The organism is Acinetobacter pragensis, from assembly GCF_001605895.1.
GTDB lineage: Bacteria > Pseudomonadota > Gammaproteobacteria > Pseudomonadales > Moraxellaceae > Acinetobacter > Acinetobacter pragensis.
This window is the reverse complement of the sequence record NZ_LUAW01000013.1, coordinates 173,015-224,589: the sequence shown is the minus strand read 5'-3', so window position 1 is coordinate 224,589 and position 51,575 is coordinate 173,015. Positions and strand designations below refer to the sequence as shown.

Here is a 51,575-nt window from a genome sequence, read left to right as displayed (position 1 = left end):
RSWGTTCMRRCKTKTSSKCYTSMKMTYTGKSAWTCCCAGCATGAGCCGCAGGGGGAACTGTTGGGACAATGCTGTTGCTGAATCCTTTTTTAGTAGTTTGAAGAAGGAAAGAATTAAAAAGAGAATCTATAAAACACGCGAAATGGCGCGTGCGGATGTGTTTGATTACATCGAGATGTTTTACAATCGAATCAGGCGCCATTCGCATCTTGATGGAATGAGCCCAGAAGCCTTTGAAGCAGCTTCAAAATGAGGCTACTTCAATGTCTAGGATACTGGGAGCAGTCCATAAGATGTTTTAGTCGTCTTCTAAAGAGAGTGGAGTAATCTGGAACTGTCCAATCTTGTCTGTAAAACGAATGAGACTTTGAATAGATTCGATGATTATTTGCAGTGCTAAATGGAATGAGAATTTCATAATTAAACAGCACTGAATAGCTGTATCTGAATAGATTTGATTTCGTTCTTGTTTGTGCATGCCTTTGAGTATTGGAATCAAACCATATTGAGAGCTTTCTTTGATTTACTAAAAGCTCAGCTATAAGAAGAGCAATTGCTTGTACTGTTGATTTTAGATGCAGTTTTATTCATCTGAAAATTATATTACTGAGTCAGTCTTTAGAAATAGATTTGTACAACAAAAGCGTTGCTACGTATAACATTTTAACAAGCATATTATTTTAAACTCTCTTTATGATTTATAAATTGGTATGAAAATTGCTCCACTATCAAAATGATGCAATTTTGCGAAAGTTGCATCATTTTGAGTCTGCTCATGATTCAAGAAAGACAGTGATGGAGCGAAAAATGAAGATTTATACTCAACGGTTAGAGCGGTTTAACTCGAATCAGAGGTGTGAAAATATCGAATTATCATTTGATGTGCGTCAAAAGAGTCGTTTTCGCGCAACATTAAAAAATGGGGTCGATATTGGTGCAGATTTACCGCGAACAGGCATTTTGCGTAGCGGTTCTTATATTTCAACCGAAACCGGCGATATTTTACGAGTTGAAGCAAAAGCTGAAAAGTTAATGCAAGTAACCGCTGAACATGCTTTCGATTTGCTTAAAGCAGCCTATCATTTGGGCAATCGTCATGTACCCTTAATGCTTAGCCCTAGCGCACTTTATTTTGAACCTGATCATGTGCTCGAAGAAATGGTGATCGGGTTAGGCCTGTATGTTGAAGAGGTCTTACATCCTTTTGAACCTGAAAGTGGCGCCTATGCCCAGCACCACCATGATCATCGTTTAAGCCCGATTAAAGCCTTGCATCATGTCAGTCACTAATGCCGCCCAATTGCTGAGTCTATTAACCCTATCTTCAACGGCACTGCCCATAGGTGCTTATTGTTACTCGCAAGGTGTGGAAAGCGCGATTGAACTGGATGTAATTCATGATGAAATAACCAGTATAGCGTATTTCGAAGATGTACTTGAAATGCTGTTAGGCCGCTTTGAACTCCCCTTGTTAAAGCGTCTTATGCAAAATTACAACCAAGCAGAAACGTTTGATTATTGGGCAAATTTATATCGAGCTAGCCGTGAAAGCAAAGAATTATTGGCAGAATCCAAGCAATTGGCTTTTTCTCTGAATGCGTGGATTCGCGATGTTTTAAAACAGCCTGTGACCGTAAAAAAACAGTTTGGTTTTATTCCAGTATATGCCGACTTATGCGGGCGGTTATCGTTGAATAGTGCGGATGTACTGACAGCTTATACCTTTACTGTACTTGAAAATCAGGTTTTGGCTGCAGTTAAGACCATTCCCTTAGGCCAGATGAGCGGACAACGTATTTTATGGCATTTACATGGTTTAGTTCCAGATGTCATCACACGTGCTTTGGCTTTAGAAGACGACCAGATTAGCAGTGCTTTACCGCGCTATGCCATGCTGAGCATGCATCATGAAAACCAATACTCACGCTTGTTTAGGTCGTAACACTAGAAAATTTAGAAAGATAATGAGGAAATTTGAAAATGTCAGAACGTAGCCCATTACGTATTGGAATTGGTGGTCCGGTCGGTTCGGGTAAAACCGCATTAACCTTAAATTTATGTCAGGCCTTGCGTGAAAAATACAATATGGCAGTTGTGACGAATGATATTTATACCAAAGAAGACTCCAATTTTTTGACCCGTAATGAAGCGATGTCGCCCGATCGCATTGTGGGGGTAGAAACTGGTGGCTGTCCTCATACCGCAATTCGTGAAGATGCCTCGATTAACCTAGCGGCCATTGATGATTTATGTGAAAAAATTGAAGGCTTAGAGCTGATTATTATTGAAAGTGGAGGCGACAATTTGGCGGCCACTTTTAGTCCCGAACTATCTGATTTAACGTTATATGTTATTGATGTGGCGGGCGGAGAAAAAATTCCACGTAAAGGCGGCCCAGGGATCACCAAATCCGATTTGCTGATCATCAATAAAACTGACTTGGCGCCAATGGTGGGTGCCAATTTAGATGTGATGGATCAAGATGCCAAACGCATGCGCGGCGAGAAACCATTCTTATTTTCCAATATGAAAACCAAGGATGGACTGGAATCCATAATATCCTTTATTGAAAAACAAGGCTTATTTAAGGCTTAAGCAGGAGTGTGCTGTCAATGTTAAAGTTAAAAAGATTTTTTGTTGTTGCTGTAGGGAGCTTGCCGATGATTGCTATGGCACATCCTGGTCATGTCCATGAAAGCAGTTTTTGGAATGGATTTAGCCATCCATTTACCGGCCTAGATCATTTAACCATGGCGATTGCTTTCGGTGTCCTGCTCTGGAAGGCCACACAACGCTGGAAAGTCGCAGGTTTTTTCGGTTTGGCAGTAGCGATGATTACAGGCTTTATTTTAGGGCAGCAGCAAATATTACCTAATGTTTTTGCCGAGTACGGCATTGTTTTATCTTTGGCGGTTTTGGCGACAGCGTTATTGATGAAATCTAACCGTATTTTTGCTGTTGCAATCATGGTGCTAGGAAGTTTTCATGGCGTGGCACATGGCAATGAACTGGGACAATCAGGACACATGCTGCAACTTATGTTAGGTATGGTTTCTGCGATGTCGATCATTTATCTGATGGGTTTAGGCTTAGGTGCATTGACTGAAAAATATTTGCCGCATGGCCGAAAAATTATCGCCGCACTGGCTGCCATCCTTGCTGTTATCGGTCTCGCTTAATGTATTTTAAGCAGTATTGCTTATGAATATGTTGAATTTCCGCATCCAGCAAACTGCTGAGAACCCATCGCAGTTTTGGTACGCCTGCCTTGAGCTGGGTTTTTCTTATCAAGCTGCGAATCAGCGCACGACCTTAGCATATCGAAAACATAGCGGACCTGTACGGGTACAAAAAATGTTGTGGCCGGAAAAGAGCGGAGTTTGTCATGCCATTATTGTCCATCCGCCGGCGGGTATTGCAGGCGGAGATCATCTGACTTTTGATATTCAAGTTGATAAGGATGCACATGCTTTGGTAACCACACCCGGTGCAGGAAAATGGTACAAAACAAATGCCAAGCAAGCCTTTCAGCATATTCATATTCGTTTAAAAGACAACGCAGTTTTTGAATGGCTACCGCAAGAAACCATGCTGTTTAATGGGGCCCATGCCGAATCTGAAACCCTTATTCATTTAGATATTGCAGCGAGTTTTATTGGCTGGGACATATTGGTGCTTGGCCGCCAAGCCCGTAAAGAATGCTTTACTGAAGGTCAATATCGCAACCAGTTTCAGCTGTTGCGTGATAACAGGTTGTTGGTCGCAGATCGCTTGAATTTTAGCGGAAATGATCGCTGGCTAACTTCTCGTTTAGGGATGAATGGTCATGCAGTGATGGGAAGTTTTTGGGCGGTTGCGCCGGAAAAATATCGTTCGAGTATGTATTTAGATGAACATGTTGCTGTGATTCGTGAGCTGATGATGCGCATGAAAGTAAATGTCCGTTTAACTTTGTTAGATGATGTCATCTGTGCACGTTTTTTAGGTGACGATGTACGGCAATGTCACGATGCTTTTGCCGCTATTCGCGCCAAATTAAGACGTTATTGGTTTGATTTAGACGAAGAGTTTCCAAGAATTTGGCGGACGTAGTTTATTTTTCTTAGCTTTCATTTTAAACCTTTCCTAAAAGAGAAGGGATTCAAGGCATATCTTGCACACATTTTGCTTAGACATAAATATATGAATTAGGAATCGTTTATGGAACTCAATCCAACCGAAAAAGACAAAATGTTGATTTTTACTGCTGGTTTGGTGGCTGAACGCCGTAAAGCTCGCGGCTTAAAATTGAACTATCCAGAAGCTATTGCTTTTATTTCTGCAGCATTACTTGAAGGTGCGCGTGACGGTATGAGCGTCAGTGAATTGATGCATTACGGCACGACTTTACTTAGCCGCAATGATGTCATGGAGGGGATTGCTGAAATGATTGCTGAAGTGCAAGTTGAAGCGACTTTTCCGGACGGTTCGAAACTGGTCACGGTACATCAGCCGATTCTTTAATTATAAGGACAAGATTATGATTCCTGGCGAAGTCATTACTCCAGATAGAGATATTGAGCTGAATGTCGGTCGTGAAACTTTAAAAATATCTGTAGCCAATGCGGGTGATCGACCGATTCAAATTGGCTCACATTTTCATTTCTTTGAAGCCAATGATGCGCTGCAATTTGACCGTGAGGCTTCGCGCGGTTACCGCTTAAATATTGCTGCCGGTACCGCTGTGCGTTTTGAACCCGGGCAAAGCCGAAATATTGAACTTATCGCATTGGCTGGAAAGCGAGAGGTATATGGCTTTGCAGGACGAGTGATGGGTAAGCTCGACTCATAAAATTGCATCAAAATTATAAGGGTTTATAAATCATGAAAATGTCACGCCGCGCTTATGCGGAAATGTTTGGCCCCACGTTAGGGGATCGCATTCGTTTGGCCGATACTGAACTGTTTATTCAGGTTGAAAAGGACCTGACCACCTATGGTGAAGAGGTCAAGTTTGGCGGCGGTAAAGTGATTCGGGATGGGATGGGGCAGTCCCAGCTCTTGGCGCAAGATGTTGCTGATACCGTTATTACCAATGCCTTAATTATCGATTGGTGGGGCATTGTTAAAGCCGATGTCGGCTTGAAAAATGGCCGAATATGGAAAATTGGTAAAGCAGGAAATCCAGATATTCAGCCCAATATCACTATTCCTTTAGGTGCCGCGACTGAAGTCATTGCTGGCGAAGGGCAGATTCTCACTGCAGGTGGAATTGATAGCCATATTCACTGGATTTGTCCACAACAAGTTGAAACAGCACTTATGTCCGGTACGACTACCATGATTGGAGGCGGTACCGGGCCGGCAGCTGGGACTTCTGCAACTACAGTTACTCCAGGGCCTTGGCACATTGCCACCATGTTGCAAGCCATAGATGATTTACCCATGAACATAGGTTTACTAGGCAAAGGCAATTTGAGTTTGCCGGATCCGGTTCGTGAACAGATTGAAGCAGGTGTGGTGGGCTTAAAATTGCATGAAGATTGGGGATCAACCCCAGCAGCCATAGACAATTGTTTAACAGTGGCGGATGAATATGATGTACAGGTCGCGATTCATACCGACACACTTAATGAAAGTGGTTTTTTAGAAGAAACTCTGGCTGCATTTAAAAACCGAACCATTCACACCTATCATACCGAAGGTGCGGGTGGCGGACATGCCCCAGATATTTTAAAGGCCATCGGTCAGCCCAATGTTTTGCCGTCTTCCACCAATCCGACGCGTCCATATACCATCAACACTATTGATGAACATTTAGATATGTTGATGGTTTGTCATCACCTTGATCCGGCTATTTCGGAAGATGTTGCCTTTGCAGAAAGTCGGATTCGCCGCGAAACCATTGCAGCTGAAGACATTTTGCAGGACTTGGGTGCAATTGCGATGATGTCGTCTGACTCACAAGCCATGGGCCGTGTTGGTGAAGTGATTATTCGCACATGGCAAACTGCACATAAAATGAAAGTGCAGCGAGGTGTACTAGAAGGTGATAATGCCGCGCACGATAATAATCGGGTAAAGCGTTATATTGCCAAATATACCATTAACCCTGCAATTACCCACGGTTTAAGCCATGAAATCGGTTCGGTGGAAGAAGGGAAGCTGGCTGACTTAGTCTTGTGGAAACCGGCGTTTTTCGGGGTGAAACCGGCCATGATTATTAAGGGTGGGATGATTGCTGCTGCGCCGATGGGTGATATTAATGCCTCCATTCCAACGCCACAGCCAGTGCATTACCGTCCGATGTTTGGAGCAAACGTGCGAGGGGTACATAACACCTGTATTACCTTTTTGTCGAAAGCGGGTATTGAAAATGGTGTAGCGGAAAAATTAGGGCTGAAAAAAATAATTTCACCCGTGAAAAACACCCGCAATATTTCTAAAGCAGACATGAAGCACAACACCTATACACCGGTCATGGAAGTCGATCCGGAGATTTACGAAGTACGTGCGGATGGCATGCATTTGACCTGTGAACCGGCGGAAGTATTGCCGATGGCACAAAGGTATTTCTTATTTTGATTTGATCTTTTCCTAACCCTTACTTGCGCTAAGTTTTAAAGCTGTACTTTAAACCTTGTTCAGGTTGGGGAATTCTTATTATTTAAATAAATTTTGAAAAAGATCATTCTCTCTTTGAGTGAAGGTTATATTCAAATTTCTTTAGTTTTTGATTTAAAAGAATATTAATGTTGTAAAATAATTTAGGTTATCAATGAGTTTCTCATTAAAGGCAAATGAATTCCAGAATGTAATGAATAGAATAAGATCTGTTTCAAGTCAAGCAATGGAAAAACCGGATTCAGATTTAAAGCATTCGGCATAAAAATCATATTTGTCAATTTATTCACAACTATGCAGAAGACTCAGAAAAACTACATAAGAAAAATAAAGCAAGGTTTGAAAAGTTTAAAAATATCATTTTTCACCATTCGTTTCATCAGACGATAAGATTCCAATTGCATTCGATAGTATGGAGCAGTCGGCTAAACTAATAGGTGAATTTAGAAAGAATTAAATGAATCTTTTTGGCGCATAAATTGCTTATCACCATTATAGAAAATTGATATAACACATTAGGGAATTGACGTGACTACAGCCTATTTACGCGGCCAAGAACTGATTGAAGATATTCGCAGCGAGCCCTATTCACGTGATCTGATTGGCTATCATGGGGATGTTCCAAAAGTAGAATGGCCAAACCAAGCCCGTATTGCGGTACAGTTTGTACTGAATTATGAAGAAGGCGGCGAAAATCATATAGAACATGGCGATGCAGGTTCAGAGCAGTTTTTATCTGACATTATTGGCGCAGCAAGTTTTCCAGATAAACATATGTCCATGGATTCTATGTATGAATATGGCTCACGTGCGGGTTTTTGGCGGATTCATCAAGAATTTCAAAAACGTAATTTACCCATGACCATTTTTGGCGTGGGCATGGCATTGGTGCGTAATCCCTATATTGTCGAAGCAATCAAAGAAGCTAATTATGACGTAGTATCCCATGGTCAGCGTTGGCTGCATTATCAGGACATAGACATTGATACTGAACGCCAGCACATGGATCAAGCCATCAGTGTATTACAGGCGCTTTTTGGCGAAGCGCCAATGGGCTGGTATACCGGTCGCGACAGTCCAAATACACGGCAGTTACTGGCTGAATTTCCCCAGATAAAATATGACAGTGACTATTATGGTGATGACTTACCATTTTGGAGCGCCGTGACTGCGGCGAGTGGTGAAAAACATCCTCATTTGATTATCCCGTATACCTTAGATAGCAATGACATGAAATTTGCTTCGCCGGGCGGTTTTAATAGCGGTGAACAGTTCTATCAATATCTTAAAGATACCTTTGATGTGCTCTATGCTGAAGGAGAAACTGCGCCAAAAATGATGTCGATCGGGATGCACTGTCGTATTTTAGGGCGACCAGGACGGTTTAAGGCACTACAAAAGTTCTTGGACTATATTAAGACTCATGATCGGGTCTGGGTTTGTCGACGTGGCGATATTGCTGAACATTGGTATAAACACCATGCGGTATAATTAAAAAATATATTTAGAAAGAGAACCTTGGGTTCTCTTTTTTTGATTTTTGCACTTTATAAAATAATACAGAAAACAAATCTGGCATTGTTATTGCAAAACTAGTTTTGAACAAATATTCAATATAATCAGGCGATTTAATAGTGCAACTCGTTGAATTTAATCAAGCATCACCAAAAGATGCCATTAGTTTTTTAAAGCACTGCGTGCAAATACCCAGCTGGTCGACCGCAATAGCAGCGAAGCGCCCTTATGCATCAATTGAAGCAGTTATGCAGTCGGCCAAACAGCAGGCGGAAACATGGGCATGGGAAGAAATTAAAGCAGCTTTGGATAACCACCCGCGTATTGGCGAGAAAAAAGCACAGGCTGAATTGAGTGAAATCGAAAAGAACTTTTCTAACCGTGAGCAAACATCCATTAAACCGAATGAAGAAACCCAGCTAGCTTTACTTAAAGGCAATATCGCCTATGAAAAAAAATATGGCTACATCTTCCTCATTAAAGCCTTTGGATTAAACAGCGAAGAAGTGCTTCAAGCTCTGGAATACCGTTTGGCAAATGATCCAGACATGGAGAAACGCATTGTCCATAATCAACTGGCAGAAATCGCCTTGTTAAGATTGTCTCAGGAGCTGCACGCATGATTAGCACCCATATATTAGATACTCATCTTGGCAAACCCGCGGCACAAGTGGCGATCAAACTTTTTTCTGAAAATGGCACTTTGGTTGGTGAAGAATTTACCGATACTGATGGCCGGGTGACTGATTTTGGTTTAACCGAATTTAAAGCCGGAGCTTATAGCCTTGAATTTGCAACAGCATCTTATTTTCAAACCTTGGGCTTGGAAACTTTCTTTCCCAAAGCTGTCATTCATTTCTATGTGAAAGATGCAGCGCAGCATTTTCATATTCCTTTACTGATTAGCCCATTCGCGTACTCCACATATCGTGGAAGCTAATTTTATTTTTTGACGTTTAGGGAGAAGAAAGAATGACAGAGCAAAGTAAAACAGTATCGCCAGAACACGAATATTTAGGCGCTGTAAAAAGCATTGCTTATGGTTTACAGCATGTTTTGACCATGTATGGCGGCATTATTGCGCCGCCGCTGATTATTGGCACAGCGGCTGGACTGTCACCGACTGAAATTGGTTTGCTGATAGCGGCAGCATTATTTGTCGGTGGTTTGGCAACCATGTTGCAAACCCTAGGGGTGAAATATATCGGGGCAAAGTTACCTTTAGTTCAAGGGGTGTCATTTGCCGGTGTTGCGACAATGGTGGCGATCGTCACCACCGGAGGCGGTTTGCAAGCTGTTTATGGCGCGGTCATTATCGCCTCTTTAATTGGATTTTTTCTTGCACCATATTTTTCCAAGATTATAAGATTTTTTCCACCTGTGGTGACAGGCTGCGTGATTACTGTGATTGGCCTATCGTTGCTGCCAGTGGCGGTACGTTGGATGATGGGCGGTAACAGCAAAGCGCCAGAATGGGGCAGCGTAGAAAATATTGGCATTGCACTGATGACTTTGGCTATTGTGATCTGCTTGAATTTAACCCGCAATCTGACAATCCGTCGTTTATCAATTTTACTTGCCATTATATTGGGCAGTGTTTTTGCCTATGCTTTTGGCTTTGGTGATTTTTCTAAAGTCGCTAATGGGGTTTGGGTACAAGTGCCGAGTTTCTTTGCTTTTGGACTGCCGACCTTTGAGTTTACTGCAATCTTAGCCATGCTGATTGTTACTTTAGTCATCATGACCGAAACCACTGCGGATATTATCGCTGTGGGGGAAATTATAGGTACCGATGTTGATGCGGCACGTATTTCGAATGGCCTGCGAGCGGATATGCTTTCTAGTGCTGTTGCGCCTATTTTTGGCTCATTCATGCAAAGCGCATTTGCACAAAATGTTGGCTTAGTCGCTATTACTGGGGTGAAAAGTCGTTTTGTGGTGGCCGCAGGGGGCATGATTTTAGTGGTTTTAGGTTTACTGCCTATTATGGGCCGTTTAATTGCTGCCATTCCTGTTCCAGTATTAGGCGGTGCAGGCCTGGTACTTTTTGGTACGGTGGCAGCCAGTGGCATTCGGACCTTGGCTAAAATTGATTATAATGAACAAAAAAATCTGATTATTGTGGCAACCGCGATTGCTGCAGGCATGATCCCGATAATTGACCATTCATTTTATGCAAACTTCCCCAAATGGGTGCAGACACTATTCCATTCAGGAATTAGCTCAACTTGTTTGATGGCTGTTATTCTTAATCTCTTATTTAATCATTTGAATTTTTTAAAGGCTCATACACCTATTAACTCTAAACCAGCGGCAGATACACAACATTAATTCCGCAAATGTTGACTCTGCATTTAAGCCCATATCTATGGGCTTTTTTATACCAAAAATTAAAAATTTGGCTTCATTTTTGCTTAAGTAATTGTGTAATTATTTTCTTTCTTTTGGGGCAGAGTTTTTATGAAATTAACACAATTCTTGACTGCAGCAGTACTGGCAACAACAGCAATCGGCACGCATGCAGCACCGATCTGGCAAGATTTCAGTATTACTGGCCTGTATGGCAGTAACTATGAACTGATTGCGCGTGAAGATAAACAGTCAACGGCAACTTTTGAATACACTGCAAAATTAAAATATGGCGATTTCTTCGCTTTTGCTGACCGTACTGACAACGATGTAAGCGGTAAAGAAACGTATTTTGAAGCTTCACCGCGTTTAAGCCTAGGTGCAGTCACAGGTCAAAAACTCGAACTTGGGCCGATTAAAGATGTTTTGGTTGCAACCACTTGGGAAGGCGGTGAGGGGTTTAATAACTACTTGTATGGTGTCGGTGTAGACTTAGCGATTCCTTATTTCCAATATGCACAAGTGAATTTATACCGTGCGAACAATGACTCAATTGATGACGATTACCAGTTAACCTTCGTTTATGGTATTCCATTGAAATTAGGTTCTGAAGATTTCTTAATAGATGGTTTCCTCGACTGGTCAACCTCTGAAGATGACCATGAAAGCGAACGGAACTGGACCACACAGTGGAAATGGAATGCCGGTAAACATATTTCTCCAGACACACGCTTATATGTAGGTATTGAACATTCGGTTTGGACCAACAAATATGGCATTAAGAATGCTGATGAAAACAATGTCAGTGCTTTAGTGAAATATCATTTCTAAGCAGAGTTATGGCTAGGATACTTAAAAGCCCTTGTGAACAAGGGCTTTTTATTTGCTTAAGATTCTATAAGAATGTTTTCCGGAAAAGAATAAACATCACAGTTTGGGCCAGTGCCAATACGGTCAATCACCACAAAATCACTGGGGGCTTCAAGAGTCAGTAAAGGATGATGCCATGTACCTGAACGATAATTAACACCTTGTGACCCATCACTGATAAATGCCTGGATCTGATTCAGATCTGGTTTTTCAGAATCAAGACTCGGTGCAACGACAATTAAAAACCGTTGGGCCTGCATAGGAACAAAAGCCTGTGAACCTAGAGAATGTCTTTCTAGCATTGCAATTTCAAAAGGGATGGTGATGGCCTGAATATTTTTAAAGATACTGAGTCCAACCTTGGCATCACTTTCTACTTCTGCCAAAGCATGGTAACGCTCGGTCCGCTGATTATTGATGTGAAAAAAATGATTACCTTGGCATGTAATGACATCACCATAAGGCAGAAAGTTTTCAGTGGTTAACTGCTGTATTTTTATGCTTGTCATGCTCATACTATTCATCAGTTAATCTACCTTTCCCCAGAGCCGAATCCGGCTAATCCCTCCATCTGGAATCATGTTGACCCGTATATGGGAAATCTTTTCCTGTTTCAAAACTTCTTCTATAAACGTATGAATATGATCCATCTGCATATCTTGTGCCTCTAGTAAAAATGGCCAGAACATGCTTTGTGGAATGAGTTGCTGATCGGTAGCATCTTCGATATAGATGGCTTGTATGGACACTTGGGCAGGGAAGTTGCCTTTAAAATGGGCGGTATCAATTTCAACCTTTTCAATCTTTCCGCTTTGACCCAAAGCTAGAAGACACCAGTCAAAACCGGGGGTACGGCGGCGTTTGGTTTCCCAGCCATCGCCCATATTGATGCCGCGACCCGGATTAATCAGATTGCGTGGATGACCAAAATGCGCATCACTATAAGCAACTACACGACCACCATTTTTTAAAGCTAGCAAGTCTAAAGTTTCGTTGTTGCGTTGCCTTTGAATTTGGACTTCACCATAAACTTTAAACCGTGCCACGCCACCATCAGGATAAATGTTTAAACGCACATGAGTAAAAACCTGATCGGTATCAATATTAAAAATATGATGATCACTTGGATTTAAAATATTATTTTTTAAAATTTTTATCCATTTTACGCTGTTCAAGTCCCCATCTGGTGCATAAGCCACCTCTACAGCGGCAGAAGCAGGATAGTTCCCTGTAAAGAAAGTGGTATCGATATCGAGTGCTTTAATTTTGCCGGCCACCCCTAATTTAATAATGGCCCAGTCATAGCCTGCATAGCGTTTGCGGCGGGTTTCCCAACCGTCCATCCATTTTCCATGTTCATCAAATTTATCTTCTACAAATATCGGTGGATGGAATTGCAGCATGCGTTTTGCTTCAGCAAAAAAATCATCCGAACAACCTATGATTTCTGCACCAATTCGGTCATCTGCCAGATTAGTCAGTGGCTGTATGTGGGTAGGAACATCAAAGATTGGTGCAAGCAACGTTGCCATAAATATCTTCCATTAACTTTATTAATCAAATGAATAGACTTGTTTTTTTTAGTGATTCACCATGAAAAATCGATAAAACAAGCTTTTACATATGTTTAGAAGCACAGCTTGTGCCAACTTTTGAAATTTTAAGTGTGTTAGGTAAAAAATGGCACGCTTTTAGCATTTTGTGGTGCAGATACTTAAATATATAAAGGAGTTATAGATGGAAATTACAGTTATTGGTGCAGGCATAGGCGGTTTAACCACAGGAATTGCACTAAAAAAGTTTGGACATCAAGTCACCATCTATGAACAAGCAGAAAAAATTCTCCCGATAGGGGCAGCCATTTCTTTGTGGTCTAATGGGGTTAAATGTTTAAATTATTTAGGATTAACAGATCAGGTTGCAAAACTTGGCGGACAAATGAATAACTTGGCCTATATGGATGGCCTAACAGGTGAGGTGATGACACAGTTCAGCTTGCATCCTCTGATAGAAGAAGTTGGACAGCGTCCGTATCCAGTATCGCGTTCCGATTTACAAAATATGCTCATGGATGAGTTTGGGCGTGACAATATTCATTTAGGCAAAAAAATGTTGGCTTTTACAGAAGCCGATAATGTGGTTACAGTGCAATTTGCAGATGGAACACAAGTGCAAACACAACTATTAGTCGGTGCAGATGGCACACATTCAAGTACCCGTGCTTATGTATTGGGTGAACAGGTTGAGCGTCGTTATGCAGGCTATGTAAACTGGAATGGTTTGGTTGAAATTTCAGAAGAGTATGCGCCCGCTGATCAATGGACGACCTATGTTGGTGAGGGCAAGCGAGTATCATTAATGCCAGTGGCAGATCATCGTTTTTATTTTTTCTTTGATGTGCCTCTTACAGCGGGTTTAGAAAATAATCGCAGTTGCTATAAAACTTTATTAAAAGAATACTTTGCAGGATGGTGCCCGCAAGTTCAGAAATTAATTGACCATATCAATGAGCAGAAAACCAATCGTGTAGAAATTCATGATATTGAACCGTTTGCACAATACTATAAAGGGCGTGTGGTGATTGTTGGTGATGCTGCACACAGTACAACGCCTGATATCGGACAAGGTGGCTGCCAAGCGATGGAAGATGCGATTTATTTATCTCGCGCTTTGCAAATTAATACCTTGGGCTTGGAGGATTCTTTGAAGCGTTATCAAAACAAACGCAATGAACGCGCTAATGAATTGGTGCTGCGTGCACGCAAACGCTGTGATGTAACGCATATGAAAGATGAAGGCGTGACAAAGGAATGGTATGAAGAACTACGCAAAGAACAGGGACCGCATATTATGAACGGAATTATTAGCAATATTATTGGTAATCCATTGGATTGATATTCAGGTAGCTCAAGAGCCCTGATTTGATAAAGGGCTTTTTGATAAGCATAGGTCACAAAAAATTCAAATCACTAAAACCATTTGGATGAAATGATTCAGAAAACTCCGTGATGAAGTTGTAAATTACTTGCTTTTTATAGCTTTAATAAGGCCAAGTAATGAATCTATATGGGGTCTGTTTAGGCTCATGGCTGCATTTGCAGGCCTGAGGAATGTATTTCAACAGCAACGCGGTATCACTGTCGATGTCTATGGAGTAACACTGGCGCGATTTATTCTGGGTTTTCCTTTTGAGATTCTTTATTTGACCTTTTATATCAGAGTCAGCCTATATCATTTCTGGTTAGCTTTACATCACGTTATGCAATGCATATTGTCATTGCTGGGATCAGCCAGATTGCGGCAACCGCATTAATGGTACAGTTATATAAACAAAAAATCATGCTTATGGTGTCGGAATGGCAATGTATCAGTATGCTGATTTATCTAGGCTTATTCAGTCACAAGACCTTAAAGAGGCCTAGCGAGCAAGATTAGGATTAGCCGTCAACGCCATCCTATACAGTTTTATTGCGTTCTTAGGATGATCCACTGTCATGAGCATGCCGCCTATGGCCATTGTAAATACACTCTGGCAAATTGAAATCTTATTTAGACTATGAATTTCAGCTAATTGTTTTAACGCTGGTCAAAGTGGAACATTGGGGGAATATTACAGGTGGCTGTGGCTGCTATATTGACGATTTACTGGGCTTGATGATCATGAATTCTCTAAAACATAGGGCATTTAATAATATGAGCCCAGCTAAAATCACTGGATTTTAAACATCAAAACTTTCATCGAAAGTTTTGATTGGCATTTGCGCTGAAGGTGCCTGTTCAACAATTTTCTTCACTAAAATGACAGTACTCTACGGGTAGGATTTGTATTTTCGGTAAAATAGCCAGTGGATGTTTAATCTAAATTGTTGACATCTCTTTGCCATAACCATTGAAGTTTCAATGAAAAGAGTAAGGCTTGAACCAACAAACGCTTCAAGAGCAGAAAATATCTTTAACTTTATTTTTCACGTCGTCCATCTGCCCAATAATATTTTTAATCATCAATTGTGAAACGCGTGAAATTTGCCGTTTCGGCGCAACACATAATGCAATGGTCAGCGGATGCAGACCTTTGTCCAAAATGGGTTTAAAGATTAATTCCTTACGTTCAAGTTCAGGAAAAACGTCCAAATAACTTAAAATTCCGATGCCGGTATTGGCTTTGATTAAGTTATTCATTAAGCGAATATCATTCGATTCAGTTTTATGCGCAGGTATAAATTTATGATGTTTATACATGGCTTGCACATAGTCATGAATAATTAAAGGTTCTGCTGGAATAAAATGATTGTCATTTACAGTATCTGAAAAATAAATCTTTTCTGCTTGAGCAAGAGGATGTGCATTTCCCAACACAAAACCTAAAGGTAATTCTAAAAAATGAACTACTTCAAGATGTAGATGCGCTTTTGGGTTGAGGATTAAACCAAAATCTAATTCTGCAGCCATAATCTTCTCGGCTATAATCTCACTGTCTGCAACCCGAATATTAAAATTAATCCACGGATAGTTTTCATACATATATTGCACGGAGTGCATGACAAACCCATCGCTTAAAGCAGAGATTAAACCAAATTCGATGGTTCCACGCGTGAGCCCTTGAATTTCATCAAAACGTATTCGAGTTTGCTGAAATTCTTTTTGCCATTTTAATACATCGGCATAAAGTAATTCACCAGCGAGCGTGAGTTTTAAGCCACTCGGCAAGCGCTCAAACAGAATAATGCCAAGCTCATCTTCAGCCAAAGCGATTTGCCGGTGTACTGCGGATACGGAAATAAATAATTGATCAGCGGCTTTACGTAAACTGCCCGACTTCGCCACAGCTATAAAATATTCAGAAAATCTGGAAAAAGGCGTATTCATCAATTTAGTCAAGGTAAGGACCACCTTTTATGTATATCAACATTTGAGATAGCCGTGCTTATGCGAGTTTTATGCCAAATGAGGAGGCTCTATAAAAAAGTACGGCGGCATAAACTGAAGTGTTCTTATTTTTAGAATGATTTATACGAAACATTCTAATAGACAGAATGATAAAAAATTAAGTAATTTCAAGGATAAGGAAAGCCAAATTTGTATGGCAATGCAAATTTTAAGGCCTGTAAAAGATAAGACATTAAGAAATGATATGGGCTATATATGAACGCAATTCTAGTCACCAATTTATTCAACAAGCCTTGTTATAGCCAATTTGAGGATCAGGACTGGGATATTCTGGCACATCACTGGTATCCAGTTGCGCGTATTCAGGACGTTTCAACCGAACCCCAACAAGTGACGCTTCTTGATATTAAGCTTGCACTGTACAAAACAGACAGTGGCACAATTTGCTTGGTTCGTGATATCTGCCCGCACCGAGGTGTACCCTTAACCAAAGGCTGGGTATCGGGTGAAAATATTGTCTGTCCCTATCATGGTTTGCATTACAACGCTGATGGGCAGTGCATCAAAATTCCAGCCCAACCAGAACTGACTAAAATTTCTGAACGCTTTAGCTTGACTAAATTTCCAGTAGTCGAAAAATACGGGTTAATTTGGACCAGTATTTTTAGCCGTGACCCATCGAAAGCCAATTTTCCTGTTTTAGATACTTGGGAAATGCCAGAGCACCAATCGATCTTACCGCCTTTCGTTGATATTGCTGGTTCAAGTGGCCGTCAACTGGAAGGCTTCATTGATGTGGCCCATTTCGCTTGGGTGCATCAAGGTTCATTTGCAGATAATGAAAATCAGATAGTGCCCAAATATTCAACAGAACAAACCGACTATGGCTTACATACCGAATATGTCAGTGATGTCAGCAACTATCCGCATGGTATGCAGCATTTGGCGCCGGAAGGTTTCTTGTGGAAAAGGGTATTCGATGTCTATCCTCCATTTTCTGCGGTATTAACGGTGCATTTTCCTGAACAAGGGGTGTTGAAAATTCTCAATGCCTGTTGTCCTGTGTCTCATAACCAAACCCGTTTATTTGTGCCTCTGACACGCAACTTCGACACCACAGGTGATTTACAAGCTGTGTATGATTTTAATGCTCAAATTTTTGCTGAAGATCAGGATATGGTGGAGAGTCAAAAACCCGAAGAGCTGCCCCTTGATATTTCCATGGAAGCGCATTTTGAAGCAGACCGTTCTTCAACAGCCTACCGCAGAATATTAGCTGGGTGGGGGTTAAGTAAACGTTATATTATTTAAGGCGCTTTAATTCTATTAATATAGCTTAAGTTTAAAGTTTAAATAATTGATTTAATAATATTGGTTTTTGTGTTTATTTTTTAGATGGAATATTATTTTTAATCGAAACTCCTAAATAATAGAGTATAGGATGATGAATAAAATGAATCGCCCCAATCAAGCTCAAATTATCCAGTTTTTGACCTTATCCAATAAGGTCGGAAGCAGAGCGATGTCTTTGGGAAATCATCCTTTCGGTGCTGTATTGGTGGGGCCCGATCATGAAACAGTGCTATCCACCCAGTGTAATATTGATACGGTAAATCATGCCGAGTCTACTTTGGCACGTGTTGCAGCCAGTAATTATTCAGCTGAATATTTATGGCAATGCACCTTGTATACTGCGGTAGAGCCTTGCTGTATGTGCGCCGGTACTATTTATTGGGCCAATATTGGGAGAGTGGTGTATGGCATGACTGAACAACGGCTATTAGAATGTACAGGAAACCACGTGGAAAATCCGACTATGCGTGTGTCATCGGCCTATGTGTTTGAACATGGTCAGAAAAACATTGATTTGATTGGTCCAATTGCAGAAATTGAAGATGAAATTGCAGCCTTGCAACAGGCATTTTGGACAGAACGCTAAATTGTTTTAATCTCTTAGTATTATCTTATCCTTCTATTCACGTAGAGGGATTTTTAATATCTGGGTTTTTTAGTATATGTAACTAATCTATTAAGTGCTCAGTTTTAATTCATTTTATTTTTCCGCACCAAATATAAGCATAATTATAAATAAACTTATTTTAATTTTATTTATAATTTTTGTGAAATGCATAAATATAAAATAAAAATCTATGATTTTAATGTTTAAGACCAAAAAAATAATTTAAAACGCATCTATTTATTATTTTTTAAAAGTTGGAATAGTTATTGCTATTTATATAGTGAACAGACTGAGCTCATTCGAGTAAAGCCATTTTAAAAATGTATGTCATATGACATAGAGCAACCTAGAGCAGAAGATAATGAAAGAAAAAAATGCATTGAAAACAGGATTCAAAAAAATATTTGGGGTATTCATGGCAAGCGGTGCGATAAGCATTGCAGCTGTAGCCAATGTTCAAGCGCAAGATAAAGCTGCGTTTGTTTATATTGGTCCAACCAGTGACCATGGCTGGACTTATTCTCACGATCAGGGCCGTATTAAGACTGAAAAAGCGCTTGCTGGAAAATATAAAACCTCCTATATCGAAAATGTCCCTGAAACGGCAGATGCTGAACGTGTGATCCGTAACTTGGCACAACAGGGCAATAAAGTCATTTTTGCAACCTCGTTCGGTTATATGAATGCGATGGAAAAAGTATCCAAGCAATTTCCGAATACTGTATTCATGCATGCAACGGGCTATAAGCAGGGAAAAAATTTAGGGGTATATGACGTACGCACTTATGAGGGCGCTTATATGCTGGGCGTAGTTGCCGGTCAAAAAACCAAAAGTAATATATTAGGTGTGGTGGCTTCTTTCCCAATCCCTGAAGTGGTCCGTAACATCAATGCCTATACATTAGGCGCACAAAGTGTAAATCCAAAAATTAAAACTAAAGTTATTTGGGTCAGTTCATGGTTTAACCCAGGTAAAGAACGTGATGCAACACTGGCATTAATTGCTCAGGGTGCAGATGTGCTGATGCAAAATACGGATTCTCCCGCTGTTGTCCAAGCTGCTGAACAAAAAGGCGTATTTGCTTTTGGCTGGGATTCTGATATGAGCAAATTTGGCCCTAAAGCGCATCTTGCGGCATCGGTTTTACATTGGGAAAAAGTTTATGTTCCTGTAATGACTCAGGTTAGTAATAAGACGTGGAAACCCAGTGCGATCTGGTATGGCGTTAAACAAAAAGCAGTAGATATTGAAAGCTTTGGCCCTTCTGTATCGGCAGCGTCTAAAGCTAAGGCACTCAGTGTGCGTGATGCGATTCTCAAAGGTACCTTGCATCCATTTTCCGGACCACTTTATAAACAGGATGGCAGTGTGGTCTTGGTTAAAGGAAAGTCTTTAGATGATGCCGCTTTAAGCAAAATGAATTACTACGTCAAAGGCGTAGAAGGTTCCTTGCCTAAATAACGGAGGGCGAGATTCAGCAATTAAATGACTTTGAGTTAACACGATTGATTTTACTTTTCATCCATCTGGATGCATGACGCAATTCAGATGGATGCCGCACTATCGCAGCATTAAATAGAGTGCCTATGATGACTCCTTCACACGATCTATCTGCTCATATGCGAGAGATGAAGACAGGATCTGTTTCGAGTGTACCGCGTTTACAGCTCATCAATATCTGTAAAAGCTACAATTCATTGAAAGCGAATGACCAGATACATTTAAACGTTCAACCAGGGCAAATCCACGCCATTTTGGGTGAAAACGGTGCCGGAAAAAGTACCTTGATGAAAATCATTTATGGTGCAACCAAGGCTAATCAGGGGCAAATGCTCTGGAATGGTAAAGAAGTCAGAATTGATAGTCCATCAATAGCGAGAAAACTCGGTATTGGTATGGTTTATCAGCATTTTTCTTTATTTGAAACCCTTACCGTAGTAGAAAATATTTCACTGGGTTTGGATGAAAAAATTGATTTAACCCTGCTCAGTCAAAAAATTATTGAAGTGTCTGAACAATACGGTTTACCGGTTGATCCACGGCGTGAGGTGTATTCCTTGTCTGTGGGGGAGCGTCAGCGTGTAGAGATTATTCGATGCCTTTTGCAAAATCCGGCTTTAATTATTTTAGATGAGCCCACTTCAGTGTTGACGCCGCAGGCGGTACGTCAACTGTTTAAAACTTTGCGGTTATTGGCATCGCAAGGCGTTTCCATTTTATATATCAGTCATAAATTACATGAAATTAAAGAACTCTGTGATGAAGCGACCATCTTGCGTAATGGCCGTGTTACCGGAAATGTTGATCCTAAAAAAAACAGCACCAGTGATTTAGCGCGCTTAATGATTGGCCGCGATTTACCCAGTTATGTACGTCAAGAATATCAAGGGACGCCGCAGATCTTATTTCAAGTCGAAAATTTGGACTATCAGTCCGATGACCCTTTTGGCGTGTCGCTGAAAAATATCAATTTAAATATTCAAGCTGGGGAAATTGTCGGTATTGCTGGTATTTCGGGGAATGGTCAAGCTGAACTGCTGTCTTTGCTGTCCGGTGAACAGCGCTTGAAAAGCGGAAAAATTTATTTAGCACAGCAGGATATTTCAAGCTTAAGCGCCGGTCAGCGCCGCGATTTAGGTGTGGGTTTTGTGCCTGAAGAGCGCCTTGGACGCGGTGCAGTACCGAATATGACCTTAGCGCAAAATGCTCTGTTGACGGCTTTTCGCCATGGCTTGACCCGTTGGGGATTGATTAAATTTACGCAATGTAAAACTTTTGCTGAACAATGTATCGAAAAATTTGGGGTTAAAGCCACTGGCAGTGATGCAGAAGCACGTTCTCTATCTGGCGGAAATTTGCAGAAATTTATAGTCGGCCGCGAAATTCTGCAAAATCCAAAATTTTTAATCGTGGCACAGCCGACATGGGGTGTTGATGTAGGGGCTGCCATGTTTATCCGGCAAACCCTAATTAATTTATCCCGGCAAGGTATAGCCATTTTGGTGATTTCAGAAGAACTCGAAGAACTGTTTGAAATGAGTGACCGGCTATGCGTCTTAGCCAATGGAGAATTATCTGAACCAGTCAATACTGATGAGACCAATGCGGAAAATATCGGGGTGCTGATGTCAGGAATTTATCGTCCGCTGACAGCTGCAAAAAACGTAGAGGAGCAAATTCATGCTTAACACGTTTTTAATCTCTATTCATGTCTACAGGAGGATGCAATGCATTTATTAGAACCGCGTGAACATCCATCTAAAACGATGAAGTGGCTTTCTCCTGTGATTGCACTTGTGGCGATGCTGATTGTCGGCAGCATTTTATTTTTAATGCTGGGTATTAACCCCGCGCAGGCAATGTATATCTTCTTTATTGAACCACTGATGTCTTCTTATGGTTGGAGTGAACTGGCAGTCAAAGCGGGGCCATTGATTTTAATTGCCTTAGGGCTGGCGGTTGGGTTTCGGGCCAAATTATTCAATATTGGTGCTGAAGGTCAACTCACTATAGGTGCGATTTTTGGCGGCGGTATTGCCATTTTATTTCACGATCAAATCGGCGGGTGGATTTTACCTTTGATGATATTGATGGGCGCGATAGGCGGTGCGCTTTGGGGAGCGATTCCGGCTTTACTGAAAACCCATTTTAATGCCGAAGAAACCCTGACCACCTTAATGATGAACTATGTTGCTTTGTTTGTACTGCTGTACTTGGTAAATGGGCCTTGGCGCGATCCGGACGGCATGAATTTCCCCCAATCAGTGATGTTTAATGAGAGTGCCACGTTGCCTTTGATTATGGAAGGAACTCGCATTAATGCTTCACTTTTTATCACGTTACTTGCCGCCGTACTGTTTTGGGTCTTTATGCGTAAAAGTCTGACTGCCTATAAATTAGAAGTCAGTGGACAAGCGCCATTAGCCGCAAAATATGCAGGTTTTTCCTCATCGAAAGCTATTTGGATGAGTCTGGTGATTTCTGGAATGATGGCAGGTATTGCCGGAATTTGTGAAGTGGCTGGCCCAATTGGTCAGCTGAATCCTAATTTGTCGCCAGGTTATGGCTATGCCGCGATTATCGTGGCGTATTTAGGTCGCCTCAATCCGATTGGTATTGTGTTGTCAGGCTGCTTTATGGCGCTCATATATTTGGGGGGTGAAATGGCACAAATGCAATTGCAGCTTCCGGTCGCCATTACCGGTATTTTCCAAGGTTTATTGCTATTTTTCCTGCTGGCTTCCGATGCATTGATTGAAAACCGTTACCGTTTTGCCAAAAAAACTGTGCCGCCTGTCTCTCAGTCTGCAGTTAGCAATACTTAATCCCTCGTTGTTTACAGTAAAAGGAAGCACGTTATGGCTTTAGAATTAACAGCAATTCTTGCAGGTACTGTGGCAGCCGCAACGCCGCTCATTTTCGCAGGTCTTGGTGAACTGGTGACACAGCGTACAGGTGTGATTAATCTTGGAGTGGAAGGCATGATGCTGGTGGGGGCCATTGCCGGCTTTGCCTTTGCTGCACAATATGATGCCAGTGTGTTGAGCGCATTGTTGATTGGCGGTTTGGCGGGCATGCTGATGGCATTGATTTTTGCCTTTTTCACCCTGTCTTTAAGTACCAATCAATCGGCATGTGGTTTGGCTTTAACTATTTTTGGACTCGGCATTTCTGCCTTTTTGGGACAAAATTACGTCAGTATGGCTTTACCGGGTCTCGCCAATTTTAATATTCCGCTGCTGTCTGATCTTCCAGTAATTGGACCAGTGCTATTCCAGCAAAACTATGTGGTATATCTGTCAATCGTAGCGTTTTTTGCAGTTTGGTTTGTATTGGCCAAAACCCGCTTGGGATTACTGCTAAAAGCTGTGGGTGAATCGCCGGAAAGCGCGCATGCCATGGGCTATCACGTATTGGCCATTCGTTATGGTGCAGTGCTTTTTGGCGGAATGATGGCGGGTATTGGCGGGGCATTTTTATCGACCGTGTATACCCCGATGTGGATTGAAAATATGGTTGCCGGTCGTGGCTGGATTGCCATTGCTCTGGTGGTATTTGCCGTGTGGAAACCGGCGCGTTTAATGCTCGGCGCGTATCTGTTTGGTGGCGTAACTATTTTGCAATTTCATGCGCAAGCTTTGGGAATCAATGTGCCGAATGAGTTGCTTGCCGCATTGCCATATGTCGCCACTATTGTGGTATTGGTGATAATTTCACGCGATAAAACATTACTGAAAATGAATTTACCTGCCTCTTTAGGTAAAATTTTTGTGCCATAAATTCATGATTTTATTGATAAAAAAATAATGGATTTGAGTGAAAATAATGAAAATTTTAACAGCTGCCTATGTCCTGACCATGAATGCGCAGAACGAATGTATTCAAAATGGCGCTGTACTAATTGATGGCGACAGAATTAAAGAGGTCGGTCCATTGGTGCAGTTAACTCAACGCTATCCAGAGGTGCTCATTGAACATTATCCGCAGGCCTTGCTGATGCCGGGTTTGATCAATACCCATTGCCATTCAGGTTTATTACGCGGCACGGCTGAAGGATTACCGGTTTGGGATTGGTTACAACAGTTTATTGACCCGATGCACCGTGTGTTGACGCCTGATGATGCGAAAATTGCCTCTTATTTGTGTTATGCCGAGGCGCTTTTGTCAGGAACGACCACGATTGTTGATATGTGGCGTTATATGGACGGAAGTGCTGAAGCTGCGAAAGCGTTGGGGATTCGCGCCATTCTAGTCCCGTATGTTGCAGAACATCCGGATCATCATTATTTTGAGACCTTAACAAGCAATGAAGCTTTAATTAATCGTTGGCATCAACAAGCTAATTGGCGCATTCAAGTCTGGGTCGGATTGGAACATTTATTTTATGCGGAAGCAGCTGCATTAAAACGGATTAAAAAACTTTGTCATGACTATCAAACCGGTTTCCATACCCACAGCAATGAAAGTCAATTTGATGTACAAGAAAACCTGCGTCGTTCAGGTGTTCGCCCGATTGAAAGTCTGCAAAAGTTGGGCTTGCTTGATGTACCCAAAACTTTATTGGCGCATTGCGTCTGGGCGGATGCAAATGAAATTCAAATTTTAAAGCGGCATGCAGTGGGCGTAGCCCATAACCCAATTTCAAATATGAAACTGGCCTCTGGTGCGGCGCCTGTCGTTGAAATGCTGCGTCAAGGTGTTGCAGTGGGTTTGGGTACTGATGGGGAAAAAGAAAACAATAATCTGGATATGTTTGAAGAAATGAAAACGGCCTCTTTATTGGCTAAATTTTCTAATTTAGATGCGGCAGCCTTAGATTCATGGTCGGTATGTCAAATGGCAACCCGTCAGGGGGCTAAGGCGTTAGGAATGCAAAATACAATTGGCAGTTTAGAGGCTGGAAAATTTGCAGATCTGATTGCAGTGAATATTGCGACTCCCCGTATGACACCGTTGATTGATCATGGAAAATTATTTAATTTACATACGAATTTAGTACATGCGGTTCAAGGCCAAGATGTGGTCATGACGATGGTAGCGGGGCAGATTGTGGTTGAAAATGGTCGCTTGGTAAATGCAGATATACAGGCTTTAATTGGTCAAGCCAATCAAGCGGCACCACGCTTATTTGAGCGCCGTGATCGATGGTTTGCAAAACAGGGGAAAACTGTGAATGAGTTACAGCGTGAAGAGTCTTAAGTTTTTATTAAGCTGAATATTATCTGGCCTATACCAGTCTGCTAAAAGCTTGTTTTTTCCGCATTATGGCTAATTGATTCAGATGAGTTATCCATCAGATTCATCCGTTCTGTTCAAAGAGGAACCCTCCCGAAAGGTTTGCTCTTTGACAATATAAATTTTTATATACGAATAAAGGGTTTTATAATTAAACCCTTTAAAATTCAGTGCTAAAAAATTAATTTGAATTGGTAAAAACTTAATGATTCAGTCTGCTGTATTAAAATGCCCAGACAAATTTTAAAAGGCCGGTATGTCCTTCCGGACGGTTTTCAACATTGGTTTCTTTTAAATATTTTGCTTCTATAGACCAATTTTGATCCTGATATTGAATTGCGGGGCCAACAGCAAGAACTTGCCCTTTTTGGCCAATATCATCACCATTGACTCGGTCTGATGTCATTTGTTTAAAAGCATAACCCTCTATTGCCAATTTGACATGGTTATTCAATTTGTAGCCCAAACTGTAATCGCCAGCAAAATATTCCCCAGATTTATAATGCGTATCGTCATTTTCATCATTAAAGCTGTAAGAGAGTTTTGTCGAAAGATCGAATCCATTCTCTGGGGCGTAGGTATAGGCAATAATGGGGCGAATGGTATTGTAATTTTTCCCAAGATTCGCAATGACAGGCTGAAATGCGGTCGGTGTGTCATATTTTCCTGTCGCCAGCACGGTTTCAATTGCTCCAATCCAATGATGATGGCCGCTATGCCATCCTAGCATTGAACCCAGAATTAAATCGCCGAATGCCGCATTATGATCAGACATGCCGTTAATGCTTAAGCGTAAATCGACTAAAGGCTGGGCTGCATAAAAGCCCAGTTGACCGCCAAAATAGTTGTGTTCTGTCATCCACACCAAGCGGGGAATGAAGGCATTCACATCCAGATGAAAGCTGTCCGGCCCTTGGTCAAAACTGCCGGCATGATAATTTTGGTAATAGTTGAGCAAATATAATCCAGGCGGCGGCAACGCGCCGGCCATCATGCCCTCTGCACCTAATGCAAATGAATCTGCACCATTTTCTGTGGCAAAGGCAGAATTTGCAGCAAGAGCGAGCAAAAGTAAAAATGAAGCTTTTGGGATAATTTTTTTCATAGAAAATCCTTTTCAATGATTATTAGGCGAATGATTCATATGAGAAACAGGTTTGAAGGCAAGGCTTATTTGAGAGTGAGGCGCTATGAAAGAGATATTGATAGCGCCAGTTCAGACTTAAGCGCTAGCGCGGCGGCGCTCCACCTCTGTGGAAGGCGCAGTGTCTGCATCCTGTACCAGTTCAATATTGAATAAGATGTGTTTGAAGGCTTTGTCTAAACCGCGGCGTGAAATTTCGGCTTTATCGGTTATCTCTTCAGCCGTGGCGACTAGACCCTCACGTGTGGCAAATGCGAAGTCATCCCACAGATATTGATCGCCTTCAATATTGAATTGTGTGGTTAACTTCCGGTAGCCAGGTGCAGACACAAAGTAATGCACATGAGAGGGGCGGTTTCCATGCCGTCCCAGCTTGTTTAAAACCAATTGGGTTGTACCTTGGGGCGGGCAGCCGTAGCCTACAGGCATGGTGGTCAAGGCCGTGTATTTGCCATCTGCATCGGTAAAAATGGTCCGGCGCAAATTAAAATCAGATTGAGTCTTATCAAAAAAAGAGTAATTTCCAAGCCCATTGGCATGCCAAATTTCTACTTTTGCATTTGGAATAATCTCACCCTTGGCATCGGTTACCTTTCCTTCAATAATTAGAGTGTCAATGTGGTCAGATTCTGAGCCGTCATCCATACGGGCAAAACCGACAGATTCGGGAGCGCCTGAAACATACAGCGGACCTTCAATTGTCCGAGGTGTGCCGCCTGTAATACCTGCTTCAGCATCGGCCTCATCCGCTCTTAAGTCCAGATAGTGCTCTAGGCCTAAACCAGCAGCGAGCAATCCCAGCTCATTGGCTTGTCCCGCATCAGTGAAATATTCAAGGCCTTTCCATAATTCTGATTGTGATATATCAAGATCTTCAATAGCCTGGAAAAGATCACCCAGTAAACGGACTGCGATTTGCTGTACGCGTGCATCGACAGTGCCTGTAGCAGTGTCGACATTCATTTTTTTGACCAGTGTATCAATTTGCTGACGGTTCATTATCATCATCCTTGGATAGAAATAGAATCGAATGATCTGGAACGGACATGAAACAGATCATTCGAAAAGGTTTAGAACAATCGCCCTGCGCTGCGATGGTTCCAATTTTGTATTTAAAAGCAGCTTCTAAATATGCTTGAATAATGCAGAGCGAGCACTTCCAGACGCGCCATCAGCGGCACTTAAGAAACGTTCGGTATGAATATCTTTTTCAAAGAGTCGGCTTTGCATCAGCGTTGAAATAGCTGCGTCTATCATGGGCGGCGGGCCGCAAAGGTAGGCTTTGTGCCCGCTGCATTTATTTTCAAAATAATCGGCCACAGCTTCGTGCACAAAGCCGGTAAAACCAGTCCAGCCATCTTCAGCTTTGGGGGCATTGAGCGCAGGGATATAGCGGAAATTCGGATAGTCTTTGACTAAATTTTCAAATAGCTCATGGTTATACAGTTCAGACACATCCCGCGCGCCTTGGAACAGATAGATGGTGCGTGTATCGCCTTGTTCTAAAAGGTCTAGAATCATGGACTGCGGACTGGATAGGCCTGAACCGCCCGCAATAAAGATGGCATCTTTGTCATCTGATTTACGGACAAAGAATTGTCCATAAGGCCCTGAAACTTCAAGCTCATCGCCCGCTTGCAAGGTTTCGTGCACATAAGTGGTGGCCGCTCCGCCTTGTACCTGACGGATATGCAATTCAATAATGCCTGCTTCACTCGGTGCATTGGCAATTGAAAAGGCCCGTGTTCCTTCAATATTGGGCAATTGAATATTGATGTATTGCCCGGCCTGAAATTCCATTGGCCGGTCAATCTGTAAACGTACGCCTTTAATGGTTGGTGACAATGGCTTAATGTCCAAAACTTTGGCTTGATAGTCTTGAACCAAGTAGCCTAAGAAATCTTCATCTTCGTCAATATCGGCTTCAATCACCATGTCAGATTCAGGTTTGCAGCAGCAGGCAAGAACTTTATTTTCTTCGCGTTCAATATCCATCAGTGCAAATGGCGAGGCGTCGCCGACATCATAAAAACCGTCAGTCACTTGCACTTTACAGGTTCCGCATGTGCCATGACCGCAAGCGAATGGCAGCCAAACACCTTGACGTAAAGCCGCATCTAAAATAGTTTGATCTTCTTCAACTTCAATGGTCATGCCGACAGGTTCAATCGTTACTTGATAGCTCATGATGCTTCTCCCTTAGACGTGCGTGCCGTTGTAGCCATTTAAACCGGGCGTGACAAAGCGCAGCAGAGATTTATGATCAAAATTTAAATCGGCCAATGTCTTGGTAAAATCCACATCTGTTAATAATTGGCGGTTCAAGGTGAATTGCACTGTTGACCAGTCGATATGTTCAAAATCTGGATGCTGATTGAAACCCGTCTGAATTTGCTGATCAATTAAGTCTTGCAGGCTTTGCTGCGGCGAGACCACAAAAGCATGCGCGGCGCAGAATAAAGTGTGATGATCCCATCCCACATAGAGCAGCATGTTGCCGCCGTAATTTTTTTGTGCATCACGTGCATCAAATTCATAGTTTTTTTGAATAGCTTGTACTGGCATGAGAAAACTCCTAAATTCCTTGGGTGTGAAGCCATCTCAAAATGTTTATTGCTGAAATGGCTTCTGATCCTTTTTGACTTATGCAACGTGACCTTTCCATTTTCTCCAGCGCTCTTGGTCTGGAGAGCCTTCAATATCAAGATTGTCTGCACCGACGTTAAAGTTGTAATAGTCGCGTAAGATACTTTCGAGATCGGGGCCGCCGCAGTTGCCTTGTAAAATTTGGTTTACAGGCAGCCAAGCTTGAATATATTTTTCAGGTTCATTTTCAAATATGTCATGACAGCCGTCTGAGCAGGTATGATAGCGCTCACCTTTATAAATGCTGTCGCGGTAGCTGAACATCGTCGGGTCGCCATCCATTTCAGTAAAGGTCATTGGAATCTGACAGACTTGGCACAGTTGCGGCAGGCCGTTGCTGTAGAAGCGTTTGCCTTCAGCTTCCAGCTTGCGTGCCAGTTCCCATTTCGGACGGTAGTATTTGTCGAAGGTGTCTGGATATTTCTCAGATAACCAATCCATTTCCTCATCGGTTGGAATCCATGTATGGAAACCGGCAGCATGGCCAAAATTATAGAAAATCCACCATGCCTGATGAGAGATATGCTCTTTTTCTTTCACAATCACGTCAGAATATTTCGGCATACGAATACCGTAACGGCTGAGGTCTTTAAATAATGCACCGCCAGCTTCTTCGAAATAGGTTTCCCAAGCTTCTTTCCATGACATGACTTTATTTGGCAGCATGTAATCCATCATCATGCCGACAATAGACAGCAGGCGAGTACCGCGCCAGAACCACTTATCAATCCATTCCTGCACAATCGGAACGTTATCTTCATGCTGTTCCAGTAGGAATTTGACGATTTCCAAACCTAAGGTCATGTGGCGCGCTTCATCTGACTGCGCACTGAAACCAAAGGTCACGGTGGCCATATCACCGTTATAGGCCGCACCCGACATGAATGGCACGAATAATAAATTGGTCAGAACATATTCAAAAGAGAAACTGATGGCCAGTAAGAACTCAAATGGGCCAGCAGAGCGCGCATCTTCAAAGAAGGATTTTGGTACAGAGAGATACCAAACACGGTCATGCATATGCGCCCAGTCTTGGAAGCCGTCAAAGAACTTGTTGTAATGGCTCATGGCATGAATTTGCGTTTGCACATGACGCAGTTCATCAATCGATTGCATTTGCGAAGCAATACGTGCGCCGATTCCTCCAAATTGGCGGCCGACGTGCGCATAACCTTGGTAGGCTTGATATTCCAGCGGCGTCACCGCGGTTAAAAACAGTTTAATGGCATTTAAATAGCGTTCATTGCTGACATTCATCTGACCGTTATTTTGAGAAAATGCATCAAAAATGGCATACAGCTTTTTTTCCTTTTCCGCTTGATATTTCCAGTAGGAGTCCATGGTTAAGCGGAACGGGTCTTCCCATTTAGACCAGTCTGTAATTTTAATGCCTTCAAATTCTTCGTAAGGAAAAGCGTCTTTACGGTCTGCATAGGAAAAATCCCAATCCAGATCACGGGTCAGCATACGGTAACGGTCTTTCGCATTGAGTTTCTTTGTTGCTGTTTGGGCTGCACTTTTTGTTTGGCTATTCATCTTGATCATCCTTTTCAATCTGTTGAAGCGGTCAGCTTCTGGTATTTATGCTGTGCGGGATTAATTCCACTGCAATGTGAAGCTGTCGTCATCTTCATCAACATTACCGCCTAAGGTGATCATGTTGAGCTGCAGTTCTTGAATGTCCCAATCCTGTCCCAGTTTTTCAGAAACCGTTTCTGCACGGACCACAAGCTTTCCAATGCTTTCCACCCGAATCATGGCAGGAAGATATTGAATGGTGGCTTCCGGGTTATCCTGTTCAATTGCTTCAATGATGTAGCGCGAAGTGTCGTTATCTTGTAGTGCCAAATAAACTTTAGAGCTCATGTCTGCGTATCCTTATGCAACCGATTTCAATTCAGCAGTTAATCCTGCTTTTTTACTGCGCTCTGCAATGACGTTTATGCCATTGTCGATAGATGCCGTCCCAAGAGCGGTATTTGACCAAACGCTAAATGCTGCTGTCACTTCGGGTAAAAGCGCATCGATCCACCCTTGAATTAAGGCTTTATTTTCTTCTGATTCAGCAACGGCAGTTTTTAAAACCGGATCTGACCATTTGCGCAAATCGGTTAAACAGTCCTTCATAAATTCAGTCAGCATCGCTACATCGCGCGCGCCGTGCTCAACCAGCCATTGATCAAGTGCGCCGTAAACCAGCTCTTGCATTAAGCTGTCGATGAGCAGATTTTGCAGGACATACAGCTTGAACCAATCTTGTTCCGTTAAGCTTTGCTCACAGAGCTTGCGCAGCGGCTGCCACATTGCATCATTCATCCAAGCGGCTTTGGCTTGCTGTAATGAGTCGCCTGTATTGCCGTCAATCAGCAAGCCAATACGGGAGATATATTGCGCCATGCCCAAACGGTCCATAGCCGCAAAAATGCAGGCTTGAGTAATGACCGTGCCATAGCCGTAAGCGCTGCCCGACATCATGTGCAGATTGGCGGTTTGCTCGACATAGCGGAAAGGCAATAAGCAGTGAATGATTTTTTGCTTCACCTCATCATTTAAATTTTCAACCAGATGGCGTTTTTCAAAGAAGGAGTAATTGCTTTCAGCGGTATCCTGCAAACGCGCCCGATGCTGCACATAAGCGCCGTAATAAAATTGACGCGGATCTTTAAACACGTACCAGTCTTGCATCTGCAATGCCGTATGGGTGTGGTCATTTAAGGTTTTATCCGGTTTCCACAATGGACGGTAATGAAAATTGGCGGCGCCTTGTATATCAAAACTCACTTCTTGATATCGAGTCGCCGGTTTTTGACCAAAACGGCGTTCAATGTAGGCATAGGTCTGACGTATAGGTTCGAGGCTGGATGTTTTAATTTCTAAAGTCATCACGATTTCCTTATGGGCTTAAGATTGATCTTCTTGATCTAAATGTTCACGGACTTGGCTTAGAACCGTAGGTTCAACGCCATAGCGCCATTTATCTTCCTGCGCATCATTCCAGACTTGCTGCGCTTCGGTCATTTCGATGACATGATTAATTTCACAGAAATGCTGAAATGCCTGCTGAGGCAGAATAAGTTCGACAAAAAGTGTCGGGTCCTGAATGGCGAAATCAAATTCAACAAATTTGGCATGACGGTCACCTGTTACCCGAATGTATTTGGTGAGCTGGTCCTGTTGTACTGTTTGAGTCATGGGAATCATCCTTTCTCGCTGCACTGAAATCATTTCAGTAATGCCATTTTTGTATTTCTAAGCAGGTATATTTCAAAACCCGTGCCAACTTTAATTAATTATTATTAATTAATGCCTTATAGTTTTTTATTTATTTTTAAGATGATTTTTTTGCTAAAAATTCATGGAATGATGAACATGAAACCCCGTCATTTCATCAAATCATGAATAGTCCGGAAGAGAGCTTGAAAATATTTTTTTAGTGGCAAGCGACTAATATCTATATTGTTTTCTAGCTTTAACTTTAAAATACCCTAGAGGTATGAAGTTATGACAATAAGGTAGTAAATCTTTTGAATTGGAATTGAGTAAGATAGGGGGGTCGACCTATAGCCAAGGATGGATATTCAGTCATGCCTCAAGCCAAAGATGCGAAGTTTTATACTCAAATTTTGGAAAAGAACAAAGACATTCAAGATTTACTGGATAAAATTCAGTTTGACAGCCAGCACGGGAAAATTTGGTTTGAAGAAAACCGCATGCTGCTGATGCATACCAGCATTATGGGTTTTTTAAGAAAAGATTTGTACAACATGCTGGGCTGGGAACGGACCAAGCGTTTTTTTATTCGGCTAGGCTATCAAGCCGGTATGCGCGATGCAGAAGTAACTTCTAAATTACGTCCAAATTTAAATGAAGCTGAAGCATTTATGGCCGGACCGCAAATGCACGGTATTCGCGGAATGGTTCAAGTTGAAGTGAATGAACTCCAATTAAGCCATGATGAGCATCAGTTTTATGCAGATTTTAATTGGCGCAATTCATTTGAAGCGGAAGTTCATTTAAGTGAATTCGGGGCTTCTGGCGAGCCTGCATGCTGGATGCTGCTGGGCTATGCTTGCGGTTATACCAGTTTGGTCATGGGACAAACCATTATTTATCAAGAAACCCATTGTGTGGCAAAGGGTGATGCCTGCTGCCGTATTATTGGCAAGCCCCTAAAAGAATGGGAAAATTCTGATGAATTGATTCAGTTTATGTCGCCAGATCCGGTTTCTGATGAGCTGATCGCTTTGCAGGCGGAACTGAATGAATTAAAGAAAAATATCTATACAGATATAGAAGCAGACTACACCATGTTTAATTCAATTGGTGAATCGGCAGCCTACCGCAAGGTCTGTGATCTTTTGAAAAAAGCGGCGGGCAGCAAGGTTGCTGTCTTGCTGCAAGGCGAAACTGGGGTGGGGAAAGAAGCTTTTGCGCGGGGGATTCATGAAGGCAGTTCCCGCAAAGGCCAGCCATTTGTTGCTGTGAACTGCGCCTGTATTCCGCCAGATTTAATTGAAGCAGAACTCTTTGGGGTGGAAAAAGGCGCATTTACAGGGGCGACACAAACCCGAAGCGGAAAGTTTGAACGCGCACATCAAGGAACGATTTTTTTAGATGAAGTGATTGAGCTTTCGCCGCGAGCACAAGCCGCCTTGCTGCGGATGCTGCAAGAAGGAGAGTATGAGCGGGTCGGGGATCATCAAACCCGAACGGTTGATGTCCGTTTGGTGGCTGCGACCAATGAAGATTTGGAGCAGGCTGTGAAAGCGGGGAAATTCCGTGCTGACTTATATTACCGCTTAAATATCTTCCCCGTCATCATTCCGCCGCTGCGCGAACGCCGTGATGATATTCCGTTATTGATCACGCACTTTTTATCGCGTTTTGAAAATATGTACGGGAAGACTTTAAAAGGGTTAAGCGACAAAGCCAAAAATTTTGTGATGTCTTATGAATGGCCAGGCAATATTCGGGAGCTTGAAAATTTATTAGAGCGGGCGACTTTGCTGACGGATCATCAGCAGGAAATAAAACTGAATCATTTGTTTCCGCAAATTCAACAAGATATTGAAACAAAGCCTGAACAAGTGAATTTAGAAGCGGTGATGAAGGATGGCTTTTGTCTGGAAGACCATGAACGGCAGCTGATTTTTATCGCAATGCAAAAAGCCAATCATAATGTGTCAGAAGCCGCCCGTATTTTAGGCATTAGCCGAGCAGCTTTAGATTATCGCTTAAAAAAGCAGGCGATTCTTGTTAGGAAAGAATAGATTCTATTTCAGCAAAGATAAATTGCTTGGATTGACCGCTTTAAAGATCAGCTATTCCCTGCAGATTATTTTAAAGCGATTAAATTTTTATCAGACTGATTTCAAAATAAATTTTATCAGGTTTTAGGCGCGGCATGATTCATCCATTGATTACCTGCCTTATACGCGACTGTAAGCCAGACCATGCGGAAAGGCTGAGAGTGGAAAAGTATGTATTATTATAATTTTAGGGTTATTTTTGCTCTTCATTGAACTCTTTAAAGTCCGCTTTACGTATTTTGGCGTGAATCCCTTTGGTTTTATCCACGACCTGCGAAACTTCAAAGTCTGTCGCGGCACTGAGATAAGCATAGGCAAGGGCTTCATCAATGCCATATTCTTTATTTAAAAAACGTATTGCCTCACGGGTGGATTTTTTCATTGCCTCATCCAGATCTTCGTCTAATCCCGGCGTGATCCAAAATTCGGAGTTCTCAGCCAAAGGCTGAACAATTTCTTTGCCGGGGATCTTATCTTTGCCTGTTTTTAATAGAGTGAACTTCAGTGTGGCGCGAGCAGATGCCTCAAGCGCTGTCAGCGCTACCTCTCCATCGCCTTGGGCAAAATGGCTGTCCCCTGTATAAAAAAGCGCGCCGGCGACCTGTACGGGATAATAGGCTGTTGATCCAGCACCCAATTCATTAATGTCGATGTTGCCGCCATACATTGCAGGAGGCACTGAATGTACCGGTTCTGATGTGTTGGCCGCTACTCCCATAATGCCCATAAATGGGTAAAGCGGGAAACGGATTGATTTACCTGATTCTGTTTTCAGAACACCTTCATATTCACCTTTGGCATTTTTCTCGATAGGAGTAAACACTGAAACATTTCCATAGCGCTCTGGATGGGCTGCAGAAGCGTTTTCTTGTTTTGGCTTTTTAGGAAATTCTCCAACCAGCGCTCCTTTACCGTGGCGGTTAGAAATTACCCCATAAGGAACACGCGGCTCGACCTTAATCACTTCTACCTTTAAAACATCTCCAGACTGTGCGCCTTGAATTTCAATAGGTCCAGTCACAATATGCGGACCATCCTTATGAAAATCATGTTTTAAATTGGATTTTGTAATAGTTTTTGCTTCATCTAAAATATAGGCGTCCTGAACACCTTTTGACTTAAAGAATTTTTCTGCATCACGACCTTGATCTTCTAATAGGCCTTCATGTGAAACTGTATCAAAAGTCACAGTACTGCCAGACGGAACAGAAAGAACAGGTTTAGCATCTTTATTCGGTAAATATCCCCAAGTGATTGTATTTAATGTTGAGGGTACATAATAATTACCTTTGTATTCACCCGCATTTAGCTGGACAGGCTTATTTGATATTTGTTTAAGAACATTAAAGCTTTCTGCATAAACTGCTGAAGTGCCAAAAGCGCCAAGAACAAATAATGAAAGGAGCGTGCGCTTAAACATAGAACATACCTTAAATAATTAAAAATATTTCAAATACGTCTACAGCAAATTTTATGCCACAGTAAAATTAAATATTATTTAGTAATTTAAGTGAAAAATGCACTATATGCTTGCATTTAGATGGTCTAGCCCAGTGCATGAAGCAGTACGTGACTGCTATAGGCCGGTCAGTTGCGTAAATCCATCAGAGGGATAGAATCTAAAGCCAATAAGCATTAAAAGCGCCGGTATTGACTTGATCCGTTATGGATACGTATAGAATATTTAAATATGTATTGAATAGGCGCTCTAATCAAACACACACTTTAAAAGCTGCAGCTACAATTTTTTAATGTATTGAATCAGCTGATTTAACGCATTTTGGGTATCGTTATTCAATTCAAATGAGCAATTTATTCGAATATGATGAGGCGTTTTATTGGTCCGGTAGAATAATGCTCCGGGTGCAATACTGACGTTCTGTTCAAGCATATGCTGATAAATTAAGCTACTGTCTATATGCTCGGGCAAAGTAATCCATAGAAAATAGCCGGATGGGTAATAATGAATTGTGCATGTATCTGGCAGTTCTTTTAATAAATATTGATAATACAGATTTTTTAAGCGCTTTAATGTTTTGCGCAAAGTTTTCAAATGCTTTTCATAATGCCGGTGGGACAAATAATCTACTAAGGCATTTTGAATAAAAGAATTGACCGATAACGTACTCATTAATTGCAAATGCTGTATATGTTCAGAAAATTTACCGGCATACACCCAGCCGACACGGAAACCTGCGCCCAGCGTTTTGGAAAAAGAAGAGCAGTGTAAAATTAAATTTTTCTGATCATAATATTTCATTGACAGCGGTTTCTTTTGATCGAAGTAGAGCTCTTCATAGACATCATCTTCAATTAAATAAATTTCATGCTGATGCAGCAGTTTCGCCAATTCAAATTTAATTTCTTCTTTTACCGTAAACCCGATTGGATTATGGCTATTCAGCATCAGCAAACAGACTTTAATCGGATAGGTTGTGACCGCTTTTTTAAAGGCCTCCAAATCCAATCCATATTCAGGGTGTTCTGGGATGGTGATAACTTTGAGGCCCAGATTTTCTGCAGCTTGCCATGCCCCATAGAAAATAGTTTCTTGCAGAAGAATATAGTCGCCTGCCTGAGTCATGGCTTTTAGAGATAAATTTAAAGCATCAAGCCCGCCGGAGGTAATGACAATATCTGAGGGATCTGTTGGAATGCCTTGCATGCAGTAGCGCTGAGCAATCAATTTTCTTAATTCATAATTGCCGGGCGGTAAGCTCGGCATTTGTTCATAACTGATGCGGTGCTTTGCCTGCAATCCTAGCGTTTGCATGAGTTTGGGGGAATAAAGCAGCTGGCTATTGGGAAAAGCGCTGCCAAGAGGGATGGTGCTTTCAGATTGAATTGATTTTAAATACCGGAAAACCAGTGAATTGATTTCAATTTTTTCATTCAAGATTACTTTTTTTGCAAGCGCGGCCTGTATCGGGTTTTCTGCAATAAAGTAGCCTAGTTTTTCTTTTGAATAGATAAGCCCTTGAGCTTCAAGTTCCTGATAGGCATTCATCACGGTAATCAAGCTGAACCCAGAGATTTCTACCTGCTGCCTTAAAGACGGAAGTTTTTCATGCGGTTTCCAAGTGCCCGTTTCAATCAGATGCTTTAGGCTTACTGCAAGTTGTTCTGATTTATACATAAGGCTTAATACTCATATGTGAAAAAGGATTGCTTAGAAACGGTTGTTTAACTGGATGAAGACGCGATTAAGCCTTGCATACTAATATGCAAGGCTTAGCAACAGCCTAAAAAATCCAGCAATTAACCCCAGCGCTAGGAAACCTGCACACCAGAGCAAGATAAACCATGCAGAAGGGCTTAGATGCGTTATCATTTTTTTCATTGTTGCTGCCTCAGTTAATGATAGCCTTCATCGCCAATACGTACTTTGTCGCGAAATACCCAATAGGATAAAAAAGTATAAGCCAGAATGATTGGAATCAGAATCATAGCGCCTGCTAGAGTAAACTTCATACTCGATTCTGGCGCAGCCGCTTGCCAAATTGAAACTGAAGGCGGAATAATATTGGGCCATAAACTAATTACAAAGCCTGTAAATGCGAGAAATACCAGTCCAAGAGTGAACACAAAAGGTTTAATTTCGCTTTTACGTTTACATGCATGGATGATGAGGGCCGAAAATAGAAGGACAAGAATCGGCACAGGACTAAAATAAAGCAGATTCGGCAAAGAAAACCATCGCCGCAGAATTTCAGGATGGCTGAGTGGCGTATAGACACTTACTGCGCCGAAGATAATCACTAAAATAAGGATCAGCTGCGGCATCAGCTTATACATTTTGTCTTGTAAATCCGCTTCGGTTTTCATAATGAGCCATGCACAGCCTAATGCGCTATACATGAGGACGACACCAAAGCCTACGAACAATGAAAAAGGAGTCAGCCAGTCGAGTACACCGCCGCTATAGATTCCATTCCGCGTTTCAATCCCTTGAATATACGCGCCGAGAATCACGCCTTGAAAGAAGCTGGATAAAAAGGAACCCCAAATAAAAGCTTGATCCCATAAGGGCTTGCTGCGATGCGCTTTAAAACGGAATTCAAAGGCCACACCACGAAAAATTAAGGCGACCACCATAAAAATAATGGGCAGGTACAAAGCAGATAATACGGTGGAATAAACCAAAGGGAAGGCCGCAAATAAGCCTGCGCCGCCTAGGACCATCCACGTTTCGTTGCCATCCCAGACCGGTGCAACCGTATTCATCATGGCATCGCGTTCTTGCTGGCCTTTTATAAATGGAAACAGAATGCCAATTCCAAGATCAAATCCATCCAGGACCACATAAATTAATACGCCTAGGCCGATAATGCCGACCCAGACTAATGCGAGATCAATCATGAGGGTTCTCCCGGTGATTGTTTTTTGGGTTTTCTGGAGTATCTAGAGCATCATCAACAGCGCTTAATGGCCTCATAGGTGTTTTGAAGCGGCCTAGACCAGCAGGCTGGGGATCAATGCTGTCAATATGGACTGGACCGGATTTAATCAATTTCAGCATGTAATAAATACCTGTACCAAATACAGCGGTATAAACTAAAACAAAAATAATGAGGCTTAGACCCACTTGGCCAGCAGTAACTGTGTGGGACAAGCCATCCTGCGTGCGTATGACACCGTACACGACCCACGGCTGCCTGCCCACCTCAGTGGTGACCCAGCCTGCAAGCAGGGCAATATAGCCAGTTGGCCCCATAATCACTGCAAATCTATGGAACCAATCAGATTGATATAAGCGGCCTTTTTTCCGCAGCCATAAAGCAGTCAGTGACATTAAAAGCATAAGCATGCCAAGGCCGACCATGACTCGAAAGCTCCAGAATACAATCGGAACATTAGGGCGGTCTTCAGGTGCGAAATCTTTTAAGCCGGTTACTTGGCCTTCCATCGAATGAGTCAGGATCATGCTGCCTAAATTCGGTACGCCAATCTCCATAGCATTGCGCTCATTGTTCATGTCAGGCAGAGCGAATAACAATAAAGGCATGCCATGATCGTGATTGGTTTCCCAATGCCCTTCAATTGCAGCTAATTTAGCCGGTTGATGCTTAAGAGTATTTAAACCATGATGATCACCAATAACCACTTGCAAAGAAGAGGTTACAAGGACCATCCAAAGCCCCAAAGAGAACGATTTTTTTACCAAGTCATCCCGGCGCCCTTTTAATAAATGCCACGCAGCCGTACCGGTCACTAACAATGAAGACACAAGAAAAGCTGCAGCCGCCATATGTGCAAAGCGGTAAGGAAAAGAGGGATTAAAGACAATGGCCCACCAGTCTGTTGGAACAATGATGCCGTTTTCTATTGCAAACCCTTGGGGTGTCTGCATCCAGCTATTTGAAGACAGAATCCAAAACATGGAAATGCATGTTCCGATTGCAACCATGAAGGTGGCAAAAAAATGCGCTTTGGGACTGACGCGCCCCCAGCCGAAGAGCATGATGCCGAGGAATCCCGCTTCTAGGAAAAAAGCGCTTAAGACCTCATAAGTTAATAAGGGGCCTGTGACTGAGCCCGATATGCGGGAAAACTCACTCCAGTTCGTACCAAATTGGTAGGCCATAACCACGCCTGAGACAACGCCCATCGCAAAAGCGACGGCAAAAATTTTAATCCAATATTTAAAAAGATCTTTGTAGACGGGGTTATGGGTACGCAGCCATTTCCATTCCAGCAGGGCAAGAAAACAGGCTAAGCCAATGGATGTCGCTGGAAATATAATGTGAAATGAGACAGTAAAAGCAAATTGAATTCTCGCTAATTCCAGTGCAGTTAGACCAAGGCTCATCGGAACCTCCACTGCATGCAGAGATATCTAATATTTGCTTTTGCTAAAGAAACACTGTGCATCGCAGTATTATCAGAAATTATAGATCGTTTCATAAAAACTGCCTACTTTGAATAATTATCCAGATTTTGCGGGACAACGAATTCAGTATGTAGATACAGGAAGCGCATTATAAAAATATAACAGAAAGGCAGATTTAAAAGCTCTGTTATAATTATTAGGCTTGTTTTTGCAGCTATTCATCTTCTAAAAAAAAGATAAGAATTCAACTGATGAATGAATTCTAAGAGTGATGAAATGTTTGTAACAGAGCGGTTAAATATAATTTCTGAAATTATTGAGGGCCATGCAATTTCAGAAAAACTGCGGCATTTTCTTGCACAGCAATATCTGAACTTAGAGGCAACGCTGCTGCGCGCCAAAGTTTTGCGTGATCTTTCAAAGTCTCATGTGCAATACATTGTGCAGTCTGCAATTCATGCGGAACAGGCCTGTATTGCATTTTTATTTTCACCTTTTATTTTGGCTCACTTAGATCATCCTGTTATTTATAGCAGCCCTGCAACACCATCTGTGCTCAATATTCTAAATCGCTATTATCAGGCAGAACAAAAACAGAACTTAAAAATAGATGACGTGCTTGAGGCGCTGAATATCTATTTAGATTTGAGTGATGACGCATTCAATGATGTCGATTTTTTCTATTTTTCCTTGATTAAAGCATTGTGCCGAACTGATGTTTCTCAGATTTTTTTGCTGACGGACTTAAATCTAAACACCAAAAAAATAGCGGAACTGGAACAGTATTTTAACGTCACAATTCGCTATATCCGCACGAATTCAGCAGACTTAATTATCGATTGTACAAAGTGGGATATGCGGAAATTATTTTTTAAACATAAAGATGCGGAGTATATCGCCTTGTGTGAGAAGTTCGCTGCGCTGAATGCACAGCTTGTACTGAGTTATGGAAGCTATAACCGGCAGCAGGCGATTCAATTAGTTGAAGATATGTTTTATGCCGAGCATATTTATGAAAAATTATCAGTGTATGGCGAATATATGCAGACCTGTTTGCAGCATGGGATGTCTCGAAATCAGGTGAATTTTTTAGCCTAATCTGTATTCCTGCCTTATTTACTATGTTTTATCGGCATATTTTGATCAAAATTTATGAGATAAATTTGCCGCGCAATTTGGGGTTCAGGCTCAGCGTTATTTAGATGAAAATTGATCGGCTGCTGCTGTTGCAAAAATGTATGAATACCGACTTAAATTACAGCGCTTAGCTTTGGTACATGTATGAAAAAATTCAAAATAGCCTTTATTCAAATTCTCGTCATCATGGCGGTTTGGAGCTGTGCTTATTGGCTGCAAAAGCTTCTCAATTTGCCTGTGGCATCGGGAGTGCTGAGTTTTTTCCTGCTGTTGTTTTTACTCGAAATGAAGTGGCTGAAATTGGCGCATGTAGAACGCGGTGCAGATCTGCTGCTGGGCGAGCTTCTGCTTTTTTTTATTCCGCCTGTGGTGGGCATTATTCAATATCAAGAGTTATTGATCGTCAGCGGCTGGAAAATACTGCTGGTCATCATGATCAGCACGGCTCTGGTGATGATGGTGTCTGTATCTGCAGTTCGCATGTTCTTAGTGCAGGATGATATGGAATGATTGAGCTATGGGGTGTTTTTTATTTCGTTTGGACGCTGTTCAGTTACTTTTTGGCCAAGAAGCTCTTTATTCACACACAAAAAATTTATTTATCGCCAATTATTGTTGTACCGATACTGAGTATCGCCTTGATCTTGATTTTACAGCACCATTTTCAAGACTATTATGTCTATACGCAGTATTTAGTGGCTATGTTAGGCCCAATTACAGCGGCTTTTGCGATTCCCGTATTTCGTTACCGCACTTTAATTCAGCAGCATTTTAAAGTGCTGATCTGCAGTTCAAGCCTATCCATGCTGGCTGGTATCTTGAGCAGCTGGTTCTTGGCAAGCCTGCTGAATTTTGATGACATTGTTAAAAACAGCCTTTTGGCGCGCTCTATTTCCATTCCATTTGCTTTGGTTTTAACTGAAAAAGTGGGGGGCTCTATCAGCCTTATTCCGCTGTTTACCGTAATTACCGGTTTGGTCGGGATGCTGTTGGGCGATGTTCTGCTGTTGTGGATGCGCTTTAAGAGTCGGATTGCTCAAGGCGCAGCATTGGGAAATGCCGCGCATGCAATGGGAATTGCCCGGGCTAGGCAGCGTCATGAGCTGGAAGGAGTCATTGCCAGCCTTTCTATGATTATTTCGGGAATTATTATGGTTCTATTTGCGCCATCGCTGATTTCATTGATTAATGACTTACTTGAATCAAGTTATTGAACGTTTTAAATCAGTTAGGAATGAATGCGGCTGGATAAATTCTATGCCTTTTTTGGCATCATTCAGACAGTAATTGAATGTCATCTGCGATAGTTTTTAGATGCAGACTTATCATCTATAAATCAGCTGACTGAATGAATAAATATGTACAGTGGAGTGGGTGCAACAGCGCTGTTTTTGAGCGCTGTCTTTTTGAAATTAGGCTGAACCGCTTAAGCGGTTCGAATATTTTATTCGGATAAATTTTCCGCTTTCATGCTCTCTCTATAATATTTGCATCCTTTATACAGCAAGAAAACACCAATGATGCCCGCTGCGGCGTTGACAATAGAAATAGAATTGCCAACCATAACAGTATTTTGAAAGTATTTATCTGTAATCAGCGCTACTGCAGTTGTCCCGACACCCAGCGCAATCAGATTGGAAATCAGCAGAAACTTTGCGGAAACTTGCGCGCGGAGCTGGTTCGGGGTAAGCATTTGCGTCGCAGCTGCTGAAGCCGGAATGGGAAACGTAGAAAAAAACATGGCGACAAAAATCAGCGCAAATGAGACATGCATATTGTCGACTTGCGTGAACAATACACTTGGTACAATTAAAGCCGCACAGCCGATCATTCCGGTACGGATTGCCGCGTCGCTATAGCCGCGTTTTGAAAAAAAGTCGATCAGCCAGCCGCAAAATAATGCGCCCGAGGTATTGGCAATTAAAATGATGCAGCCCAAAATGTAACCGGTTTGACTAGCATCCAAGCCATGATTCCGCATATAGAATGCAGGTGCCCAGCCTAAGAGCGAGTACAGCATCATGGTATAAAAAGAGAAACCGATAAAGTGGCAGAAGAAGGTCTTCTTGTGTGTCTTGATAAATGCTACTGAATTTTTAAATGACGCTTTAATGACTTGGCCATCTTGACCAATCTTTAAGCCTTTGCGCTCAGGTTCGCGCACGGTAAAAATCATCAATAGTGCTAAAAGTACGCCAGGCAGACCTACAATCATAAAGGTTAGCTGCCATGTTCTAATTTCACCAATGACTGGCAAAATTACAAAATTGACATCTTTTAGCAAGCCGATGACATAGCCGCCAATCAGAAAAGCGAGACCTGAGCCAATAAATGCGCCAATAGCGTAAACCCCTAATGCGCGGCCTAATTTATCTTTAGGGAATAAGTCGGCAACGATTGAATAGAATGCAGGAGAGAGCGCTGCTTCACCCGCGCCGACACCTAAACGAGCCAAAAACATTTGAATGAAATTTTTGCTCAGGCCGCAGGCAGCTGTTGTAAAACTCCAGAAGGCAATGCCTATCGAAATAATTTTAATCCGAGATTTTTTATCCGCCAGCGCGGCAATAGGCACGCCCATAAAAGCGTAGAACAGTGAAAAGGCCAAACCTTGCAATAGGCTGAATTGAGTATCGCTCAGCATTAAATCCTGCTTAATGGGTTCAATCATTAAAGATAGAATCTGCCGGTCTACAAAAGACAAAATATAGGCCACCATGCAAATAATCACGACATACCACTGATAGGCATTGCTCCGTTCAGAGGCGGACTGTTCCAGTTTCACTCGCGGCTGTTCGGCAGCTGGGGCTGATTCAAAATTGAGGGACTGAGGCTGAATGTTCCTTTCAGCTGTATCAATGTCTAGAGACTTATCATTCATCATGCGACTTCCTGTGCTGATTGTATAAAATAAATGATACTTTTGATTTAAATATTATTTTTATTTTGTATCATATTTTGTTAATTTATGGATTAATCCTCTTTTCGTCAATACAATTCTGATTAAAGGATTCAATTAATTTATTTTTTATAAAAAAAGGAATCACTAGGATTCCTTTTTGGATTTTTTGCTTACTTAAGCACCGCGTTCTACCAAGGTGAGAATGTCATAGGTTGCGACAAGGTCGCCGCGCTGGTTTTTTACCTTGATATCCCAAACTACAACACCATGCGGTTTTTGTTCGGGATCACGCTGCTGTTTGGGGGTTTTCTGCTTGCAGGTCAATTCAACTTGAATGGTATCGCCAATTTTGACCGGCTCTACAAAGCGTAAGTTGTCCATGCCGTAATTGGCGATGACAGGGCCTGCTGCAGCATCTACAAATAAGCCTGCCGCGGCTGACACAATAAAGTAGCCATGGGCAACCCGTTCACCAAATAAAGATTCAGCTGCAGCAATTTTATCCATATGCGCATAAAAATGGTCACCGCTGAGGCAGCCGAAATTTACAATATCGGCTTCTGTAACTGTCCGGCGCGCGGTCAGCAGACGCTCTCCGACACGCAGCTCATCAAAGGATTTCTTGAACGGGTGCACGCGGTCTTCAAATACTTGAGCGCCTGCAGTCCAGCTGTGGCCCACTTGGGTCATTGCATTGGGTGAACCTTGAATGGCGGTGCGCTGCATATAGTGTTTTACTGCACGCAAGCCGCCAAGCTCTTCACCGCCGCCGGCCCGGCCCGGGCCGCCATGCACCAGATATGGCAGAGGAGAGCCGTGACCTGTACTTTCTTTTGCGCTTTCCGCATCTAAAATATGCACCCGTCCGTGCCACGGAGCAATTTTAGCCACTACCGATTCAATGTTTTCATCGCTATCGCGGACAATAGACGCCACCAAACTGCCTTCGCCGCGCGCAACGAGGTCTGCCAGTTCTGTTAAGTTTTCATACGGCATTAAGGTCACGACTGGACCAAAAGCCTCAATGCGGTGGATGTTTTCGGCTTGGCTTGGCTGTCTGCAGACCAAAACCGTGGGCGGGTAGAATGCGGCTTTTTCCGGATGCGGTGATTGAATTTTTATATCCTGACGCAAATGGCTGCCATACACAATTTCGGCATCTTGACTTAGCTGTTCAACCTTAGCAGCTACATCATGCTTTTGTTTGACACTGGCCAAGGCGCCCATGGTGACGCCGTCATCAGATGGATCGCCGACAGTCACTTTTTCCAGCTTCTGGATTAAGCGGGTTTGCACGCAGTCCAGCAATGCTGCCGGTACAAATGCACGGCGGATGGCCGTACATTTTTGCCCAGATTTTGTGGTCATTTCCCGAAAGACTTCACGCACAAACAGGTTGATGGTTTCATCATTGGCCTGTTCAGTTAAAATTGCGCTGTTGACAGAATCCGCTTCCATAGTGAAAGGGATGGAGTAAGCATTAAGATGCGGATGCGCGCGCAGTTTTTGCCCGGTGGATGCAGAACCGGTAAATGTCACAGTATCTTGCGGGTTGAGGTGATTGAATAAATCATAGGTTTGGCCGCAAATCAGCTGCAATGCGCCTTCGGGCAGGAAGCCGCTTTCATGAATGGCTTTGACGACCGCATGGGTCAATTCAGCGCCCTCTGTTGCCGGTTTTACGATGCACGGAACGCCAGCCAGCAATGACGGCGCAATTTTTTCCAGCATTCCCCAGATTGGAAAGTTAAATGCATTGATATGTACGGCAACGCCAGCTTTCGGACTCAGAATATGCTTGGCGCCAAATGTGCCGTGTTGAGATAATGGAATCCAGGCATCTTCAACTAAAGCGGTTTCATCGCTCAGTTCACGGCGGACCAAGCTTGAATAGGCAAATAAGGTGCCGATTCCGCCTTCAATATCAATCCAGGCATCTTTACGGGTACAGCCCGTGGCTTTTGCCAGCTCATAATATTCTTCTTTGCGTTCCAGTAAATATTGCGCGGCCTGTTTCAGCGCATTGGCGCGCTGGTGGAATGTCCAGGATGCAATGACTGAACCTTTTTGCTTGGCATAATCGACAATCGCTTGGGTATTGATGCCTTGGCTGCCGACTTGATAAACGGCTGCGCCGCTAATGGCATGATAAACCATGCGCAAGTCCTGTTGTGCTGTGTAGGCTTGGCCATAGACCAAAGAACTGAGCGTCTTTACTGAAGCCGCTGCGGCGTACTGATCGGCCTGATCGTTTGCTGTTGAGCTACTATCGTCTAACTCTAACATCTTAAAACTCCATTTATGATACGTTTACAAATAAATTTTAGTTTTGATGTTTCATAATTTGTGTTTAAAAAGTAAAAAAGTCAATCATAATTGTATGAATTAAAAACAAGACCAAAGTATTAAATATATAAAGATATTTAAAAACAATGTCTTGTGGTATTTTAATGAAATAATTTAAGTGATACTAAAAAATATATATTGATTTTATATGTGTATCGTTTTAATTTAAATGTATCAACACTTGGGATAAGTGAGGCAATGATGGACATGCAACAACAAAGATTTGAGCAAAATATTGAAAAGGACGTTTCAATCGAGCCGAAGGACTGGATGCCGGATGCTTACCGCAAAACATTAATTCGCCAAATTGGCCAGCATGCGCATTCAGAAGTGGTAGGCATGCTGCCGGAAGGCAACTGGATTACCCGTGCGCCATCTTTGAAGCGTAAAGCGGTGCTTTTGGCTAAAGTTCAGGATGAAGCAGGCCATGCACTTTATTTGTACAGCGCTGCCGAAACATTAGGGGCAGACCGTGATGACATGATGGACAAGCTGATTGCTGGCCGCATGAAATACTCTTCTATTTTCAATTATCCAACACTGAGCTGGGCGGACGTCGCTGCCATTGGCTGGCTGGTGGATGGCGCCGCTATTGTGAATCAGGTGGCGCTATGCCGCACATCTTATGGCCCGTATGCCCGTGCCATGGTGCGGATCTGTAAGGAAGAAAGCTTTCACCAGCGGCAAGGCTTTGAAGCCATGATGGTGTTGGCCAACGGCACGCCGGAACAGAAACAGATGGCACAAGACGCCGTGAACCGTTTCTGGTGGCCTGCGCTGATGATGTTTGGCCCTAGCGATGATAATTCACCGAACAGCGCGCAAAGTCTGGCGTGGAAAATAAAACTGTTCAGCAATGATGCGCTGCGTCAAAAATTTGTCGACAACACGGTGGCTCAAGTGCACCAGCTGGGACTGAGCGTTCCAGATGCTGACTTAAAATTTAATGAAGAAACCGGCCATTACGAATTTGGTGAAGTGAACTGGGATGAGTTCTTTGCAGTCATTGCCGGCAAAGGCCCATGCAATCACGAACGTATTGAAGCGCGCCGCAAGGCATGGGAAGGCGGCCAGTGGGTGCGTGAATCAGCTGCAGTATTTGCACAAAAGCAGTCAAACCCGTCAGCGCAAAAAGTTGCTTAAATATTTTAGGAAATAAAGGAAAGCACAGTCATGGATAACAAAAAAAATTGGTCTTTATATGAAGTTTTTGTCCGCAGCAAGCAAGGCCTGAGCCACCGCCATGTCGGCAGCCTGCGCGCGCCGGATGATGAAATTGCATTGCAGAATGCGCGTGATGTTTATACCCGCCGCAATGAGGGCATCAGCATTTGGGTGGTGAAATCTGAGCTGATCACTTCCTCTCAGCCTGATGAAAAACCGGAATTTTTCGATCCGTCTTTAGACAAAGTCTATCGTCATCCGACTTTTTATCACATTCCAAACGGCATCGAGCACATGTAAGGCAGAGGGTGAACACCATGAGCAATCAAGCATTAGCGCAATTTCTATTACATGTGGGCGACAGCCAGCTGATTTTGTCACATCGTCTAGCTGAATGGTGCGGCCATGCGCCAGAGCTGGAACTGGATATTGCCTTAGCCAATATCGGTTTAGACCTGCTGGGGCAAGCGCGTACCGCATTAAGCCTTGCAGGCGAAGTAGAAGGATTGGGCCATGATGAAGACAAATTGGCGTATTTCCGTACAGAGCGCGAATACCGCAATTTACTGCTCTGTGAACAGCCGAACGGTGATTTCGGACAGACCATTGTACGTCAATGGCTGATGGATCATTACCATGCGCTGCTGTTCGCTGCGCTGAGCAACAGCCGCAATGCACAGCTGTCTGCATTTGCGGTAAAAACACTGAAAGAAGTAAAATACCATTTGCGGTTTTCAAAAGCATGGATGGAACGTTTGAGCTTAGGCACAGCGGAAGCGCATGAAAAAATTCAAAATGGCTTAAATCAATTGTGGCGCTTTACAGAGGAACTGTATGGCCTCAGTGCCGAAGAGCAGCAGCTGGTAGATAGCGGCATCATCCCGAATATTGAAATTTTAAAAACACAGTGGATGGAGAACATTCAGGCTGAGCTTGCACAGTTTAATTTGGCATTGCCGCCAGAAGGCGCTTACCGTAGCGGAGCGAAACAAGGCCTGCATACCGAACATTTGGGCTATGTTTTAGCTGAGCTGCAGTATCTGCAGCGCTCTTACCCCAATATGACTTGGTAATTGGGCCGCATCACAGGGAGTGAGTCGCATGAATTTAATTCGGCATGCAGCAAATGAATGGTGGGATGTGCTGGCGCAGGTGTCAGATCCTGAAATTCCAGTATTGTCTGTGCTTGATTTAGGCATGATCCGCGGGGTGGAATTGAATCTGCAAAATGAAATTGTAGTCCGGCTTACACCTACCTACAGTGGATGCCCTGCAACAGATCTATTAAAAGCGGAAATTACGCAAGCTTTTGTAGCCAAAGGCTTAACACCGGTAAATGTTGTGGTGGATTTATCTGAAGCATGGACCACCGACTGGATGAGCGAAGCAGGAAAGCAAAAGCTGCGTCAGTACGGCATTGCGCCTCCGAAAGGTGAAGCGGCCAGCTGCGGTACACATGTGGCTTTAAGCGACGGAATCGAATGCCCGCACTGCCGCAGCCAGCACACCAAACTATTAAGCGAATTCAGTTCTACCGCATGCAAGGCTTTATACAAGTGCCAGGACTGCTTAGAACCTTTTGACTATTTTAAATGTATTTAACACCCGCAGCGGCAAGATTGAACGCATTTAGCAATAGCTGAAAAGAAAGAGGGATTTTCACATGAGTCAATTTGTACCATTAACGATTAAAGCTGTTCAGCCTCAAACTGAACAGGCCATTTGTATTTCTTTTGACCTTGCGCCAGAGCAGCTGGATGCATTCCAGTACCAGCCAGGTCAGCATTTAACGATCCGCCATTTAAGTGATGGCGTTGAACTGCGCCGCTGCTATTCAATATGCAGTGATGTGCAGGAAGACATGAGCATTGCGATTAAACAGATTGATCAAGGTCAATTTTCTACATGGGCAAATGCGCACTTAAAAGCGGGTGACGTGCTGGATGTAATGCCGCCGCAAGGGGTATTTTTTCAAAAAGCGGCCAAGGCAGCCGGACAAAACTATTTAGGTTTTGCCGCAGGCAGCGGCATAACACCCATTCTTTCGATTGTGAAATCAGTACTGAATCGCCTGCCTGAATCCCGCTTTACCTTGGTTTATGGCAACCGTTCGTGGAAACAGACCATGTTTGCCGAGCAAATTATGGATCTCAAAGACCGTTTTAAAGAACGCTTGCAGCTGATCAATATTTTTTCACGTGAATTCAATGACAGCGAAATCTTTAATGGCCGTATTGATGCTGAAAAATTAAAGCAGCTGTTCACAGCAGACTTGATTGATGTCAATACAGATCATTGCTTTGCCTGCGGCCCAGAAGAAATGATGGAAGCGGTGGAAACCGTATTGCCTGAATTGGGTATTGAGCGCAGCAAGATTCATACAGAGCGTTTCAATACAGGCGCTGTGCAAAAAGCATCGGCGCAGCAGATTGAACGGCGCAGTGAAGAAAAAGTGAATATTGTGCTGGATGGCCGTGAACTGATTGTCGAAGTTTCTAAACAGGATGACAGCATTTTGGATGCCGCGCTGCGCGCCGGTGCGGACTTGCCGTATGCCTGCAAGGGCGGGGTGTGCGCGACATGCAAATGCAAGGTGCTGGAAGGTCAGGTTGAGATGGCGGTCAACTACAGCCTTGAACTTGAAGAAATTGAAAAAGGTTATGTGCTGAGCTGTCAGGCGCGTCCAACTACACCGAATGTCCGTTTGAGTTTTGACGAATAACGCCTTCATGGATGGGGCAGAAAAAGGAGTTCAAGGATGCAAAACATTAAAATCAGTTTCCCCAAAGCCGGTGTGGCGCTGATTGAGCTGAACCGTCCGGAAAAACGCAATGCGCTGAACAATGCCACGCTGCAGGAAATTGTGAATTGCCTGCAAAGTCTGGATGCTGACGCCGCTGTAAAAGCGGTCATTGTTACAGGAAATCCGACATGCTTTGCAGCGGGTGCTGACCTGAATGAATTGGCGCAGCTGGATGTGGTCAGCATTCAGCAGGATCGGCGTCCTCAGCTTTGGAAATGTATTGATGAATTTTCTAAACCGTTGATTATGGCAGTCAATGGCTATGCTTTAGGGGCGGGTTTTGAATTGGCGCTGCATGGAGACATGGTGCTGACCGGTGACAATGCGCAGTTCGCTTTGCCCGAAATCGGCTTAGGCATGCTGCCGGGCGCAGGCGGAACACAGCGCTTGGCGCGTTTAGTTGGTCAGCAGCTGACAATGCGCTGGGCAATGACCGGCGAAATGATCCCGGCGCAAACAGCCGTGCAGCATGGCATCAGCAGTCAAATTTGCCCAGCGCAACTGACTGTTCAATACGGCTTGGAACTGGCGGAAAAAATAGCCCGGCAAGCGCCGCTGGCGATCCGCGTGATTAAGCAGTCATTGAAATCAATTCATGAAGTGACATTAAGTCAGGGCTTGAAGTTGGAACGTCAGCATTTTGTCTGGCTGGCCGCTACCCAAGACCGCCAAGAAGGCATCAGTGCATTTTTAGAAAAAAGAAAACCGGAATTTAGAGGTGTGTAATGGATTATCAAACCATCATTGTTGAAGAAAAAAATGCAGTAGGCTACTTAACCTTTAACCGTCCAAAGCAATTAAACAGCTTTAATGAAACCATGCATCAGGAAGTGTCCAGCGTAATGAAAGCGTGGGCGAAAGACAGTGCAGTCCGTACGGTAGTGATTTCAGCTGAAGGGCGCGGTTTCTGCGCAGGTCAGGACTTGAATGACCGCGTGGTAGACCCTAATGCCGATGCTCCGGATTTAGGCCTGTCTATTGAAAAATATTACAACCCGTTGATTAAGCTCATCACTGAAATGCCGAAGCCGGTGATTTGCGCCGTGAATGGCGTCGCAGCAGGGGCCGGCGCGAACATTGCCTTGGCGTGCGATATTGTGATTGCTGCGCGATCTGCCTCTTTTATACAGGCCTTTTGCCGTTTGGGCCTTGTGCCGGATTCTGGCGGCACCTGGTTTTTGCCGCGTCTAGTGGGGCGCGCGCAGGCAATGGGCTTGGCAATGTTAGGCGATAAAATTCCGGCGGAACGCGCTGTGCAGCTGGGAATGATTTGGCAGGCAGTTGAGGATGATGCATTAAAATCAGAAGCTGAAAAAATGGCAGAGCATTTGGCGAAGCAGCCAACCTACGGTCTGTCTTTGATTAAGAAAGCCA

Annotated in this window: 49 protein-coding genes and 1 pseudogene (1 of these 50 cut by a window edge); 33 read left to right on the top strand and 17 right to left on the bottom strand. The window is 42.9% G+C overall.

What is annotated here, in order from left to right:
• The 14 genes and pseudogenes from AZH43_RS05405 to AZH43_RS05340 form a co-directional block, all read left to right on the top strand.
• Positions 1-253: pseudogene (locus AZH43_RS05405) on the top strand (IS3 family transposase); the annotation flags it as partial.
• Positions 254-807: 554 nt separating this feature from the next.
• Positions 808-1,290 (top strand): urease accessory protein UreE, encoded by a 483-nt coding sequence (gene ureE, locus AZH43_RS05400; protein ID WP_067667382.1) that lies wholly within the window; start codon positions 808-810, stop codon positions 1,288-1,290.
• Positions 1,277-1,942, top strand: a complete 666-nt coding sequence (locus AZH43_RS05395; protein ID WP_067667380.1) for an urease accessory protein UreF — start codon at positions 1,277-1,279, stop codon at positions 1,940-1,942. Before ureE ends, AZH43_RS05395 begins: the two co-directional genes overlap by 14 nt.
• Before the next feature lie 38 nt (positions 1,943-1,980).
• Positions 1,981-2,595, top strand: a complete 615-nt coding sequence (gene ureG / locus AZH43_RS05390) for an urease accessory protein UreG (protein WP_067667378.1) — start codon at positions 1,981-1,983, stop codon at positions 2,593-2,595.
• A gap of 17 nt (positions 2,596-2,612) precedes the next feature.
• Positions 2,613-3,179 carry a HupE/UreJ family protein gene (locus AZH43_RS05385; protein ID WP_067667376.1) on the top strand — a complete coding sequence of 189 codons (567 nt, stop codon included), beginning with the start codon at positions 2,613-2,615 and terminating at the stop codon, positions 3,177-3,179.
• Positions 3,180-3,207: 28 nt separating this feature from the next.
• The gene (locus AZH43_RS05380; RefSeq protein ID WP_067667404.1) at positions 3,208-4,092 is read left to right on the top strand and encodes an urease accessory protein UreD; all 885 of its coding nucleotides are present in this window, start codon (positions 3,208-3,210) and stop codon (positions 4,090-4,092) included.
• 108 nt (positions 4,093-4,200) lie between these two features.
• Positions 4,201-4,503 (top strand): urease subunit gamma, encoded by a 303-nt coding sequence (ureA, locus tag AZH43_RS05375; RefSeq protein ID WP_067667374.1) that lies wholly within the window; start codon positions 4,201-4,203, stop codon positions 4,501-4,503.
• Positions 4,504-4,519: 16 nt separating this feature from the next.
• A complete protein-coding gene (locus AZH43_RS05370; RefSeq protein ID WP_067667372.1) occupies positions 4,520-4,831 on the top strand; it encodes an urease subunit beta in 312 nt (103 codons plus the stop codon).
• A gap of 32 nt (positions 4,832-4,863) precedes the next feature.
• Positions 4,864-6,564, top strand: a complete 1,701-nt coding sequence (ureC, locus tag AZH43_RS05365; protein ID WP_067667370.1) for an urease subunit alpha — start codon at positions 4,864-4,866, stop codon at positions 6,562-6,564.
• Between the two features lie 567 nt (positions 6,565-7,131).
• Positions 7,132-8,094: an allantoinase PuuE gene (puuE, locus tag AZH43_RS05360; protein WP_067667368.1), complete on the top strand. Its 963-nt coding sequence runs from the start codon at positions 7,132-7,134 to the stop codon at positions 8,092-8,094.
• Positions 8,095-8,237: 143 nt separating this feature from the next.
• Positions 8,238-8,741, top strand: a complete 504-nt coding sequence (gene uraD, locus AZH43_RS05355) for a 2-oxo-4-hydroxy-4-carboxy-5-ureidoimidazoline decarboxylase (protein WP_067667366.1) — start codon at positions 8,238-8,240, stop codon at positions 8,739-8,741.
• Positions 8,738-9,058, top strand: coding sequence for a hydroxyisourate hydrolase (gene uraH / locus AZH43_RS05350; RefSeq protein ID WP_067667364.1), 321 nt, complete (start codon positions 8,738-8,740; stop codon positions 9,056-9,058). Before uraD ends, uraH begins: the two co-directional genes overlap by 4 nt.
• A 32-nt stretch (positions 9,059-9,090) precedes the next feature.
• Complete coding sequence (locus AZH43_RS05345) at positions 9,091-10,449, top strand: nucleobase:cation symporter-2 family protein (protein ID WP_067667363.1); 1,359 nt, start codon at positions 9,091-9,093, stop codon at positions 10,447-10,449.
• A gap of 129 nt (positions 10,450-10,578) precedes the next feature.
• Positions 10,579-11,298 carry an outer membrane protein OmpK gene (locus AZH43_RS05340; RefSeq protein WP_067667361.1) on the top strand — a complete coding sequence of 240 codons (720 nt, stop codon included), beginning with the start codon at positions 10,579-10,581 and terminating at the stop codon, positions 11,296-11,298.
• Positions 11,299-11,354: 56 nt separating this feature from the next.
• Here AZH43_RS05340 and AZH43_RS05335 read toward each other — a convergent pair whose 3' ends face one another.
• Together AZH43_RS05335 and alc are read right to left on the bottom strand one after the other, a co-directional pair.
• Positions 11,355-11,852 (bottom strand): ureidoglycolate lyase, encoded by a 498-nt coding sequence (locus AZH43_RS05335; RefSeq protein WP_067667359.1) that lies wholly within the window; start codon positions 11,850-11,852, stop codon positions 11,355-11,357.
• Positions 11,853-11,864: 12 nt separating this feature from the next.
• On the bottom strand, positions 11,865-12,869 hold the full coding sequence (gene alc / locus AZH43_RS05330; protein ID WP_067667357.1) for an allantoicase: 1,005 nt from the start codon (positions 12,867-12,869) through the stop codon (positions 11,865-11,867).
• A 205-nt stretch (positions 12,870-13,074) separates the two neighbouring features.
• Between alc and hpxO the strand changes: the two genes are divergently transcribed.
• The gene (hpxO, locus tag AZH43_RS05325) at positions 13,075-14,232 is read left to right on the top strand and encodes an FAD-dependent urate hydroxylase HpxO (protein ID WP_067667355.1); all 1,158 of its coding nucleotides are present in this window, start codon (positions 13,075-13,077) and stop codon (positions 14,230-14,232) included.
• A 1,038-nt stretch (positions 14,233-15,270) separates the two neighbouring features.
• Here hpxO and AZH43_RS05315 read toward each other — a convergent pair.
• A complete protein-coding gene (locus tag AZH43_RS05315) occupies positions 15,271-16,203 on the bottom strand; it encodes a LysR family transcriptional regulator (protein WP_067667351.1) in 933 nt (310 codons plus the stop codon).
• 276 nt (positions 16,204-16,479) lie between these two features.
• On the opposite strand from AZH43_RS05315, the gene AZH43_RS05310 reads away from it, so the two are divergent.
• The 7 genes from AZH43_RS05310 to AZH43_RS05280 all read left to right on the top strand — a co-directional run bounded on the left by AZH43_RS05310 (position 16,480) and on the right by AZH43_RS05280 (position 24,884).
• Positions 16,480-17,535 carry an aromatic ring-hydroxylating oxygenase subunit alpha gene (locus tag AZH43_RS05310; protein ID WP_067667348.1) on the top strand — a complete coding sequence of 352 codons (1,056 nt, stop codon included), beginning with the start codon at positions 16,480-16,482 and terminating at the stop codon, positions 17,533-17,535.
• Positions 17,536-17,677: 142 nt separating this feature from the next.
• Entirely contained in the window at positions 17,678-18,163 is a 486-nt protein-coding gene (locus AZH43_RS05305) for a nucleoside deaminase (protein WP_067667402.1), read from the top strand.
• A gap of 382 nt (positions 18,164-18,545) precedes the next feature.
• Positions 18,546-19,646 carry a BMP family ABC transporter substrate-binding protein gene (locus AZH43_RS05300; protein WP_067667344.1) on the top strand — a complete coding sequence of 367 codons (1,101 nt, stop codon included), beginning with the start codon at positions 18,546-18,548 and terminating at the stop codon, positions 19,644-19,646.
• Between the two features lie 125 nt (positions 19,647-19,771).
• Positions 19,772-21,373, top strand: a complete 1,602-nt coding sequence (locus AZH43_RS05295) for an ABC transporter ATP-binding protein (protein ID WP_067667341.1) — start codon at positions 19,772-19,774, stop codon at positions 21,371-21,373.
• A 39-nt stretch (positions 21,374-21,412) separates the two neighbouring features.
• Positions 21,413-22,510, top strand: a complete 1,098-nt coding sequence (locus tag AZH43_RS05290) for an ABC transporter permease (protein ID WP_067667340.1) — start codon at positions 21,413-21,415, stop codon at positions 22,508-22,510.
• Between the two features lie 33 nt (positions 22,511-22,543).
• Positions 22,544-23,464, top strand: coding sequence for an ABC transporter permease (locus AZH43_RS05285; RefSeq protein WP_067667338.1), 921 nt, complete (start codon positions 22,544-22,546; stop codon positions 23,462-23,464).
• Positions 23,465-23,510: 46 nt separating this feature from the next.
• Entirely contained in the window at positions 23,511-24,884 is a 1,374-nt protein-coding gene (locus AZH43_RS05280; protein ID WP_067667336.1) for an amidohydrolase family protein, read from the top strand.
• 259 nt (positions 24,885-25,143) lie between these two features.
• Here AZH43_RS05280 and AZH43_RS05275 read toward each other — a convergent pair whose 3' ends face one another.
• The 8 genes from AZH43_RS05275 to AZH43_RS05240 form a co-directional block, all read right to left on the bottom strand.
• Positions 25,144-26,025, bottom strand: a complete 882-nt coding sequence (locus tag AZH43_RS05275) for a SphA family protein (protein ID WP_067667334.1) — start codon at positions 26,023-26,025, stop codon at positions 25,144-25,146.
• A gap of 117 nt (positions 26,026-26,142) precedes the next feature.
• Positions 26,143-27,063: a catechol 1,2-dioxygenase gene (gene catA, locus AZH43_RS05270; protein ID WP_067667332.1), complete on the bottom strand. Its 921-nt coding sequence runs from the start codon at positions 27,061-27,063 to the stop codon at positions 26,143-26,145.
• Between the two features lie 126 nt (positions 27,064-27,189).
• Positions 27,190-28,251 (bottom strand): NADH:ubiquinone reductase (Na(+)-transporting) subunit F, encoded by a 1,062-nt coding sequence (locus AZH43_RS05265; protein WP_067667330.1) that lies wholly within the window; start codon positions 28,249-28,251, stop codon positions 27,190-27,192.
• Positions 28,252-28,263: 12 nt separating this feature from the next.
• Positions 28,264-28,629, bottom strand: coding sequence for a phenol hydroxylase subunit P4 (locus AZH43_RS05260; protein WP_067667328.1), 366 nt, complete (start codon positions 28,627-28,629; stop codon positions 28,264-28,266).
• Positions 28,630-28,707: 78 nt separating this feature from the next.
• Complete coding sequence (locus AZH43_RS05255; RefSeq protein ID WP_067667326.1) at positions 28,708-30,246, bottom strand: aromatic/alkene/methane monooxygenase hydroxylase/oxygenase subunit alpha; 1,539 nt, start codon at positions 30,244-30,246, stop codon at positions 28,708-28,710.
• 60 nt (positions 30,247-30,306) lie between these two features.
• The gene (locus tag AZH43_RS05250) at positions 30,307-30,576 is read right to left on the bottom strand and encodes an MmoB/DmpM family protein (protein ID WP_067667324.1); all 270 of its coding nucleotides are present in this window, start codon (positions 30,574-30,576) and stop codon (positions 30,307-30,309) included.
• A gap of 12 nt (positions 30,577-30,588) precedes the next feature.
• A complete protein-coding gene (locus AZH43_RS05245) occupies positions 30,589-31,593 on the bottom strand; it encodes an aromatic/alkene monooxygenase hydroxylase subunit beta (RefSeq protein ID WP_067667322.1) in 1,005 nt (334 codons plus the stop codon).
• Positions 31,594-31,611: 18 nt separating this feature from the next.
• Positions 31,612-31,902: a phenol hydroxylase subunit gene (locus tag AZH43_RS05240; protein ID WP_067667320.1), complete on the bottom strand. Its 291-nt coding sequence runs from the start codon at positions 31,900-31,902 to the stop codon at positions 31,612-31,614.
• Between the two features lie 392 nt (positions 31,903-32,294).
• Here AZH43_RS05240 and mobR point away from each other — a divergent pair, with 392 nt between their 5' ends.
• The gene (mobR, locus tag AZH43_RS05235; protein ID WP_067667308.1) at positions 32,295-33,980 is read left to right on the top strand and encodes a phenol degradation transcriptional regulator MobR; all 1,686 of its coding nucleotides are present in this window, start codon (positions 32,295-32,297) and stop codon (positions 33,978-33,980) included.
• Between the two features lie 232 nt (positions 33,981-34,212).
• On the opposite strand, the gene AZH43_RS05230 is transcribed toward mobR, so the two are convergent.
• From AZH43_RS05230 to AZH43_RS05215, 4 genes are all read right to left on the bottom strand, one after another.
• Positions 34,213-35,439, bottom strand: coding sequence for an acetamidase/formamidase family protein (locus AZH43_RS05230; RefSeq protein WP_067667306.1), 1,227 nt, complete (start codon positions 35,437-35,439; stop codon positions 34,213-34,215).
• 318 nt (positions 35,440-35,757) lie between these two features.
• Positions 35,758-37,155 (bottom strand): aminotransferase-like domain-containing protein, encoded by a 1,398-nt coding sequence (locus tag AZH43_RS05225; RefSeq protein WP_067667304.1) that lies wholly within the window; start codon positions 37,153-37,155, stop codon positions 35,758-35,760.
• 218 nt (positions 37,156-37,373) lie between these two features.
• On the bottom strand, positions 37,374-38,378 hold the full coding sequence (gene cydB, locus AZH43_RS05220; protein ID WP_067667302.1) for a cytochrome d ubiquinol oxidase subunit II: 1,005 nt from the start codon (positions 38,376-38,378) through the stop codon (positions 37,374-37,376).
• Positions 38,371-39,828 carry a cytochrome ubiquinol oxidase subunit I gene (locus AZH43_RS05215; RefSeq protein WP_067667300.1) on the bottom strand — a complete coding sequence of 486 codons (1,458 nt, stop codon included), beginning with the start codon at positions 39,826-39,828 and terminating at the stop codon, positions 38,371-38,373. The genes cydB and AZH43_RS05215 overlap by 8 nt, the downstream gene beginning before the upstream one ends.
• Before the next feature lie 297 nt (positions 39,829-40,125).
• On the opposite strand from AZH43_RS05215, the gene AZH43_RS05210 reads away from it, so the two are divergent.
• The 3 genes from AZH43_RS05210 (at position 40,126) to AZH43_RS05200 (ending at position 42,200) form a co-directional block, all read left to right on the top strand.
• Positions 40,126-40,947, top strand: a complete 822-nt coding sequence (locus AZH43_RS05210) for a hypothetical protein (protein WP_067667400.1) — start codon at positions 40,126-40,128, stop codon at positions 40,945-40,947.
• Positions 40,948-41,130: 183 nt separating this feature from the next.
• On the top strand, positions 41,131-41,496 hold the full coding sequence (locus AZH43_RS05205) for a CidA/LrgA family protein (RefSeq protein ID WP_067667297.1): 366 nt from the start codon (positions 41,131-41,133) through the stop codon (positions 41,494-41,496).
• Complete coding sequence (locus AZH43_RS05200) at positions 41,493-42,200, top strand: LrgB family protein (protein ID WP_067667295.1); 708 nt, start codon at positions 41,493-41,495, stop codon at positions 42,198-42,200. The genes AZH43_RS05205 and AZH43_RS05200 overlap by 4 nt, the downstream gene beginning before the upstream one ends.
• A gap of 230 nt (positions 42,201-42,430) precedes the next feature.
• On the opposite strand, the gene AZH43_RS05195 is transcribed toward AZH43_RS05200, so the two are convergent.
• Both AZH43_RS05195 and paaZ read right to left on the bottom strand, forming a co-directional pair.
• The gene (locus AZH43_RS05195) at positions 42,431-43,870 is read right to left on the bottom strand and encodes a spinster family MFS transporter (RefSeq protein ID WP_067667294.1); all 1,440 of its coding nucleotides are present in this window, start codon (positions 43,868-43,870) and stop codon (positions 42,431-42,433) included.
• A gap of 192 nt (positions 43,871-44,062) precedes the next feature.
• Complete coding sequence (gene paaZ / locus AZH43_RS05190; RefSeq protein ID WP_067667292.1) at positions 44,063-46,174, bottom strand: phenylacetic acid degradation bifunctional protein PaaZ; 2,112 nt, start codon at positions 46,172-46,174, stop codon at positions 44,063-44,065.
• A 261-nt stretch (positions 46,175-46,435) separates the two neighbouring features.
• Between paaZ and paaA the strand changes: the two genes are divergently transcribed.
• The 7 genes from paaA to paaG all read left to right on the top strand — a co-directional run.
• Positions 46,436-47,377 (top strand): 1,2-phenylacetyl-CoA epoxidase subunit PaaA, encoded by a 942-nt coding sequence (gene paaA / locus AZH43_RS05185; protein WP_067667290.1) that lies wholly within the window; start codon positions 46,436-46,438, stop codon positions 47,375-47,377.
• A 30-nt stretch (positions 47,378-47,407) separates the two neighbouring features.
• Complete coding sequence (paaB, locus tag AZH43_RS05180; protein ID WP_067667288.1) at positions 47,408-47,698, top strand: 1,2-phenylacetyl-CoA epoxidase subunit PaaB; 291 nt, start codon at positions 47,408-47,410, stop codon at positions 47,696-47,698.
• 8 nt (positions 47,699-47,706) lie between these two features.
• Positions 47,707-48,471, top strand: coding sequence for a 1,2-phenylacetyl-CoA epoxidase subunit PaaC (gene paaC / locus AZH43_RS05175; RefSeq protein ID WP_406564610.1), 765 nt, complete (start codon positions 47,707-47,709; stop codon positions 48,469-48,471).
• A 28-nt stretch (positions 48,472-48,499) separates the two neighbouring features.
• Positions 48,500-49,000: a 1,2-phenylacetyl-CoA epoxidase subunit PaaD gene (gene paaD, locus AZH43_RS05170; RefSeq protein ID WP_067667284.1), complete on the top strand. Its 501-nt coding sequence runs from the start codon at positions 48,500-48,502 to the stop codon at positions 48,998-49,000.
• Positions 49,001-49,061: 61 nt separating this feature from the next.
• Positions 49,062-50,120, top strand: coding sequence for a 1,2-phenylacetyl-CoA epoxidase subunit PaaE (gene paaE / locus AZH43_RS05165; RefSeq protein WP_067667282.1), 1,059 nt, complete (start codon positions 49,062-49,064; stop codon positions 50,118-50,120).
• Between the two features lie 36 nt (positions 50,121-50,156).
• On the top strand, positions 50,157-50,927 hold the full coding sequence (locus tag AZH43_RS05160; RefSeq protein WP_067667280.1) for an enoyl-CoA hydratase-related protein: 771 nt from the start codon (positions 50,157-50,159) through the stop codon (positions 50,925-50,927).
• Positions 50,927-51,575: the 5' portion of a 2-(1,2-epoxy-1,2-dihydrophenyl)acetyl-CoA isomerase PaaG gene (paaG, locus tag AZH43_RS05155; RefSeq protein ID WP_067667278.1), read on the top strand. The gene runs 143 nt beyond the window's last position; only the first 649 of its 792 coding nucleotides appear in the window; the start codon lies at positions 50,927-50,929; its stop codon lies beyond the right edge, outside the window. Before AZH43_RS05160 ends, paaG begins: the two co-directional genes overlap by 1 nt.

Coding starts and splice junctions, on each gene's coding strand:
- AZH43_RS05285 (WP_067667338.1), top strand. CDS start 22,544: ATGGCTTTAGAATTAACAGCAATTCTTGCAGGTACTGTGGCAGCCGCA.
- paaA (WP_067667290.1), top strand. CDS start 46,436: ATGGACATGCAACAACAAAGATTTGAGCAAAATATTGAAAAGGACGTT.
- AZH43_RS05260 (WP_067667328.1), bottom strand. CDS start 28,629: ATGCCAGTACAAGCTATTCAAAAAAACTATGAATTTGATGCACGTGAT.
- AZH43_RS05340 (WP_067667361.1), top strand. CDS start 10,579: ATGAAATTAACACAATTCTTGACTGCAGCAGTACTGGCAACAACAGCA.
- catA (WP_067667332.1), bottom strand. CDS start 27,063: ATGAACCGTCAGCAAATTGATACACTGGTCAAAAAAATGAATGTCGAC.
- cydB (WP_067667302.1), bottom strand. CDS start 38,378: ATGATTGATCTCGCATTAGTCTGGGTCGGCATTATCGGCCTAGGCGTA.
- AZH43_RS05255 (WP_067667326.1), bottom strand. CDS start 30,246: ATGAATAGCCAAACAAAAAGTGCAGCCCAAACAGCAACAAAGAAACTC.
- paaZ (WP_067667292.1), bottom strand. CDS start 46,174: ATGTTAGAGTTAGACGATAGTAGCTCAACAGCAAACGATCAGGCCGAT.
- paaD (WP_067667284.1), top strand. CDS start 48,500: ATGAATTTAATTCGGCATGCAGCAAATGAATGGTGGGATGTGCTGGCG.
- uraH (WP_067667364.1), top strand. CDS start 8,738: ATGATTAGCACCCATATATTAGATACTCATCTTGGCAAACCCGCGGCA.
- AZH43_RS05370 (WP_067667372.1), top strand. CDS start 4,520: ATGATTCCTGGCGAAGTCATTACTCCAGATAGAGATATTGAGCTGAAT.
- AZH43_RS05195 (WP_067667294.1), bottom strand. CDS start 43,870: ATGATGAATGATAAGTCTCTAGACATTGATACAGCTGAAAGGAACATT.
- mobR (WP_067667308.1), top strand. CDS start 32,295: ATGCCTCAAGCCAAAGATGCGAAGTTTTATACTCAAATTTTGGAAAAG.
- AZH43_RS05395 (WP_067667380.1), top strand. CDS start 1,277: ATGTCAGTCACTAATGCCGCCCAATTGCTGAGTCTATTAACCCTATCT.
- AZH43_RS05210 (WP_067667400.1), top strand. CDS start 40,126: ATGTTTGTAACAGAGCGGTTAAATATAATTTCTGAAATTATTGAGGGC.
- AZH43_RS05275 (WP_067667334.1), bottom strand. CDS start 26,025: ATGAAAAAAATTATCCCAAAAGCTTCATTTTTACTTTTGCTCGCTCTT.
- AZH43_RS05240 (WP_067667320.1), bottom strand. CDS start 31,902: ATGACTCAAACAGTACAACAGGACCAGCTCACCAAATACATTCGGGTA.
- AZH43_RS05215 (WP_067667300.1), bottom strand. CDS start 39,828: ATGAGCCTTGGTCTAACTGCACTGGAATTAGCGAGAATTCAATTTGCT.
- paaB (WP_067667288.1), top strand. CDS start 47,408: ATGGATAACAAAAAAAATTGGTCTTTATATGAAGTTTTTGTCCGCAGC.
- AZH43_RS05300 (WP_067667344.1), top strand. CDS start 18,546: ATGAAAGAAAAAAATGCATTGAAAACAGGATTCAAAAAAATATTTGGG.
- AZH43_RS05205 (WP_067667297.1), top strand. CDS start 41,131: ATGAAAAAATTCAAAATAGCCTTTATTCAAATTCTCGTCATCATGGCG.
- AZH43_RS05335 (WP_067667359.1), bottom strand. CDS start 11,852: ATGAGCATGACAAGCATAAAAATACAGCAGTTAACCACTGAAAACTTT.
- AZH43_RS05345 (WP_067667363.1), top strand. CDS start 9,091: ATGACAGAGCAAAGTAAAACAGTATCGCCAGAACACGAATATTTAGGC.
- AZH43_RS05250 (WP_067667324.1), bottom strand. CDS start 30,576: ATGAGCTCTAAAGTTTATTTGGCACTACAAGATAACGACACTTCGCGC.
- AZH43_RS05315 (WP_067667351.1), bottom strand. CDS start 16,203: ATGAATACGCCTTTTTCCAGATTTTCTGAATATTTTATAGCTGTGGCG.
- AZH43_RS05200 (WP_067667295.1), top strand. CDS start 41,493: ATGATTGAGCTATGGGGTGTTTTTTATTTCGTTTGGACGCTGTTCAGT.
- hpxO (WP_067667355.1), top strand. CDS start 13,075: ATGGAAATTACAGTTATTGGTGCAGGCATAGGCGGTTTAACCACAGGA.
- AZH43_RS05225 (WP_067667304.1), bottom strand. CDS start 37,155: ATGTATAAATCAGAACAACTTGCAGTAAGCCTAAAGCATCTGATTGAA.
- ureA (WP_067667374.1), top strand. CDS start 4,201: ATGGAACTCAATCCAACCGAAAAAGACAAAATGTTGATTTTTACTGCT.
- ureC (WP_067667370.1), top strand. CDS start 4,864: ATGAAAATGTCACGCCGCGCTTATGCGGAAATGTTTGGCCCCACGTTA.
- alc (WP_067667357.1), bottom strand. CDS start 12,869: ATGGCAACGTTGCTTGCACCAATCTTTGATGTTCCTACCCACATACAG.
- paaE (WP_067667282.1), top strand. CDS start 49,062: ATGAGTCAATTTGTACCATTAACGATTAAAGCTGTTCAGCCTCAAACT.
- ureE (WP_067667382.1), top strand. CDS start 808: ATGAAGATTTATACTCAACGGTTAGAGCGGTTTAACTCGAATCAGAGG.
- AZH43_RS05385 (WP_067667376.1), top strand. CDS start 2,613: ATGTTAAAGTTAAAAAGATTTTTTGTTGTTGCTGTAGGGAGCTTGCCG.
- AZH43_RS05245 (WP_067667322.1), bottom strand. CDS start 31,593: ATGACTTTAGAAATTAAAACATCCAGCCTCGAACCTATACGTCAGACC.
- AZH43_RS05230 (WP_067667306.1), bottom strand. CDS start 35,439: ATGTTTAAGCGCACGCTCCTTTCATTATTTGTTCTTGGCGCTTTTGGC.
- ureG (WP_067667378.1), top strand. CDS start 1,981: ATGTCAGAACGTAGCCCATTACGTATTGGAATTGGTGGTCCGGTCGGT.
- AZH43_RS05160 (WP_067667280.1), top strand. CDS start 50,157: ATGCAAAACATTAAAATCAGTTTCCCCAAAGCCGGTGTGGCGCTGATT.
- AZH43_RS05290 (WP_067667340.1), top strand. CDS start 21,413: ATGCATTTATTAGAACCGCGTGAACATCCATCTAAAACGATGAAGTGG.
- AZH43_RS05380 (WP_067667404.1), top strand. CDS start 3,208: ATGTTGAATTTCCGCATCCAGCAAACTGCTGAGAACCCATCGCAGTTT.
- AZH43_RS05305 (WP_067667402.1), top strand. CDS start 17,678: ATGAATCGCCCCAATCAAGCTCAAATTATCCAGTTTTTGACCTTATCC.
- AZH43_RS05265 (WP_067667330.1), bottom strand. CDS start 28,251: ATGAGCTATCAAGTAACGATTGAACCTGTCGGCATGACCATTGAAGTT.
- AZH43_RS05280 (WP_067667336.1), top strand. CDS start 23,511: ATGAAAATTTTAACAGCTGCCTATGTCCTGACCATGAATGCGCAGAAC.
- AZH43_RS05310 (WP_067667348.1), top strand. CDS start 16,480: ATGAACGCAATTCTAGTCACCAATTTATTCAACAAGCCTTGTTATAGC.
- AZH43_RS05295 (WP_067667341.1), top strand. CDS start 19,772: ATGATGACTCCTTCACACGATCTATCTGCTCATATGCGAGAGATGAAG.